This is a genomic window from Agrobacterium sp. a22-2, from assembly GCF_012276985.1.
In the GTDB taxonomy this organism is placed as follows: Bacteria; Pseudomonadota; Alphaproteobacteria; order Rhizobiales; family Rhizobiaceae; genus Allorhizobium.
In genome coordinates this window covers 1-53,626 of sequence record NZ_JAAXMM010000022.1, presented here as the reverse complement: position 1 = coordinate 53,626, position 53,626 = coordinate 1, and the positions used below count along the sequence as shown (strand labels likewise).

General features: G+C 63.6%; 61 protein-coding genes (1 of these 61 cut by a window edge). 43 read left to right on the top strand and 18 right to left on the bottom strand.

From position 1 onward, the window contains the following. A protein-coding gene (locus tag HFC70_RS24825; RefSeq protein WP_168475991.1) for a VOC family protein crosses the window boundary here: on the bottom strand, positions 1–276 show its 5' portion. It extends 168 nt beyond the left edge of the window; the window shows 276 of its 444 coding nt (coding positions 1–276); it begins with the start codon at positions 274–276; its stop codon lies beyond the left edge, outside the window. Between the two features lie 246 nt (positions 277–522). Between HFC70_RS24825 and HFC70_RS24820 the strand changes: the two genes are divergently transcribed. Both HFC70_RS24820 and HFC70_RS24815 read left to right on the top strand, forming a co-directional pair. Continuing rightward, the gene (locus HFC70_RS24820) at positions 523–1,251 is read left to right on the top strand and encodes a hypothetical protein (RefSeq protein ID WP_168475990.1); all 729 of its coding nucleotides are present in this window, start codon (positions 523–525) and stop codon (positions 1,249–1,251) included. 96 nt (positions 1,252–1,347) lie between these two features. Then, entirely contained in the window at positions 1,348–1,563 is a 216-nt protein-coding gene (locus HFC70_RS24815) for a KTSC domain-containing protein (protein WP_168475989.1), read from the top strand. A gap of 31 nt (positions 1,564–1,594) precedes the next feature. Here the strand turns inward: HFC70_RS24815 and HFC70_RS24810 are convergent, their stop codons facing one another. Continuing rightward, on the bottom strand, positions 1,595–2,254 hold the full coding sequence (locus HFC70_RS24810) for a glutathione S-transferase family protein (protein ID WP_168475988.1): 660 nt from the start codon (positions 2,252–2,254) through the stop codon (positions 1,595–1,597). A 323-nt stretch (positions 2,255–2,577) separates the two neighbouring features. Between HFC70_RS24810 and HFC70_RS24805 the strand changes: the two genes are divergently transcribed. Beyond that, entirely contained in the window at positions 2,578–3,135 is a 558-nt protein-coding gene (locus tag HFC70_RS24805) for a DUF2087 domain-containing protein (protein ID WP_168475987.1), read from the top strand. 15 nt (positions 3,136–3,150) lie between these two features. On the opposite strand, the gene HFC70_RS24800 is transcribed toward HFC70_RS24805, so the two are convergent. From HFC70_RS24800 to HFC70_RS24790, 3 genes are all read right to left on the bottom strand, one after another. Continuing rightward, positions 3,151–3,450 carry a type II toxin-antitoxin system RelE/ParE family toxin gene (locus HFC70_RS24800; RefSeq protein WP_246735947.1) on the bottom strand — a complete coding sequence of 100 codons (300 nt, stop codon included), beginning with the start codon at positions 3,448–3,450 and terminating at the stop codon, positions 3,151–3,153. A gap of 35 nt (positions 3,451–3,485) precedes the next feature. After that, on the bottom strand, positions 3,486–3,713 hold the full coding sequence (locus HFC70_RS24795) for a CopG family ribbon-helix-helix protein (protein ID WP_168476002.1): 228 nt from the start codon (positions 3,711–3,713) through the stop codon (positions 3,486–3,488). 131 nt (positions 3,714–3,844) lie between these two features. Next, complete coding sequence (locus HFC70_RS24790) at positions 3,845–5,218, bottom strand: TIGR03808 family TAT-translocated repetitive protein (RefSeq protein ID WP_168475986.1); 1,374 nt, start codon at positions 5,216–5,218, stop codon at positions 3,845–3,847. A 177-nt stretch (positions 5,219–5,395) separates the two neighbouring features. Here HFC70_RS24790 and HFC70_RS24785 point away from each other — a divergent pair, with 177 nt between their 5' ends. Beyond that, on the top strand, positions 5,396–5,605 hold the full coding sequence (locus tag HFC70_RS24785; RefSeq protein WP_168475985.1) for a hypothetical protein: 210 nt from the start codon (positions 5,396–5,398) through the stop codon (positions 5,603–5,605). Between the two features lie 265 nt (positions 5,606–5,870). On the opposite strand, the gene HFC70_RS24780 is transcribed toward HFC70_RS24785, so the two are convergent. Beyond that, positions 5,871–6,407, bottom strand: coding sequence for a MarR family winged helix-turn-helix transcriptional regulator (locus HFC70_RS24780; RefSeq protein WP_168475984.1), 537 nt, complete (start codon positions 6,405–6,407; stop codon positions 5,871–5,873). A gap of 162 nt (positions 6,408–6,569) precedes the next feature. Between HFC70_RS24780 and HFC70_RS24775 the strand changes: the two genes are divergently transcribed. The 3 genes from HFC70_RS24775 (at position 6,570) to HFC70_RS24765 (ending at position 9,903) form a co-directional block, all read left to right on the top strand. Continuing rightward, on the top strand, positions 6,570–8,129 hold the full coding sequence (locus tag HFC70_RS24775; RefSeq protein WP_246735944.1) for an MDR family MFS transporter: 1,560 nt from the start codon (positions 6,570–6,572) through the stop codon (positions 8,127–8,129). 78 nt (positions 8,130–8,207) lie between these two features. Next, on the top strand, positions 8,208–9,008 hold the full coding sequence (locus HFC70_RS24770; protein WP_168475982.1) for a L,D-transpeptidase: 801 nt from the start codon (positions 8,208–8,210) through the stop codon (positions 9,006–9,008). A gap of 184 nt (positions 9,009–9,192) precedes the next feature. After that, on the top strand, positions 9,193–9,903 hold the full coding sequence (locus HFC70_RS24765; protein WP_168475981.1) for a L,D-transpeptidase: 711 nt from the start codon (positions 9,193–9,195) through the stop codon (positions 9,901–9,903). A 7-nt stretch (positions 9,904–9,910) separates the two neighbouring features. Here the strand turns inward: HFC70_RS24765 and HFC70_RS24760 are convergent, their stop codons facing one another. Further along, the gene (locus HFC70_RS24760; protein ID WP_168475980.1) at positions 9,911–10,369 is read right to left on the bottom strand and encodes a MarR family winged helix-turn-helix transcriptional regulator; all 459 of its coding nucleotides are present in this window, start codon (positions 10,367–10,369) and stop codon (positions 9,911–9,913) included. A gap of 190 nt (positions 10,370–10,559) precedes the next feature. Between HFC70_RS24760 and HFC70_RS24755 the strand changes: the two genes are divergently transcribed. The 4 genes from HFC70_RS24755 (at position 10,560) to HFC70_RS24740 (ending at position 12,750) form a co-directional block, all read left to right on the top strand. Then, positions 10,560–10,982, top strand: coding sequence for an organic hydroperoxide resistance protein (locus tag HFC70_RS24755; RefSeq protein WP_168475979.1), 423 nt, complete (start codon positions 10,560–10,562; stop codon positions 10,980–10,982). A gap of 240 nt (positions 10,983–11,222) precedes the next feature. Continuing rightward, on the top strand, positions 11,223–11,609 hold the full coding sequence (locus HFC70_RS24750) for an MbcA/ParS/Xre antitoxin family protein (RefSeq protein ID WP_168475978.1): 387 nt from the start codon (positions 11,223–11,225) through the stop codon (positions 11,607–11,609). Then, the gene (locus HFC70_RS24745; RefSeq protein WP_168475977.1) at positions 11,569–12,342 is read left to right on the top strand and encodes an RES family NAD+ phosphorylase; all 774 of its coding nucleotides are present in this window, start codon (positions 11,569–11,571) and stop codon (positions 12,340–12,342) included. Before HFC70_RS24750 ends, HFC70_RS24745 begins: the two co-directional genes overlap by 41 nt. Positions 12,343–12,429: 87 nt before the next feature. Continuing rightward, complete coding sequence (locus HFC70_RS24740) at positions 12,430–12,750, top strand: hypothetical protein (RefSeq protein ID WP_168475976.1); 321 nt, start codon at positions 12,430–12,432, stop codon at positions 12,748–12,750. Positions 12,751–12,771: 21 nt separating this feature from the next. On the opposite strand, the gene HFC70_RS24735 is transcribed toward HFC70_RS24740, so the two are convergent. Next, positions 12,772–13,221: a MarR family winged helix-turn-helix transcriptional regulator gene (locus HFC70_RS24735; protein WP_168475975.1), complete on the bottom strand. Its 450-nt coding sequence runs from the start codon at positions 13,219–13,221 to the stop codon at positions 12,772–12,774. 123 nt (positions 13,222–13,344) lie between these two features. Here HFC70_RS24735 and HFC70_RS24730 point away from each other — a divergent pair, with 123 nt between their 5' ends. The 3 genes from HFC70_RS24730 to HFC70_RS24720 all read left to right on the top strand — a co-directional run bounded on the left by HFC70_RS24730 (position 13,345) and on the right by HFC70_RS24720 (position 15,509). Beyond that, on the top strand, positions 13,345–14,073 hold the full coding sequence (locus HFC70_RS24730) for a thioredoxin family protein (protein ID WP_168475974.1): 729 nt from the start codon (positions 13,345–13,347) through the stop codon (positions 14,071–14,073). A gap of 131 nt (positions 14,074–14,204) precedes the next feature. Next, positions 14,205–14,690 (top strand): DUF1579 domain-containing protein, encoded by a 486-nt coding sequence (locus HFC70_RS24725; protein WP_168475973.1) that lies wholly within the window; start codon positions 14,205–14,207, stop codon positions 14,688–14,690. 42 nt (positions 14,691–14,732) lie between these two features. Continuing rightward, positions 14,733–15,509 carry a VOC family protein gene (locus tag HFC70_RS24720; protein ID WP_168475972.1) on the top strand — a complete coding sequence of 259 codons (777 nt, stop codon included), beginning with the start codon at positions 14,733–14,735 and terminating at the stop codon, positions 15,507–15,509. Here the strand turns inward: HFC70_RS24720 and HFC70_RS24715 are convergent. Both HFC70_RS24715 and msrB read right to left on the bottom strand, forming a co-directional pair. Beyond that, positions 15,479–16,114: a hypothetical protein gene (locus HFC70_RS24715; RefSeq protein WP_168475971.1), complete on the bottom strand. Its 636-nt coding sequence runs from the start codon at positions 16,112–16,114 to the stop codon at positions 15,479–15,481. The genes HFC70_RS24720 and HFC70_RS24715 overlap by 31 nt on opposite strands. 148 nt (positions 16,115–16,262) lie before the next feature. Continuing rightward, positions 16,263–16,670: a peptide-methionine (R)-S-oxide reductase MsrB gene (msrB, locus tag HFC70_RS24710; RefSeq protein ID WP_168475970.1), complete on the bottom strand. Its 408-nt coding sequence runs from the start codon at positions 16,668–16,670 to the stop codon at positions 16,263–16,265. A 457-nt stretch (positions 16,671–17,127) separates the two neighbouring features. On the opposite strand from msrB, the gene HFC70_RS24705 reads away from it, so the two are divergent. The 11 genes from HFC70_RS24705 (at position 17,128) to HFC70_RS24655 (ending at position 27,589) form a co-directional block, all read left to right on the top strand. Next, positions 17,128–19,458, top strand: a complete 2,331-nt coding sequence (locus HFC70_RS24705) for a putative monovalent cation/H+ antiporter subunit A (RefSeq protein ID WP_168475969.1) — start codon at positions 17,128–17,130, stop codon at positions 19,456–19,458. Between the two features lie 286 nt (positions 19,459–19,744). Then, positions 19,745–20,164: a Na+/H+ antiporter subunit B gene (locus HFC70_RS24700; RefSeq protein ID WP_168475968.1), complete on the top strand. Its 420-nt coding sequence runs from the start codon at positions 19,745–19,747 to the stop codon at positions 20,162–20,164. Continuing rightward, a complete protein-coding gene (locus HFC70_RS24695; RefSeq protein WP_168475967.1) occupies positions 20,164–20,541 on the top strand; it encodes a Na+/H+ antiporter subunit C in 378 nt (125 codons plus the stop codon). Before HFC70_RS24700 ends, HFC70_RS24695 begins: the two co-directional genes overlap by 1 nt. A 22-nt stretch (positions 20,542–20,563) precedes the next feature. Then, positions 20,564–22,159 carry a Na+/H+ antiporter subunit D gene (locus HFC70_RS24690; protein ID WP_168475966.1) on the top strand — a complete coding sequence of 532 codons (1,596 nt, stop codon included), beginning with the start codon at positions 20,564–20,566 and terminating at the stop codon, positions 22,157–22,159. Beyond that, positions 22,156–22,629, top strand: coding sequence for a Na+/H+ antiporter subunit E (locus HFC70_RS24685; RefSeq protein WP_168475965.1), 474 nt, complete (start codon positions 22,156–22,158; stop codon positions 22,627–22,629). The genes HFC70_RS24690 and HFC70_RS24685 overlap by 4 nt, the downstream gene beginning before the upstream one ends. Continuing rightward, positions 22,626–23,042 carry a cation:proton antiporter gene (locus tag HFC70_RS24680; RefSeq protein ID WP_168475964.1) on the top strand — a complete coding sequence of 139 codons (417 nt, stop codon included), beginning with the start codon at positions 22,626–22,628 and terminating at the stop codon, positions 23,040–23,042. The genes HFC70_RS24685 and HFC70_RS24680 overlap by 4 nt, the downstream gene beginning before the upstream one ends. Then, positions 23,042–23,398 carry a monovalent cation/H(+) antiporter subunit G gene (mnhG, locus tag HFC70_RS24675; protein WP_168475963.1) on the top strand — a complete coding sequence of 119 codons (357 nt, stop codon included), beginning with the start codon at positions 23,042–23,044 and terminating at the stop codon, positions 23,396–23,398. The genes HFC70_RS24680 and mnhG overlap by 1 nt, the downstream gene beginning before the upstream one ends. A gap of 435 nt (positions 23,399–23,833) precedes the next feature. Then, complete coding sequence (locus HFC70_RS24670; protein WP_168475962.1) at positions 23,834–24,262, top strand: MucR family transcriptional regulator; 429 nt, start codon at positions 23,834–23,836, stop codon at positions 24,260–24,262. A 205-nt stretch (positions 24,263–24,467) separates the two neighbouring features. Next, positions 24,468–24,866: a helix-turn-helix domain-containing protein gene (locus tag HFC70_RS24665; protein WP_246735943.1), complete on the top strand. Its 399-nt coding sequence runs from the start codon at positions 24,468–24,470 to the stop codon at positions 24,864–24,866. Then, positions 24,863–25,690, top strand: coding sequence for a DUF6456 domain-containing protein (locus HFC70_RS24660; RefSeq protein WP_168475961.1), 828 nt, complete (start codon positions 24,863–24,865; stop codon positions 25,688–25,690). Before HFC70_RS24665 ends, HFC70_RS24660 begins: the two co-directional genes overlap by 4 nt. Positions 25,691–25,864: 174 nt before the next feature. Further along, entirely contained in the window at positions 25,865–27,589 is a 1,725-nt protein-coding gene (locus HFC70_RS24655) for a sulfotransferase (RefSeq protein ID WP_168475960.1), read from the top strand. Positions 27,590–27,605: 16 nt separating this feature from the next. Here HFC70_RS24655 and HFC70_RS24650 read toward each other — a convergent pair whose 3' ends face one another. Then, on the bottom strand, positions 27,606–28,079 hold the full coding sequence (locus HFC70_RS24650) for a YcgN family cysteine cluster protein (RefSeq protein ID WP_168475959.1): 474 nt from the start codon (positions 28,077–28,079) through the stop codon (positions 27,606–27,608). Between the two features lie 174 nt (positions 28,080–28,253). Here HFC70_RS24650 and HFC70_RS24645 point away from each other — a divergent pair, with 174 nt between their 5' ends. The 3 genes from HFC70_RS24645 to HFC70_RS24635 all read left to right on the top strand — a co-directional run bounded on the left by HFC70_RS24645 (position 28,254) and on the right by HFC70_RS24635 (position 31,647). After that, positions 28,254–30,446: a transglycosylase domain-containing protein gene (locus HFC70_RS24645; protein ID WP_368669812.1), complete on the top strand. Its 2,193-nt coding sequence runs from the start codon at positions 28,254–28,256 to the stop codon at positions 30,444–30,446. 72 nt (positions 30,447–30,518) lie between these two features. Next, positions 30,519–31,106: a DUF1214 domain-containing protein gene (locus HFC70_RS24640; protein ID WP_168475958.1), complete on the top strand. Its 588-nt coding sequence runs from the start codon at positions 30,519–30,521 to the stop codon at positions 31,104–31,106. After that, on the top strand, positions 31,099–31,647 hold the full coding sequence (locus HFC70_RS24635) for a DUF1254 domain-containing protein (RefSeq protein WP_168475957.1): 549 nt from the start codon (positions 31,099–31,101) through the stop codon (positions 31,645–31,647). Before HFC70_RS24640 ends, HFC70_RS24635 begins: the two co-directional genes overlap by 8 nt. A gap of 51 nt (positions 31,648–31,698) precedes the next feature. Here HFC70_RS24635 and HFC70_RS24630 read toward each other — a convergent pair whose 3' ends face one another. After that, positions 31,699–32,943: a calcium-binding protein gene (locus tag HFC70_RS24630; RefSeq protein WP_168475956.1), complete on the bottom strand. Its 1,245-nt coding sequence runs from the start codon at positions 32,941–32,943 to the stop codon at positions 31,699–31,701. Between the two features lie 471 nt (positions 32,944–33,414). Further along, entirely contained in the window at positions 33,415–33,612 is a 198-nt protein-coding gene (locus HFC70_RS24625) for a hypothetical protein (RefSeq protein WP_168475955.1), read from the bottom strand. A gap of 455 nt (positions 33,613–34,067) precedes the next feature. Here HFC70_RS24625 and HFC70_RS24620 point away from each other — a divergent pair, with 455 nt between their 5' ends. Next, the gene (locus tag HFC70_RS24620) at positions 34,068–35,153 is read left to right on the top strand and encodes a DUF2336 domain-containing protein (RefSeq protein ID WP_168475954.1); all 1,086 of its coding nucleotides are present in this window, start codon (positions 34,068–34,070) and stop codon (positions 35,151–35,153) included. A gap of 98 nt (positions 35,154–35,251) precedes the next feature. After that, complete coding sequence (locus HFC70_RS24615; protein ID WP_168475953.1) at positions 35,252–35,596, top strand: DUF1491 family protein; 345 nt, start codon at positions 35,252–35,254, stop codon at positions 35,594–35,596. Between the two features lie 385 nt (positions 35,597–35,981). On the opposite strand, the gene HFC70_RS24610 is transcribed toward HFC70_RS24615, so the two are convergent. The 3 genes from HFC70_RS24610 to HFC70_RS24600 form a co-directional block, all read right to left on the bottom strand. After that, on the bottom strand, positions 35,982–37,418 hold the full coding sequence (locus tag HFC70_RS24610; RefSeq protein WP_168475999.1) for a methyl-accepting chemotaxis protein: 1,437 nt from the start codon (positions 37,416–37,418) through the stop codon (positions 35,982–35,984). Between the two features lie 132 nt (positions 37,419–37,550). Then, positions 37,551–38,552: a peptidoglycan-binding domain-containing protein gene (locus HFC70_RS24605; RefSeq protein WP_168475952.1), complete on the bottom strand. Its 1,002-nt coding sequence runs from the start codon at positions 38,550–38,552 to the stop codon at positions 37,551–37,553. After that, a complete protein-coding gene (locus HFC70_RS24600; RefSeq protein WP_168475951.1) occupies positions 38,524–40,074 on the bottom strand; it encodes a HAMP domain-containing sensor histidine kinase in 1,551 nt (516 codons plus the stop codon). The genes HFC70_RS24605 and HFC70_RS24600 overlap by 29 nt, the downstream gene beginning before the upstream one ends. A gap of 457 nt (positions 40,075–40,531) precedes the next feature. On the opposite strand from HFC70_RS24600, the gene HFC70_RS24595 reads away from it, so the two are divergent. Continuing rightward, positions 40,532–40,936 carry a DUF5330 domain-containing protein gene (locus HFC70_RS24595; RefSeq protein WP_168475950.1) on the top strand — a complete coding sequence of 135 codons (405 nt, stop codon included), beginning with the start codon at positions 40,532–40,534 and terminating at the stop codon, positions 40,934–40,936. A gap of 203 nt (positions 40,937–41,139) precedes the next feature. On the opposite strand, the gene HFC70_RS24590 is transcribed toward HFC70_RS24595, so the two are convergent. After that, the gene (locus HFC70_RS24590; protein WP_168475949.1) at positions 41,140–41,478 is read right to left on the bottom strand and encodes a YnfA family protein; all 339 of its coding nucleotides are present in this window, start codon (positions 41,476–41,478) and stop codon (positions 41,140–41,142) included. 171 nt (positions 41,479–41,649) lie between these two features. Here HFC70_RS24590 and HFC70_RS24585 point away from each other — a divergent pair, with 171 nt between their 5' ends. The 10 genes from HFC70_RS24585 to HFC70_RS24540 all read left to right on the top strand — a co-directional run bounded on the left by HFC70_RS24585 (position 41,650) and on the right by HFC70_RS24540 (position 52,079). Beyond that, positions 41,650–42,066 carry a SufE family protein gene (locus HFC70_RS24585; protein ID WP_168475948.1) on the top strand — a complete coding sequence of 139 codons (417 nt, stop codon included), beginning with the start codon at positions 41,650–41,652 and terminating at the stop codon, positions 42,064–42,066. A 151-nt stretch (positions 42,067–42,217) separates the two neighbouring features. Beyond that, positions 42,218–43,306: a hypothetical protein gene (locus HFC70_RS24580; protein ID WP_168475947.1), complete on the top strand. Its 1,089-nt coding sequence runs from the start codon at positions 42,218–42,220 to the stop codon at positions 43,304–43,306. Between the two features lie 81 nt (positions 43,307–43,387). Further along, positions 43,388–44,422, top strand: coding sequence for a hypothetical protein (locus HFC70_RS24575; RefSeq protein WP_168475946.1), 1,035 nt, complete (start codon positions 43,388–43,390; stop codon positions 44,420–44,422). 73 nt (positions 44,423–44,495) lie between these two features. Further along, positions 44,496–46,973 (top strand): heavy metal translocating P-type ATPase, encoded by a 2,478-nt coding sequence (locus HFC70_RS24570; RefSeq protein ID WP_168475945.1) that lies wholly within the window; start codon positions 44,496–44,498, stop codon positions 46,971–46,973. 30 nt (positions 46,974–47,003) lie between these two features. Further along, entirely contained in the window at positions 47,004–47,459 is a 456-nt protein-coding gene (gene cueR, locus HFC70_RS24565) for a Cu(I)-responsive transcriptional regulator (protein WP_168475944.1), read from the top strand. Between the two features lie 61 nt (positions 47,460–47,520). Beyond that, positions 47,521–47,724 carry a heavy-metal-associated domain-containing protein gene (locus HFC70_RS24560; RefSeq protein ID WP_246735942.1) on the top strand — a complete coding sequence of 68 codons (204 nt, stop codon included), beginning with the start codon at positions 47,521–47,523 and terminating at the stop codon, positions 47,722–47,724. A gap of 157 nt (positions 47,725–47,881) precedes the next feature. Continuing rightward, positions 47,882–48,229, top strand: a complete 348-nt coding sequence (locus HFC70_RS24555) for a carboxymuconolactone decarboxylase family protein (RefSeq protein ID WP_168475997.1) — start codon at positions 47,882–47,884, stop codon at positions 48,227–48,229. A 549-nt stretch (positions 48,230–48,778) separates the two neighbouring features. Further along, a complete protein-coding gene (locus HFC70_RS24550; protein ID WP_168475943.1) occupies positions 48,779–49,375 on the top strand; it encodes a hypothetical protein in 597 nt (198 codons plus the stop codon). Between the two features lie 354 nt (positions 49,376–49,729). Continuing rightward, on the top strand, positions 49,730–50,332 hold the full coding sequence (locus HFC70_RS24545; protein WP_210259430.1) for a hypothetical protein: 603 nt from the start codon (positions 49,730–49,732) through the stop codon (positions 50,330–50,332). Between the two features lie 523 nt (positions 50,333–50,855). After that, a complete protein-coding gene (locus HFC70_RS24540) occupies positions 50,856–52,079 on the top strand; it encodes a DNA-packaging protein (RefSeq protein WP_246735945.1) in 1,224 nt (407 codons plus the stop codon). 11 nt (positions 52,080–52,090) lie between these two features. On the opposite strand, the gene HFC70_RS27185 is transcribed toward HFC70_RS24540, so the two are convergent. Beyond that, positions 52,091–52,222, bottom strand: a complete 132-nt coding sequence (locus HFC70_RS27185) for a hypothetical protein (RefSeq protein ID WP_256368943.1) — start codon at positions 52,220–52,222, stop codon at positions 52,091–52,093. Between the two features lie 255 nt (positions 52,223–52,477). On the opposite strand from HFC70_RS27185, the gene HFC70_RS24535 reads away from it, so the two are divergent. Both HFC70_RS24535 and HFC70_RS24530 read left to right on the top strand, forming a co-directional pair. Continuing rightward, a complete protein-coding gene (locus HFC70_RS24535; RefSeq protein WP_168475941.1) occupies positions 52,478–53,092 on the top strand; it encodes a glycoside hydrolase family 19 protein in 615 nt (204 codons plus the stop codon). A gap of 124 nt (positions 53,093–53,216) precedes the next feature. After that, complete coding sequence (locus HFC70_RS24530) at positions 53,217–53,534, top strand: Dabb family protein (protein ID WP_168475940.1); 318 nt, start codon at positions 53,217–53,219, stop codon at positions 53,532–53,534. The last annotated feature ends 92 nt before the right edge of the window (positions 53,535–53,626 follow it).

The following is a 53,626-nucleotide window of genomic DNA, read 5'->3' as shown; positions in this document are numbered from 1 at the left end:
CGCCAGGAAATCGTCCATCTGCAGGATCACGCCGAAATGCGGGATCGGCACGGTGTCGCCGTCGACGGTGCCGCTTGAAGGGGCGCCGGCCGATCCGCTCGACGGGTCGCGCGGCAGATCGGGGCGCAGATGGGCCGACATCTGGTGGCCGTAAAGGTCGAAGTCGATCCATTGGCCGGGGCTCTCCCGGCCGATCGGGCAGCCGAGTACCGTCCCGTAGAAATGCCGGGTGGCCTCGAGATCGGTGACGGCAAAGGCAAGGTGAAAGGGGCGCATCAAGGTCTCCTCCGCGGTGCCGCAGCATCGCCCGATTGGCCGCTCCAAGGCAAGGCCTGCCATGGCGTCGGGTGGCAGGCGGCGGCGCCAAGCCGTTAAACATCGGTAAATGTGCCGAAGCGGCACAGGCGGCTCAAGATTCCGCAAATTCTAATATGCCGTCAACCAGTCCGGCGCTCTCTCCGTGCATTTGCCATGAGTCGCGCTAGGATCGGCCAATCGGTTTCGACGGCCATGAGGGCGCGGATGTTTGCAGGTCGATATCTCTGGTGGATGCTGATGAGCACCGCGACCTTCCTGTTTTTCGCCGTCTATTTCGATTACGTCACCTGGGGGCTGATGCAGATCTCCGGCTGCAGCGGCACCGTCGGCCGCTGCGGGTCCATGGCGGCGCATATGGGCGGCGGTCTGAAGCCGACCGGCTTTCTGGCGGTCGCCGCCGTCGTGCTGGCCGCCACGGTGGCCCGCATCGCCTATCTTAAGGTCAATCTGCTCTGGGCGCTGGCCTTTGCCGTCTGGCTTCTGGCCTCGGCGCCGTTTTTCCTGCTGTTTCGCGATATCTGGGCCGGCCGCCTGACGCTCGAGGTCATTGCGGCTGCAGCACCCCCTTCGGTGCTGCTCCTGGCCGGGGCGATCGCCTATCTGTGTTTTCCACTGGAGGAATGCCGCCCGCCGGACGGCCGCGTCGCGCAAGGCCTGAAACTCCTCGCCGCCCTTGCGGCCGGCCAGGCGACGCTTGTGTCGCTGGCCGCCATCGAGTCTCTGGCCGGCAGTACCGCTTGGCTCAGCGGTTCTCAGCTCTCCGGCATGGTGGTGCGGCAGGTCCAGCTGAAACTCGGTCTTGTCGGGTCACTCTGGGGCACCCTGCCGGCCTTTTCCGGTGCGGCCTGCCTGGTGGCCATCCTCGCCGCGGCACTTGCCCTGCAGCTCGGCCACCCCGGCCTGAAACGTCCCGGCCGCGCACGCTTCGGTTGACAAATCCATATTGCGGTGCACAATTTCCCCATTGCCGGAAAATGGTGTTCCAGATGACGGATGTGCCGCCCAATGAGGTTTCCCAATGAGGTTTCCATGAGCAGGGTTCTCCTGACGTCGCGGGAAATCGCCGCCGTCGATTACGACGCGGAGTCCGGACGGCTGGAGATCGAGACGCGCAAGGGTGGTCTTTACGAGATCATCGATGTGCCGGCCCATGTCTACGAGACGCTGGTCGCGTCAGAGTCGCCCGGCACCTATTACCATCTGCACATCCGCAAGGGCGACTACAAGATCACCCGGCTGCGCTGACCGCCGCCGGGATCGTCACCCTGGAAAGCCGTCATTCCTTCTCGTCGAGGCGGGCCTGCCACATGGCCTTGAAGGCCGGCCGGGCCTGGCAGCGGACCAGCCAGTCGCGGACATGCGGATGGGCGTCCATCAGCGAGGTCAGTGGCTGCGCGTAGCGCACCACTTCGGCCAGATTGATGTCGCCGACGGTAAAACGCTCAGCCACCGCATAGGCATGGTCGGAAAAGTGCTTTTCCAGCACGCCGAACGGCCGCTTCAACAGCCGCGCATGGGCTTGCGCCTCCTGCGCGCCGGCCTCCGTCGAGAGTCGCCCCTCGGCATTGAGCTGCGAGATCTTCAGCGCATTGCTTTCGATTTCCGTGGCGGCAAACAGCGACCACTGCACCATCTGCGCATCTTCGGCCAGGTTCTGCGGCGCAAGCGGCCCGCCATGCTTCTTGGCAAGGTAAAGGGTAATCGCCAGCGATTCGTGCAGCTTGAGCCCGTCATCGTCGATCGACGGGATGGCGCCCATCGGGTTGATGGCCAGAAACGCCGGTGTACGGGTGTTGAGCGGCGCATCGGCGGCCATCGGATCAGCCAGCTTATAGGCCTGCAGCACCGGGATCTTCTCGTATGTGAGCCCCAGTTCGCCGGCCAGCCAGTAGACGCGCGTCGCGCGGGATCTGTGGACGCCGTAGATCTTCAGCATGTCTGTCTTCCTCCAGTGTGGGTCGGGGCGGAAACTATCCGCCGGCATCGCCGTTGGGAAGCGGCGAAGGGGTGATGCGGCCATGAATTGTTGTGATCGGCTGCGCCGCGGCAATGTTGACGGGAGGCGATGTTGACAGGATCGGCGGGTGGACGTATGAGCGGGATAGGGTCTGCAGAAACACCCAGGCGTCACCGCCCCTTGAAGGGGAGCTAAACCTGCATAACGATGATACCAGACAGACACTTTTCCCGTGCCGTGTCGAAAAGACGGTGACCACCGGCAATCTCAGGTTCTGACGGCACGATATCGAGGAAAAGACGATGTCGAGACATCCCCAACCCTATCAGGCGCCCGATATTTCGGTGCTGGCCCGCCAGTTGAAACGCGAACTGGACGGCCGCACGGACAAGCCCGGCCATGTCGAACTCCTGAATATCCTGGCCAGGGCCGCCGGCTTCCGCAATTACCAGCATATGCGGGCCTCTCAGGCGGCCCACGAACGGCTGGCGGCAGAACCGTCCGTAAGCGAGCCGGTCGATTACCGCCGCGTCGAAGCGGCGGCCCGCTGTTTCGATAGCGATGGCGTGCTGCTGCGCTGGCCGGCAAGGACCGTGCAGCAGCAACTCTGCTTGTGGAAGCTGTGGAGCCGGATGCCGGCCGAGGTCGATCTGGCCGAGCGGCAGGTCAATGCGCTGCTGAAGAGCCTGAACCGCTTCGGCGATCATGTGCTGCTGCGCCGTGAAATGGTCAACCAGCGCCTGCTGTCGCGCACCCAGGATTGCTCAACCTACCGCCGCATCGAACGCCGCCCGCCCGCCGACGCCCTCGCCCTGATCCGTGGCCGGGCGGAGGCGGGGGCCGCGGAGGCTGGCGGCTAGTGACGACATTCCCGGCTATTCGTCAGGGTCGGCACCACTATCAATCTCGTAATCCCGATCGTCATCGAGCGGTGTTCCGGGTGGACGCTGTTGGCCGTGGCGGATAGCCAGAATGATGATTTCGGTGCTGTTGATCTGGTAGTCGACCAGATAGGCGCCCATCACGAAGCGAAGCACATTCGGGACGGGCATCTCTTCTGTCGTTTGCCCCATCTGCGGAAAGCGGGCCAGGTTGTGCTTGAGCCTTTTCAGCCCGTCGCTGAAATGCTGCGCGGCGGGCGGGCTGCGCTCCTTGAGATAGGCTGCCTCCGACAGGACATAGTCGCGGGCCTATGGCGACAGCCGGACCCTCAAGCGGCCGTGCCTTTTACGATCGTCTCGACCTCTTCGATGACGTCGTCCAGATCGAAGGCGCGGCCGGCCTCAACGTCGTCGCGGGCCCTGGCGAGGTCAAGGATCTCGCGGCCTTCGCCGGCCAGATAGGATTTGAGCGCGCGCACCATCACCCAGCTTCGCGAGCGCTCGCAGACCTCAGCGATCTGTTCGATCTCGGCCAGCACATCGGACGGTAGGCGCAGGGCAATCGGATTGGATAACTCATGTTGTTTCGACACGGTATTTCCCTCCATTTGTAATACAGGATACGCCGCTGTCTCACCGACGTCAAACGGCTGCGCCGAGGTTGTTCTCCATCCCGGCGTGACCGCTCTCACACCACCCTGTTGCCGCTGATCGTCAGATGGGCGTAGTCGCCGGCATCGTCCAGCAGCTCGCCGGTCGCCTTGTCGTTCCAGCGGTAGCCGATGATCGCGCCGTTCGGCGTGTCGTCGAACAGGTTGCCGGTGATCAGCGCCGAGCCGGACTCTTCGACCACCGTCACATAGAGGCCGATCGGGGCGGTGCGGATCACGTTGCCGCTGGCGATCACATTGCGCAGATAGGGACCCCAGCCCAGCATCATGCCCCATTTCGGGGCATTCTCGATGACATTGTCCGAGACCACCGTGTCGGCTTCCACGGCAATGCCGAAGCCGAAGCCGGCGCCGTCATGCACATAAGGCCCGGTCAGCGACAGGTTGCGCACGATATTGCCGGTCACGGCAGCCATGCGTCCGCCCTCGTTGAAATTGCAAACGATGATGCCGTTGGCGGCGCCGTCGATCACATTGCCGGAGACGATGGCGCCCTCGAAGGAGAATTCCGCATAGATCGCCGTTTCGCCGGACGCCAGGCACTGGTTGCCGGAGATCTGCGCGTTCGATGAGGAATTGGCGCGGATTGCCGAGAAGGCGCAGTCGGAGACATGGTTGTTGATCACCATGGCATTGTCGGCGCGAAACAGGTTGATGCCGTTGCCGTGTTCGCCGGTGCCGCCGTCGCTGGCGCCGATGCGGGCGATGCGATTGCCGGTGATCATCGAATTGTCCGGCCCCTTGGTCCAGCGATGCACCAGGATGCCGCCATTGCCGCAATCCTCGATGCGGTTGCCGGAAATGGAAAGTCCCGTACTTTCAATGGCATAGATCGCCGTATCGGCAGCGCCCGCAATGCGGCAGCGCTCGATCCGCCCGCCGCAGCGTTCCAGTTTCACGGCATTCTTGCGGCTGCCGAGGATTTCGCAATTGTCGAGAAAGAGATCACCGATGCTGCGCAGCGACAGCAGTGCCTCGGTATAATCGGCCAGCCAGCGATTGGCGCCGTCGATGGCGATGTCGGAGATTTCGATTCGCGTGGCGTTTTCGGCCCGCAGCAGATGGCCGTCGCCGCCATAGATCAGCCGCGATGCGCCGGCCGCGCCCACCAGCCGCGTGCCGTCCGGCAGCTCTATATTCGAGACGGTATAGGTGCCGGGCGGCAGATAGACCGGCATGGCGCGCCGCGCCGCCTTGTCGAGGATCTGCTGGAAGCGCTTGCTCTGGTTATCGCTGGCGCCGGGGATCAGCCCTTCCTCGGCAGCGTCGATCGCGCCGCGCAGGTCGACCGGGGTGATGGCCGGCGGTGCGGCCAAGACCTGATGTCCGGCGGCCGTGAGCCCGAAGGCGGAGCCGGCCAGGAGTTTGAGGGCGGTGCGTCGTGTCAGCATGAACAAATCCTTAATCCACCCTTCCGCAGCAAGAAGCGTGCCACCAAAAACTGTGCCGTTTTGACGCAAGTACAAGGGCCGCGCGACGAGCAGGATCTGCAGATCGTTTGCGCCAGATCAATGCCGCGAAACCCGGCCGGGCTCATGTTTATTAGGCAATCCTGATTGGAGGTTTCGATGTTTCGTCTTGCTGCGGTTTTATACATTCTCGTCGCCACCGTTCTGGCCGGTGCGGCGGTCACGGCGCTTCTGTCCCTGAAGATGATGGAAGGCTGGCAACTGGCGGCGGGCTTCGCGGCAGGCTGTCTTCTGGCCGTGCCGATTGCCGCCGTGCTCGGCTCGAAGATCTACAAGGCCATCAATCCGACCCATGCCCGATCTGTCTGATTTGCCTTAAGGGGCAGGCAGGCCACATCCACTGGCGTCGCAGATGCGGCGGACCCATGACGCCAGGGCAGGATGGATGTGCCCGCGCTCCTTGCGCGGCCGGCCGTCGGCAAGCCCGATGGCCGGCCGGACGAACCTCTTGAGTTCAGAACCGGAGCAATCCGAAGCCTCCGGAGGGGGAATACGGAAATACCAAGTTTAGCGCGGGGGACGAACGACCGGTATCGCCCAGAAGGGCGATACCGGTCGTTTCTTGGCGTCTTGGTCAGGCGTTCTTGCCCGCACAATCCTTCTCCGGCAACCGCGCCAGCGACTGGAAGCGGCAGACGAACCGGTCGAAAAGCCTCCCGAATTCCGCGATGTCGCTGGCCGGCCAATCGGACACGATGGTCTCGACGACGGTGCGCTTGACCGCCTGGATCTCTTCGAGCACCGAAATGCCGAGCGGCGTCAGCACCACGACGGCGCGCCGTGCGTCGGCCTGCGATACGGCGCGGGCCAGAACGCCGCGCTCCACCATCTCGGCCACCACCCGGCTGCCGCGCGACGGATCGATCCGCATCACCTCGGCAATGGCGCCCACCGTCGCCTCGCCGTTGAGGCTGACCTGACGCACAGCGTCGATCACGTCGAGATGTGACAGGTCGAGATCGGGCGCGACATTGCGGATCGCCAGGCGGCCGATGATGCGACGGCCGATCATCACGCGCATCCGCGTCAGGGTCTCGCCGATCAGTTCGATATCGTCCCGGCTGTCCGGGGAAGGGGAGGCGCCGGGCGCCTCGGTCTTTGAATCAGTCATCGGTTCTGTCTTATTGCAAGTGGCCCGTCTTAACAAAGGCGGCCGGCGCTGCAAAGCCTATGTGTGATTTCACACATATATGACATTGACAGATATATGCCAATAGCACATAGATGCGACAATTCGGTCGAACCATGATTGAGATTCCGCATGGACAATCGCATGTCTTCTGCTGCAGTGCCTGCCGCCAGGTCGGCCGCTGTTGCCCAGGCTCTGGCCGAGGCGCCGCTGGTCACCGACAACCGCCTGCGGCTGATCATCTTCATCCTCTTGATGACGGCCATGTTCATGGCGACCCTTGATAACCAGATCGTCTCCACCGCGCTGCCGACCATCGTCGCCGAATTCGGCCAGTTGGAACGCTTCGGCTGGGTTGGCTCGGCCTATCTGCTGGCCTCCAGCGCCGTCATGCCGGTCTACGGCAAGCTTGGCGATCTGTTCGGCCGCAAATACGTCATCATGGCCGCGGTCTTCATCTTCACCGCCGGTTCGCTGATCTGCGGCCTGACCACGTCGATGAACGGGCTGATCGCGGCGCGCGTGCTGCAGGCGCTCGGCGGCGGCGGCATCATGGTGTCGATCTTCTCGATCAATGCCGACCTGTTCGAGCCGCGCGAGCGGGCCCGCTACCAGAGCTTTTCGAGCCTGGTGCTGATGGCCTCCGGCGCGCTCGGCCCGGTTCTCGGCGGGTTCTTGAGCGACTGGTTCGGCTGGCGTTCGATCTTCCTGGTAAACCTGCCGATCGGCATTCTGGTTCTGGCCGGCCTTGCCTGGCTTCTGCCCTATCGCCGGCCACGCCGCCGCCCGAAGATCGACTATGCCGGCGCCCTGCTTCTGGCCGGGGCGGTCGCAAGCGTCGTGCTGTGGGCCGATAGCGCCGAACTGTTCGGCTCGCTGGTGGCGGCCGAAAGTCTCGGCGTCGTCGCCTTCGGTCTCGTCTGCCTGTTGGGTTTCGTCCTGGTCGAGCGTCGCGTGCCCGAGCCGGTCGTGCCGCTCGGCCTGTTCCACAATCCGACGGTCGGCCTGCTGCTGATCATATCGATGACCAGCGGCGCGGTTGCCATCGGCTCGGTCAATTACATCGCCCTGTTCCTGCAGACCACGACAGGCCTGTCGCCCACCATGGCCGGCCTGCTGTTCGTCGCCACGACAGGCGGCATTGCGGCCGGCTCGCTTTCGGCCGGACGGCTGATTGCCCGCACCGGCCGCTACAAGTGGCTGGCCGCCGTCAGTTCCGCTGGCACCATGGTCGCATTGCTGTTGTTCAGCTTCGCCCATGCCGGCACGCCGATCGTGCTGATCGCCCTCGTCATGCTGATGCAGGGCATCAGTATCGGCATCGGCCAGCAGGTGCCGGTCATCGGCGTGCAGAACGCCGCCTCCCATGCCGATGTCGGTGCGGCCACCAGCACCGTGACGCTGACGCGCATGGCCGGCGCCTCGATCGCCATTTCCATCTACGGCGCGGTGATCGCCCATGGCATGACGGCAAGGCAGATCACGATCCCGGGCGTCGCCAACATCAAGGAACTGTCGCCCAAGATGCTGGCCGCCCTGCCGCCGGAGACCCAAGGCCTGGTGGCCGCAGCCTATGCCACGGCCTTCCACCCGCTGTTCCTGACGGCGGCCGGCATCATCGGCCTCGGCTTCCTCGCCTCGCTGGCCCTGAAGAATGTGCAATTGCCCCAGGCGGCCCTGGCTGCCGAGAAGAAAGCCGCCTGATCGACGATGGCGACAGCTTCGCGCCAGCCGCGCCTGAAAGAGTGCCTGGCATAGTCCATCGGCACGAAGCGGTATTCCATGTTTGTGAAAAGTGAGAACGTTCGGCGGATCAGCGCCGTCCTGGCGGCAGCCACGGCCCTGTCGGGCCTGTCCGGCTGTATCCTGGTGACCGACACCAGCCGCATGAACATCGACGTATTCCAGGACGAGATCGCGCCGGTCTATTATGATCCGGCCCGCGTCCAGCCGGCGACGCCCCAGTCGGTGCCGCAGAAACGCAATCTCTACCAGACGCAGTTCCACCAGACCTATGGCCTGCCGGTCAGCAATCCGGTGCATCGCATCATGTATGACGTGATCCGCGACGACGGCCACACCATCCCGGCCATTCCCTACAGTCGCGTCGACCAGCGCTTCCTGCGCCAGGAAGTCAGCTACCAGACGCCGGAAGCGCCCGGCACCATCGTCGTCGATACCAAGGCGAACTTCCTCTATCTGGTCCAGGCCGAGGGCAAGGCGATCCGTTACGGCGTCGGCCTTGGCAAGCAGGGTTTTGCCTGGTCCGGCCGCGGCACCATCCAGTGGAAGCAGAAATGGCCGCGCTGGACGCCGAGCGACGACATGGTCGCCCGTCAGCCGGAGATAAAATCCTTCTCCGCCGCCAATGGTGGTCTGGAATCCGGCCTCAACAACCCGCTCGGCGCCCGCGCCCTCTATATCTTCAAGGATGGCAAGGACACGCTGTTCCGCGTGCACGGCACGCCGGACTGGCAGTCGGTTGGCAGGGCGACCTCGTCCGGCTGCGTGCGCATGTTCAATCAGGATGTCATCGATCTCTACGACCGGGTCGGCAAGAACGCATCGATCGTGGTGATCTGAGGCCGCAATTGTTGCAGAACGGCAGCACGTGCCCGGCACAATGCCGGAAATTTGACTGACTTTGCCTCATGCGCAATTGGTTTTTTAACCCGTGGCCTCTATGGTTCTTCCGGAGGAACAATCAGGCTGTGGCGGCGTTGCATAGCGCTGCCAGCCGCATTTTCCACAGGAAGCCGAATCTTTCATGATCACCAAGACGTCTCTGTCCCGCCGCGCCCTTCTGTCCCTGTCCGGACTTGGCGCTGCGGCCCTGCTATCCGGCTGTGCCTCGTCCGGGGCGTCCATGCCCACCATCACCTACCGCAATCCGCCACAGCCGCTCGGCCCCGCCACGGGCGGATCGGCCGAACTCGACGCCATGTATGGCGAGATGATGGACAACGGCTATGTGATCCCGGCCATTCCGTATCAGAAAATCCCGTCCCGCTTCTATCGCCAGCGCGTCCTTGATCCGACCGGCCAGCCGCCGGGCACGATCGTCGTCGATACGCCGTCGCGTTTCCTCTATCTGGTCGAATCGGGTGGCACGGCCATGCGTTACGGCGTCGGCATCGGCCGCCAGGGCTTTTCCTGGCAGGGCGAGGGCGTCATCCAGTGGCGCCAGAAATGGCCGAAATGGACGCCGCCGGACGAGATGATCGCCCGTCAGCCGGAATTGGCGCAATATTCGTCGGCCAATGGCGGCAAGCCGCCGGGTCTCGACAATCCGCTCGGTGCCCGCGCGCTCTATATCTTCCAGGGCGGCGAAGACACGCTCTATCGCCTGCACGGTTCGCCGGAATGGAATTCGATCGGCAAGGCCGTGTCGTCGGGCTGCGTGCGCTTGATGAATCAGGATATCATCGATCTCTACGAGCGTGTGCCGACCAAGGCCCGCATCGTCGTCTGGCAGTAGGAATCGTTCAGACCTGTTCTTTCGCGGCCGCCAGATGGCCGCGAAGGGATTTCAGCCGGTCGCGCAGCGTTTCCAGCTCGCTCATCGTGCAGCCGGTCTGCCGGCCGATCGATAGCATCACGTCCATCGCCCGGTCCTTCAGCGCAGCACCCGTCGGCGTCAGCGACACCGTCACCTGCCGCTCGTCGATGCTGTCGCGTTTGCGCGAGACATAGCCGGCCTGTTCCAACCGCTTCAGGAGAGGCGAGAGCGTGCCGGAATCAAGGCCCAGCGTCTCGCCGAGTTCCTTGACCTGCTGGCCATCCTTTTCCCAGAGCGCCATCATGGCCAGATATTGCGGGTATGTCAGTCCCAGCGGCTCCAGCAACGGCTTGTAGGCGCGGTTGAGCGCCAGCGAGGCGCCGTAGACGGCAAAACAGAGCTGCCGGTCGAGTGTCAGTTCCTTGTCAAGCGTCGAATCCTTCATGGCCTTTCCTATCCCCTTGCATCCCTTGACGTCCGATCGCCCCGGCGACATCATCGGGTCTGACCTTCAAAGACCCTGATCTCAAGTGTGGCAATTCCTGCCGTCATATGCAATGCGCAAAAATTAATTGCGCGCAATTAAATTGTACGATACATAAGAAATCGGACAGCCAACCACAAGGAGCAATGACATGGCTATTCTCTATACCGCACAAGCCTCTGCCACCGGCGGCCGCGCCGGCCGCGCCGTATCCGACAACGGCGTTCTCGATGTTACGCTGACGGTGCCGAAGGAAATGGGCGGCGATGGCGCCACCGGCACCAATCCCGAGCAACTGTTTGCCGCCGGCTATTCCGCCTGCTTCCTCGGCGCGCTGAAATTCGTCGCCGGCAAGGAAAAGGTGAAGCTGTCGGAAGACACCACCATCACCACCCGCGTCGGCATCGGCCCGCGCGAAGACGGCACCGGCTTCGGCATCGAGGTCGCCATCAGCGCCAACCTGCCGGGCATCGACAAGGCCCTTGCCGAAAAGCTGGTCGCCGCCGCCCACATCGTCTGCCCCTACAGCCACGCCATGCGCACCTCGACCGAAGTGCCGGTCACGGTCGCCTGATCAGGCAAGGGGATGTCGGGCAGAAGTTCCGGCCGGACGATCCACCGCAAGCAAGCCGGCAGCGATCCGGGCTCCACCTCCCCCTTGAGGGGGGAGGTCGCGCGGAACGCGCGGGTGGGGGTGATCACCACAATCACTGACGTCGGTCACCCCGCCCCGGAGCTTTCTCTCAGCGACAGCACAAAATCCTTGTCTACAGAAAAATATCACCTATATTCTCTCCGTAGAGAGGATCGCGCCATGTTGCACCAACTCGAACCCAGAGCCGCCCCGATCAACGCCGAAGCGCTGACCGTGACCAAGGCGACCGTCAGTGCGGCCGAGCGGCTGGGGCTTTCGGCCCGTCAATTGGCCGCCGTGCTCGGTCTGTCGGAGGCCAGCGTGTCGCGCATGAAGAAGCTCGAGTTCCGGCTGGAGCGCGGCACCAAGCCGTTCGAGCTGGCGCTGCTGTTCATCCGGCTGTTCCGCTCGCTGGATGCCATCACCGGCGGCGACGAGACGGTGGCCCGTCACTGGCTGCGCAATGCCAATAGCGTGCTGGCCGGCGTGCCGGCCGAAAAGATCGTCACCATTTCCGGATTGACCGATGTCCTTGCCTATCTGGACGCCCGCCGCGCTCTCGTCTGAGGCGCGGTCTCTGTCGGGCGCCTGGTGGCGGCTGGTCGAGGCCCAGCACCAGGTTTCCACCATGAAGCTGGTCGATACCGTCGACGAGCAGGTCCTGCTCGAAAGCCTGCTGGAGGAGACCAAGCCGGCCTTTCCGCCGGACTGTGCCGGGCTCGATTATCTCTTGGCGACGCCGTTCCGCTACGGCGGCGTCTATCCGAACGGCTCGCGCTTCCGCCGCGCCGGGCGCACGCTTGGCGTCTATTACGCGGCCCAGCGGGTGGAAACGGCGCTGGCCGAAATGGCCTTCTACCGGCTGCTGTTCTACAGCGAATCGCCCGCCACACCGCTGCCGGCCAATGCCGCCGAATACACCGCCTTTTCCGCCTTGATCCAAACGTCAGCCGCCCTCGACCTGACTGAGCCGCCACTGCTCCGTGACGAGGCCGCCTGGACCGATCCGGTGAATTACGAGGCCTGCCAGGCACTGGCCGACAGCGCCCGGACCGCCGGTTTGGCGGCAATCGTCTACCGTTCGGTGCGCGACCCGGCCGGCGGGCGCAACGTGGCGCTCTTGAGCGCCGGCGCCTTTGCCGAGCGCCAACCCGTCGAGCGCCAGACCTGGCGCATCCGCCTGGCGCCGTCCGGCGTGCAGGCGCTGTGCGAGTTCCCCCGCCAGCGACTGGGCTTCGCCATCACCGATTTCGCCAGCGATCCGCGCCTTGCGGCCTGGGGCAGGGCGGTCAAGCCTTGAGGGCCCGTTCGGGGGCCGCCATGGCTACCATCCATCGGCATGCAGCAGTATGATCTGGGAACGACAGGCGATCGCGAAGAGGTTTTCATGCTGACGAAAAAGCAGACGCTCTGGGCCTTTCCGGTCCTCATCGTGACTTTCGCAACGTTGTGCCTGGTGGGATACATATCGGAAGAACATTTCGGTAGAAATGCCGGACTGACCGCTCTGCTTGTACCAGTGCTGATCGCGAACATATTCGCCTTTGTCTTTATTTGCTTTTCGATCTTTCTGTCGTTGGGAACGGCCCTGATCTTCAATACATCCAGTCCCGAGTTCTGGGAAAAAATGGGCAACCCGTTCTACTATCTCGTCTGGAAAGAGCTGCAGGAAGTAACGACGCAAAAGCCGGATCGCAGCGACGGCTGACGCAACTCTGCCGGTCGTCAGTTAACGCGAAATCTCCACCAAATCCTGCCGCAGCCCTTCCGCGTCGCCCGACGAGAGTTCGGCCTCGACGGCGTCGTGGGTGGATTTCCAGATCGGCAGGGCGGCCGACAGGATGGCGGTGCCCTCGGCGGTCAGCCGCAGCCGCTTGCCGCGCTTGTCCTTCGGATCCGGCTCGATCGCCACCCAGCCGCGCCGCGTCAGCGGCTTCAGCGCTGCCGTCAGCGTGGTGCGGTCCATGGCGAGCAGGTTTGCGACCGGCCCCATCGGCGGCGGCTCGGGCCGGTTCAGCGACATCATCAAAGAGAACTGGCCATTGGTCAGCCCCAGTGATTTCAGCGCCGTGTCGAAGCGGCGCGCTAAGGCCCGCGCCGCCCGCTGCGCATGCAGGCACAGGCAGGTGTCGCGGACATGAATGGTGGTCGAAAAAGGAATCAGGGGTTGATTTGACATGGACTATTTATGTTGATATCAACGTAAATAGTCAAGGACAACCATGGCGGCGCCGCCGTTCACTTGAACGCGCGAAAGGTCTCTGTCAGACTTTCAACATCCATCAGGCTTGAGGAGGCGAAAATGGATCATCCTGTTGTCACGCGTGAGGAATGGCTTGAGGCGCGCAAGGCGCTGCTTTTGCGGGAGAAGGAGGAGACGCATCTGCGCGACAAGGTCCGCGCCGAGCGAATGGCGCTTCCGTGGGTCAGGATCGAGACGGACTATGTCTTCGATACCCCGTCGGGCCGCAAGACACTGGCCGAACTGTTCGACGGCCGCAGCCAGCTGATGATCTATCATTTTATGCTGGGACCGGATTGGGAGGCGGGCTGCCCCGGCTGTTCCTTCCTGGCCGACCATCTCGACGGCACCCTGCCGCATCTCAACCATCACGACGTGACGCTCATCTGCGTGTCGCGGGCGCCACTGGCCAAGATAGACGCCTACAAGCGCCGCATGGGCTGGAAATTTCCCTGGGTCTCGTCGAACGGCAGCAATTTCAACAGCGATTTCCATGTCTCCTTTTCGAAAGATGAGCTGGCATCAGGCTCGGTCTTCTACAATTTCCGCGATACGCCGACGGAGAATGCCCATGACGAGCTGCCGGGCCTGTCGGCCTTTTACAAGGATGAGAAGGGCCAGATCTTCCACACCTATTCGAGCTATGCCCGCGGCGGCGAGGAACTGATCGGCACGCTGATGATCCTCGACCGGGCGCCCAAGGGCCGCAACGAGGACAGCACGATGAATTTCGTGCGGCGTCACGACGAATACGAGGACCAGCCCAAGGCCGCGGCCTGCTGCCACTGACGGGTGAAGGCGCCAAGCATGTCGCCCGAAAGTGGGCACCGGTTTCGGGACACGACATGCGACGAAACAAAGGGATCAAGCGTAAGGAGCGAATCTGAAAGATCGCGACACGCTTTATCGGGAGGAAGACCATGGAATTTTCCAAACCGCAGGACGAACACCGCTTCCTGGAAAAGCTTATGGGGACTTGGGTGGTGACCGAAGCCACCGGCCACGAGGGTTACGACCCGAACGACCCCGCCATGCGCTGGACGGAAGAGGTCCGCTCGATCGGCGGCCTCTGGTATCTCTGCGAGGGCAGGGGTGCCATGTCGGATGGCACGCCAAGCTCCATGGTGATGACGCTTGGTTACGATCCGGTCGCCGGCCACTATGTCGGCAGCTGGATCGGCTCGATGATGACCAAGCTCTGGGTCTACAAGGGCTGGGTCGAGCCAGACGGCATGACCCTGACGCTGGAGGCCGAAGGCCCGGCTTTCGACGATCCGAAGAGGACCGACCTTTATCGCGATGTCATCACCTTCATCGATGATGACCACCGCCGCCTGACCGGCAGCGTGCGGCAGCCGGACGGCACGTTCAAGACGTTCATGAGAAGCGAATTCACGCGTGCCTGAGACCGGCGCCGCCCCCCATCAAAGAGAGAAGGTTTTTTCATCATGCAGGGAAGTTTCGTCTGGTACGAACTGATGACCACCGACACGGCGGCGGCAGCCAAATTTTATGGCGACGTCGCCGGCTGGCAGTGCAAGGACAGCGGCATGCAGGGCATGTCCTACAGCCTTTTCAACATTCCGGGCTATGACATGGGCACCGCCGGCCTGATGGAGCTGACGCCGGATATGCTTGCCCGGCAGATCCCGCCCAACTGGACCGGCTATGTCGCCGTCGACGATGTCGATGCCAAGGCCGGCGAGTTTGCAGCCGAAGGCGGCGCCGTGCACATGGCGCCGCACGACATTCCCGGCATCGGCCGGTTTGCCGTCGTTGCCGATCCGCAAGGGGCCGTCATCTGCCTGTTCAAGCCCAACATGCCCGACGGCCCCCTGCCGCCGGAGCCGGAAGCAAACACCCCCGGCACCTTCGGCTGGCGCGAACTGATGGCCGAAAACGGCGAGGAGGCCTTTGCCTTCTACGCAAAGATGTTCGGTTGGCAAAAAGACACCGCCGTCGATATGGGGCCGATGGGCGTCTACCAGCTGTTCGGCCAGGGCGGTGCTGCCATCGGCGGCATGATGACCAAGCCGGCGGATGTGCCCATGCCCTTCTGGGGTTACTACATCAATGTCGAGGCGATCGATGCCGCCGCCGAGCGGGTCAAGGCGGGCGGCGGCCAGGTGATCAACGGGCCGATGGAAGTGCCGGGCCCCGCCTGGATCATCCAGTGCCTCGATCCGCAGGGTGCCTATTTCGCTTTGGTGGCCATGACCCGCTGAGGGGGCGCCGGCTTGCCGGCCGGCGCGTATCGGGTCGCCGTCAGCCGGTCCGATACGGCGCTGGTCTTGCTGTCGACATAGCCGCTGGCCCGCAGAAAGCTGCGGATCGTGCCGTCGCTCACCGTCTTGAACGGACCCTTGCCATAGACACACCAGATCGGCAGGCCTGCATGGGCCTGCGACACCAGCAGGGCGGCGGCAAGATCGGCCTCCTCCCGCAGAATGGCAATCAGCATGGAGGCCTCGCCGGCCGATGGCACGACCGCGCCGGCAAGCGCCTCGCAAAGCGCGGCATCGTCGAGAGGCCCCAGCACATGGGCCGGGGTTTCAGGGCCGACGCCGAGTTTGTGGGCCAGGGTCGGCAACGGCTTCTGCAGGACGCTCACCCATTTGACCGCTTCGGCATGGCCGAGCTCCAGTTCTACGGGTTCACCTTCGGCCATCATCGACAGGGTATCGCCCTGGGCGCGGATATCGGACAGGGTCGATCGGGCAAACCTGGCGCGCACCGCGCCGCGCAGAATGATCGCATCGCTTTCGAGCAGGGCCTTCACTGCGCCCGATTGCCCCTTCCAACGGCCGGTCCCAAGCGCTTCCCGTCCCATCGCCCTTGCTCTCCCGCCTGTCGCCACCCCGGCAGCCTCGGCGATCTCCGCGCAGATTGCAAGGGTCGGTAGGGGGAGAGGCCGGGCCGGCCAGACTGGGGTAAACGTCAGCGCATCCGCAAACGTTGTAAACCGCGCCCGACCGCGCTCACGCCCGCTCGAACACCATCGAATGGCCGTTGATGCAGTAGCGCAGGCCGGTCGGCTTCGGGCCGTCGGGAAAGACGTGGCCCAGATGCCCGCCGCAGCTGGCGCAGCGGATTTCGGTGCGCACCATGCCGAAGGCGGTATCCTTGTGCTCGGTGACCGCGCCAGGCGTTACCGGCTCGAAATAGCTCGGCCAGCCGCAGCCGGCATCGAACTTGGTATCGGAGTAAAACAGCGGCGTATCGCAGGCCGCGCAGCGATAGAGCCCCTTGTCGAACTGGTCCCAATAGGGACCGCTGAACGCCCGCTCGGTGCCGTGCTCGCGCAGGATGCGATACTGGTCCGGCGTCAACTGCTCGCGCCATTCGGCATCGGTTTTTTCGATTTTCGGTGTGGTGGTGTCGTTCATGTCCATGCCTCCGTCTGTTGGCAGATAGATAGGTCGTGCGATGGGTGACGGCAATGTTCTTCATGCCGAAACCCCGTCATCTGTGTCCGCTTAGTTGGCGTCCACCTTCGGGTCTCGCCCCTGGAGCAACAAGTTGCTCCGACCTCTCCCCGCATGCGGGGAGAGGGGACGTGACCCGAATTAGGCACCGCATCTATCGGCGTCTGGTGTCAACGCCGTCTGCGAAGGCTCGGCCTTCTCCCCGCCTGCGGGGAGAAGGTGGCGGCAGCTCAGGCGCAACGCGTTGCGCCGGGGATGAGGGGCAGGCCCCACCTGACGTCATCGTGATCACTGCCGTAAAAACCGGCAAAATTCCGCAAAGGCCTTGAGGCAGCAGCGCCTTTGGCCTAACAGGGACTTCCGCGGGTGCCGCCGGCTTTGCCGGGTCTGCGGGGATGGGCGCCAACAGGGAGACACCATGTTCGCTGACACCGCTGGTCTGACATTGCTGGCCTTGCTGCTGCCGTTTGCGGCAGCACTCGCCGCACCGCTGCTCACCAGACGTCTCGGCCACAATGCCGCCTGGGTGCTGGCCCTGGTGCCGGCCTTCGCCTTCGTGCATTTCCTGAAATTCCTGCCGGAAATCGCGGCCGGCGAGGTGGTGACCGGCGGGTATGCCTGGGTGCCGAGCTATAACTTAAGCTTCTCCTGGTTCCTCGACGGCCTGTCGCTGACCTTCGCCCTGCTGATCACCGGCATCGGCACGCTGATCGTGCTCTATTCCGGCGGCTACATGAAGGGCCATGCCCATCAGGGGCGGTTCTTCTCCTTCCTGCTGCTGTTCATGGGCGCCATGCTCGGCGTCGTCGTCTCCGACAGTGTGCTGATGCTGTTTATCTATTGGGAGCTGACGTCGATCACCTCCTTCCTGCTGATCGGCTTCGATCACGAGCGCGAGCGGTCGCGCCGCGCCGCCCTGCAGGCGCTGGTCGTCACCGGCGGCGGCGGTTTGGCACTGCTCGCCGGGCTGATCCTTCTGTGGAACATTTCCGGCGTCACGCAGCTGTCGCTGCTGCTGCATACCGGCGATATCGTCCGCGCCAGCCCGTTTTATCTCGCCGCGCTGTTCCTGATCCTCGGCGGCGCCTTCACCAAGTCGGCGCAGTTTCCGTTCCATTTCTGGCTGCCCAATGCCATGGAAGCGCCGACCCCGGTCTCCGCCTATCTGCATTCCGCCACCATGGTCAAAGCCGGCGTCTATCTCCTGATGCGGCTCAACCCCGTGATGGGTGAGACACCGGCCTGGGAAATCCTGTTGCCCTTCTTCGGCGGTATCACGCTGGTCGTCGGCGCCGTGCTGGCTGTCCGCCAGACCGACCTGAAACTGATGCTGGCCTATACCACCGTCGCCTCGCTTGGCCTCTTGGTCATGCTGACGGGATTCGGATCGGAGCACGCGATCACTGCTGCCGTACTCTATCTGGTCGCCCATTCGCTGTTCAAGGGCGCGCTGTTCATGGTCGCCGGCCTGATCGACCACGAGACCGGCGTCCGCGACGTCACAAAACTCGGCGGCCTGCGCCGCGCCATGCCGATCACCTTCGTCGCCGCCCTGTTTGCCGCCATCTCCATGGGCGGCCTGCCGCCCTTCTTCGGCTTCCTGGCAAAGGAAGAGGTCTACGCGGCCCTTGCCCATGGCGATCCGCGCTCGGTGGTCTTTTCCATCGTCGCCATCGTTGGCAATGCCCTGATGCTGGCGATCGGCTTTGCCGTGGCACTGAAGCCTTTCCTGGGCGTAAAGGTCGAGACGCCGAAACACGCCCATGAAGGCCCCGTTCTGCTCTGGCTCGGCCCGCTGGTGCTGGCGCTGGTGGGCCTTGCCGCCGCCCTGTTCTCAGGTCTTGCTCATACCTATGTCTCCTCGCCGATGGCCACTGCCGTCTCGGGCGTGGCAACCGTCATCGATATCAGCCTGGCACCGCATATCGGCCTGCCGCTGGCTTTGTCGGCGCTGACGGTGGCGCTCGGCGCCGTCCTGTTCCTGATGATCGACCGGGTGCGGGCCGCCGTCGCCAGCCTGCTGGAGACGATCGGCGCCGGGCCGGACAAGGGCTTCGACATTTGCATGGAGGCGCTGGTGCGCTTCTCGTTCCGGCTGACGCGCCTCGTCCAGAACGGCCGGCTGGAATTCTACGTCACCTTCACCTTTGCCCTGGTGGCACTGGTGCTGATCGTGCCGCCGATCCTGTACGGTGAACTGCCCGACCTGCCGGTCTGGCCGGCCGATGTGCGCTTCCACGAACTCACCTTCTTTGCCATCGCCATTGTCGGCCTGTTTGCCGTGCTGGCCGCCAAGGACCGCCTGACCGCCATCGTCTCCCTCGGCATCCAGGGCTTTGCCGTGGCGATGATCTTCCTGCTGTTCGGCGCGCCGGATCTGTCCTTCACCCAGTTCATGGTGGAAACCCTGTCGGTGGTCATCCTCGCGCTGGTCATGACCCGCCTGCGCCTGTCGCCGTCCGATCACCGGCCGCCGCATCAGGTCATGCTCGACAGCACCATATCCATCGCCTGCGGCCTCGGCTTTGCCATGCTGCTGCTCAAATCGACGCAACTGCCCTTCGATCCCACCCTGACGACCTTCTTCAACACCTATTCCAAGGTGATCGCCCACGGCGCCAATGTCGTCAACGTCATCATCGTCGACTTCCGCGGCGTCGACACGCTCGGCGAAATCTCCGTGGTGATGATCACCGGCCTCTCCATCCTCGCCCTGATCCGCATTCGGGTGACGGGGGGCAAGGCATGATGGCTGTACTCCTGCGTCACCCCCCTCCGGCCTGCCGGCCATCTCCCCCAGACGGGGGGAGATCGACTCGGAGCGACGCCCTGACGTTTTTCGCTGACGTAGGGTACCTGGGCATACAGAATCGGGCGATGCGAAATACCTCAGAGGTACATTCGAGGCAGAACATGTCCGCGAACCGATCTCCCCCCGTGTGGGGGAGATGCCCGGCAGGGCAGAGGGGGGTACTCCGCCCGCTGTCATGGTCAGTGCGGATTTCCGACCTGCCATCGCCACAGGGAGACCGCCCATGAACACCCTGATCTTCCGCACCGTCGCGCCCTTTCTCACCGCCCTCATGGTGCTGTTCTCGATCTTCGTACTGCTGCGCGGCCATAACGAGCCGGGCGGCGGGTTCATCGGCGGGTTGATCGCCGCCTCGGCGCTGGCCATCTACGGCATTGCCTATGGCGTGCAGGCCGTGCGCCGCGCCATCATCGTCCACCCCATGTCGATTGCCGGCGCCGGGCTGCTTCTGGCCTGTCTTTCCGGCCTGTTGTCGGCCATCTTCGGCGTGCCCTTCATGACCGGTCTCTGGGTCTATCCGGAAATCTTCGGTGTCGAGGTGCCGCTCGCCACCGTCATGTCCTTCGATGTCGGCGTCTATCTCGTGGGGGTCGGTGCCATCACCTCGATTGCGCTGGCTCTGGAAGAAAGGGATCACGACTGATGGAAGCGTTGTTTGCCGGCATGGTCGGCATCTTCTTCGCCGCGGCGATCTATCTCATGCTCTCTCGACATATCGTGCGGGTCTTGCTCGGCATCGCCATTCTCGGCAATGCGGTCAACCTGCTGCTGTTCACCTCGGGCCGGCTGACCCGCGAAGTGCCGCCGATCATCGGCGCCGGCAGCGATGTCTTAAGCGCGGAGGCCGCCAATCCGCTGCCTCAGGCGCTGATCCTGACGGCCATCGTCATTTCCTTCTCCTTCTTTGCCTTCCTTCTGGTGCTGTCCTACCGCGCCTTTCAGGAACTGAAGACCGACGATACCGACGAGATGCGCCTGGCCGAGCCTGAAGACCAGCCACTTCCGCCGCTTGGCTACTGACATGGGGATACCGGAATAAGTCATGGCTGCAACGCAAGCTCATATCGCCGACCTGTCGGTCGCCCTGGTCATGGAGCCGGCCCGCTTCGAGCAATGGCTGACCATTGCCCCCGTCGCCCTCTGCCTGACGGTCGGCGCCGTGCTGATGATGATCCGCCACCGGATCAGGCTGCATGCGATGATCGCCGTGCCGGCGCTGGCGCTGCTGGTGGTGATCGACGCGCTGCTGCTGGCCCATGTCGCCTCAGAAGGCCCCATCACCTTCATGATGGGCCGCTGGCTGCCGCCCTTCGGCATCGCCTTCACCGTCGACCTGACTGGCGCCCTGCTGGCGCTCACCGCCGCCATCGTTGCATTGGCCGGAGGCGTCTATGCGCTTGCCGATATCAACGACAGCGGCCGGCGCTATGGCTTCTATCCCTTTTTGATGGTGCTGATGGCCGGCGTCTCCGGCGCATTTCTCACCGGCGATATCTTCAACCTCTATGTCTGGTTCGAAGTCCTGCTGATCTCGTCCTTCGGCCTGCTGATCCTCGGCTCCGAGCGCCGGCAGATCGACGGCGCGCTGAAATATGCGGTGCTGAACCTGATTGCCACCACCCTGTTCCTGATCACGGTCGGCTATCTCTATGCGGTGTTCGGCACGCTCAACATGGCCGATATCGCCGCCAAGGCCGACGGGTTGCGCGACACGGCACCGCTGATGACCATTGCCGCCCTGTTCACGCTGGCCTTCGGCATGAAGGCGGCGGCGTTCCCGGTCAATTTCTGGCTGCCGGCCTCCTATCACACGCCGCGCGTCGTGGTCTCGGCGCTGTTTGCCGGCCTTTTGACCAAGGTCGGCGTCTATGCGCTGCTGCGCACCATGGTCATGCTGTTTCCGGTCGAGCGCGAGGCGCTGAGCCTGGCGATCGCCATTGCCGCCGCCGCCACCATGATCCTCGGGGCGCTTGGCGCGCTGGCCCAGAGCGACCTGCGGCGGTTCTTGGGCTTCATCGTCGTCTCCGGCATCGGCTACATGCTGGCCGGCGTGGCGATCGGCGCGGAAGCGGGCCTCAGCGCCACCATCTTCTATGCCCTGCACTCGATCGTGCTGATGACGGCGCTCTATCTCGTCGCCGGCATCGCTGCCCGCCTTGGCGGCAGCTTCGACCTGCATGGCCTGTCCGGCCTCTATCGCCAGGCGCCGGCCTTTGCCTATCTGTCGCTGGCACTGTTTTTTGCCGGCAGCGGCCTGCCGCCGTTTTCCGGCTTCTGGCCGAAGGCCATGCTGGTCAAGGCCTCGCTGGATATCGGCGCCTGGTGGCTGACGGCGGCGATCCTGATCTCCGGCTTCGTCACCACCATCGCCTTCGGCCGCCTGTTCCTGCTGGCCTACTGGCGCCCGGTGCCGGCGCTGGCGGCGGTTGACGGTAGTGCCGCGGGCAGGGAGGCGACCGAGGCCAGCTTTGCCATCGGCTGGACATCGGGCCTGCCGATCCTCGTCCTGACGGCGCTGGTCGTCTGGTTCGGCCTCTTTCCCGAACAGCTCCTGCAACTCACCCAAGGGGCGGCGGCAAGCCTTGCCGATCCGCAATCCTATCTGCGGTCCGTCTTTCCGACAGGAGGCGCGCTATGATCCTTTATGCCGTCAATCTTCTCATGGCGATCATCTGGGCCGCCATCACCGGCAGCGCCGCCCTGCACAACCTGATCTTCGGCTTCTGCCTGTCGGCGCTGATCCTCGGGCTGATCCGCGAGCAGGTGAACGGCATCGGCTACATCACGCGCACGCTGCGTTTCCTGTCGCTTGTGGCGCTGTTCTTCGTCGAGCTTGCCAAATCGGCCTGGAAAGTGACGGTGATGGTCCTGTCGCCGAAGATGGACCTGAAACCCGGCATCTTCGCCTATCCGCTGACGGTGACGCGCGATTTCGAGATTACGCTTCTGGCCAACCTCATCACGCTGACGCCCGGCACCCTGTCGGTCGATGTCTCGGAGGATGGCAAGACCCTTTATGTCCACGCCATCGACTGTGCCGATCCCGACGGCGCCAGGCGCGACATCGCCGACGGCTTCGAGCGCAAGATCAGGGAGACCTTCGAATGATCGAGCCGGACGCCATCATCGCCGTCGCCTGCAGCATCGCGCTGGTCGTGCTCGGCTTGTCCTTCTTTCTCACCGTGTTTCGCGTCGTGCGCGGCCCGACCCTGCCTGATCGCGTGCTGGCGCTCGACATGCTGGTCGGCATCGCCATCGGCTTCATCGCCGTCATTGCCATCAAGACGGGCTATACGCTCTATATCGACATCGCCATCTCGCTCGGCCTGGTCGGATTCCTCGCAACCGTCGCCTTTGCCCGCTTTATTCTGGCGCGCGGCACAGTCGGCGAGCAGCAACCTGTGGATAACTCCACTGTTGTCTCAAGTGGAAAACCGGCCGGCAAAGGCAAATCCGCGAACAAATCCAAGGCAAAGTCGAAACGGCCGGCCACCACCACGTCCCGGAAGGAAGCAAAGTAATGGCCCTGGTGCTTGCCCTTTTCACCGCTCTGCTGATCCTTGGCGGGGCCTTCTTCGCCCTGGTGGCGGCCATCGGCATCAATCGCCTGCCGGATCTCTATACCCGCATGCATGCGGCCTCCAAGGCCGGAACGGTCGGTTCCGGCCTGCTGCTTCTGGCCGTCGGCGTGCATGCCGGCGATATGGCGACCCTGGTCAGGGCCTTGGCGGGGTTCTTCTTTTTCATTCTGACGGCGCCCGTCTCGGCCCATCTGCTGGCCAAGGCCGCCCATCAGGTCGGTTATCTCCTGTCCTCGTCGTCGGTGTGCGACGAGATGAAACATCGGCCGGGCAAGCCGCTGCGCGGCGGTGGTTAATAAAAAATAAACCTGTTCTGAAGCTTAGTTTGCGCCAGGCCACGGAAATGCTGTCCCCAGTTTAATTACGGGATCTAATACCCAAAAATTTGGGAGGTCAGCAACTGGACATTTTTCGAAATACTGTTATCGATTTTAAGGCGTTATGACCGGACGATCTTCATTTTCCAGCTGTAGTTGTCACTTTTCTAGAGCAGTTGTTGTGGATGTCGTAGCAGGGTCTTGAAAAGAGAACTGTAAAATACCGAAAAAGTAAGATACCGAAGACGTTCAGGGCATAACTTGACATGAATCCCATGGGATCTAGGGGTAGGTTTCTTGGGAAATTGAGCGGGGCGATACGTGAGGCGGCATGAGGCCGACCTCTGAAATTGAGTGCCCATCCGCGACACTGTCGCGGCTGCGCCGGCAGGCAGAATTGAACAGGAGAATAAAATGAACGAGACAGCATATGGCGCGGAGCACGATTTGCTCGTCGAACTGACGGCGGATATCGTTGCGGCCTATGTCAGCAATCATGTCGTTCCGGTCGGAGAGATTGCTCATCTGATTTCGGATGTCCATTCGGCTTTGAGCAACACGTCGTCGCCCGTGCCCGTCGTGTCGGTGGTCGAAAAGCAGAAGCCGGCCGTGGCGGTGCGCAAGTCCGTGCAGGGCGATCAGATCATCTGCCTGGAATGCGGCGGATCCTTCAAGTCGCTGAAGCGGCATCTGATGACCCATCACAGCCTTTCCCCCGAGGAATATCGGGAGAAATGGGAACTGACCGCCGATTACCCGATGGTCGCCCCTGCCTATGCCGAAGCGCGTTCGCGCCTGGCCAAGGAAATGGGCCTCGGCCAGCGTCGCAAGCGGGCCAAGTAAGCCGGAATTTGAATGTCGATAAGGATGGCCGGGTCCTGGACCCGGCTTTTCTGCGTTTGTCATAGAGGAAAATAATCCCAAAGAATATTGTTGCGCACGCAGAAAAGGCAACAAAAGCAATCTGCTTTGCAAATGTTCGCTCTTTGTTCTTCCTCCGATGGATGTCAGGATGTATGAATAAAATCCTATAATCGGGAGTTGTCATATGTCTTTGGAAAAGTCCGAATTTCAATCCGCACCGGGCGTGCTGCCCGTTCCCACCCTGCCCGCTATCCTGTCGCCCGAAACGCGGGCTTTGTGCCTTGCCGTGCAGCAGTTGACCGAGGACATGCTGGGGCTGATCAGCGACCGGGTGCTGATGCGCCGCGATCGCCGCCGCACCGCCTGCCATGTGCGCCAGATCGCCATGTATCTCTGCCATGTCGTGCTGCAGCTGCCGCTCCATGATATCGGCCTGGCCTTTGGTCGCGACCGCAGCACCGTCGGCCACGCCTGCAACGTCGTCGAGGACCGCCGCGACGATCCGGCCATGGACGAGCTGCTGTCGGCGCTGGAGCGGGTTACGGTCGCCTTTCTGAAGGCCAGGGCAGGAGAGGCGGCATGACCCAGGCGACACTGACGCCGGCGAAACTGCCGCCTGCCGACCGTAAGGCGCTGATTCGCCTGCTGCGGCTGGCCCGCAAGCCCCTGGTCATCGACGAGGTCGATGGTGCGCAGGTCGATCTGCGTGCTGCCGCTGGCGATCCGCCGCACCGTTTTCCGGCCCGCCTGCTGCGCCTGGCGCTCGGCGCCGGTCTGCTGCGGCAATCGGGCGACCGCATCTCGGCCGGCGAAGAGGCGCTGGCCTATCTGCGTCGCGCCCTGGTCGAGCCCGGCGGCGAAGCCTTTCAGGAGCAGCACCGCACGATGATCGCCGATACCGTGCTGGAGGAGGGGGAGCGCCACCCCGTGCGCCGCAATCTCGACGAATCGCCGCTCGCCGCACTCGCCCGCCTGCGCGAAAAATCCGGCGGACCGTATTTCCCCACGGAAGCGATCGAGGCCGGCGAGCGGCTGGCCGCCGATTTCAACCGTGGCGGCTTGCAGCCGCGCATCACCGCCTCCTGGGAGCCGCGCCTGTCCCAGACCGGCAGTGGCCAGCGCGGCGGCCAGGCGGATCTGGCCGACAGCACACTCGCCGCCCGCGACCGGGTGGCGGCCGCCATGCGGGCGCTCGGACCCGATCTGTCGGGCGTGGCGCTCGACATCTGCTGTTTCATGAAAGGGCTGGAAACGGTCGAGCGCGAACGCCAATGGCCGGCCCGCTCCGCCAAGCTGATGCTGCGCACCGCGCTGATGGCGCTCGCCCGCCACTACGCCCCGCCCGCAGCTCCCCGCCACAACAAGCCGCGCCATTGGGGTGCCGAGGGCTATCGGCCGCTGCTTTGAGATGAGGTCGCCACGCGGTCAGCAAGCGAGACGGGCAGGGGCGCCATTGTCGTGTCATTCGAACGCTTGCGGCGGCCCCGGAAAGCTCCGGGCAGGCTTTATCGCTATGATGACCGCATCGCAAATTCCGCCCGCCCTTTGTCGATCATCGCGGGCTGCCGACAGGATCTCGAAATGACGTCACCCGCGCAGGTCGCCACACCCCCACGCCAGGCCCTGGAACAGGTGGTGGAAAAGGGCCGCGCCGCGTTGCTGCGGCTGCCGCTTGCCCTGCGCCAATCCCCGGAAGATCCCGTCCGCCGGCTTCGCGACCATACCATCCAGGCGATGATCGATCTGGCCCGCCTGTTGCAGCAATCGGGCGACATGGACGGCGGCCGGGCTCTGCTGGCCGATGCACTGGCGCTCGATGCGCGCAAACCGGCCACCCATGGGGCGATCGGTCGGCTCGAGGCGCTGTGCCAACGGTCCGATCTCGCCTGCACGGCCTTTTCCGCGGCCCTGCGGCTCAAATCGGACGATTGCGAAGTCTGGTCGATGTTCGGTGACAATCTGGCGCGGCTTGGCAAGCTGCCGGATGCGGCCGCCGCCTATGACGCCGCCCTGCGCCTTGATCCCAACCATCTGGCGACGCTCAACAACTATTCGAGCCTTGCCTGCAATCTCGGCGATTACCAGAAGGCGCTGGTCCTGCTTTTGCGCGGCCATGCGTCGGCGCCGGCCTCGCGTGAAATCCTTCTCAACCTGCACAATGTCTCGGAATATTTGGGCAGGGCGGACGATTCGCGGCATTACCTCGAAAAGCTGATCGCCATCAGCCCGGGCGACAGCGACGCCCATCTGCGGCTCAGTGCGCTCACCCGCTACGAGGAAGGCCATCCGCATATCGCCGCCATGGAAGCGCTCTACAGGGGCAGTCCTGATGGGTCCAATGACCGGATCAATCTCGGCCATGCGCTGTTCAAGGCCTATCATGCCACGGGACGGTCGAGCGAGGCCTTCGCGGCGCTGCGGCAGGCCAACGAGCTGCGCCGGGCCTCGCTTGCCTATTCGCACCGGGCGACCAGCGACTATTACGCAGCGCTGCGCCAGTTCTTCGACGCCGGCTTCCGCGATCGCCATCGATCCGTCGGTTATAGTGAGAAAAGCCCTGTCTTCATCGTCGGCATGCCGCGCTCCGGCTCGACGCTGACCGAGCGCATCCTTTCAAGCCATCCGCAGGTCACCGGCGTCGGCGAGATCGGCACCCTGGTCGGCCTTGCCCAGCGGCGCATCATGGCCGACCGGTCGGGCGTGCGTTTTCCCGATCCGAGCCTCATCTCGCCCGACACGCTTCACACGCTGGGGCTGGACTATTGCCGGAGCCTGGAGGCGGTGGCCGCCGGCGCGCCGCGCACCGTCGACAAGCAGCTGTTCAACTTCGCCTGGATCGGCCTGATCAAGGCTGTCCTGCCGAACGCAAAAATCATCGACTGCCGACGCTCGGCGCTCGCCAATGGCCTGGCCTGCTATTCCTCGTTCCTGTCCGAACCGGGGCTCGAATTCACCTGCGACCTCGAAGACCTCGGCCATTTCTTCGTCGATTACCGCGCCATGATGGATCATTGGCACCAGTTATTTCCCGGCGAGATCTATGAACTCAGCTACGAGCAGCTGACCACCGACCAGGAGGCCGAGACCCGCCGGCTGCTGGCCTATTGCGATCTGCCCTGGGACGAGAACTGCCTGGATTTCCACACCTTGGGCGGCGCCGTGCGCACCATCAGCGCCATGCAGGTTCGCCAGCCGATGTATAGCGGCGTCGACAAGAAGACCGCGCGTTATCTGGACGAACTCCAGCCGCTGATCGCCATTCTGACCGAGGCCGGACTGATGGCAGGAGCGGCGCCGGCGGCGTGAAAGCGCCGTCGCCCGACTACCGCCGTTCGTCGCTGTCCTGACCGACGGTCAGCGGCCATTCGACCAGATAGTCCTCGAAATCCTCGACCGCCACGTCCTCTTCGCTGACCGTGCGGCCGCGCACCGAAATGCCGGCCTGGTGCACGGTTTCCGGATCGCCGGAGACCAGCGGGTGCCACCAGTAGAGATCGTCGCCATCGGCCACCAGCTGATAGGCGCAGGTCGGCGGCAGCCAGGAAATCTCCTCCATGCTCTCCAGGGTCAGCCGGATACAGTCCGGCACGATCGACTGGCGGTTGTCGTAGTCCTTGCACCGACAGCTCGTGCCGTCGAGCAGCTTGCAGGCAACGGAGGTAAACGCGATGGCGCCGGTCTCCCAGTCCTCCAGCTTGTTCAGACAGCACAGGCCGCAGCCGTCGCACAGGCCTTCCCATTCGGCGTCCGTCATTTCAGCAAGGGTCTTGGTCTTCCAATAGGGCAGGCCGGTCATTGTCGATTGTCCATCGCGGCTGCGCCGCGCCTCATGTCATGTCGCTAAAATTTGTTTCGCAAACCATATCTTTATCAGTTACATCTGATAGTCGCGAACCGAAGAGACATGGTCGGCGCAAGCCGCTCCTGTCAAGCATTGGCCAGATCTTAAATTTCAGGACGTCGTCGAGCGGTGCCGGATTCCACTTCGCCAGACAAGAGACCGCGCAGGAAACGCCATATCCTTCTGCAGATCGATTCGTGGATCGATTCGACCCTCTGGAATGCGGGCTTCCGGCTTGGCGAGATCTGGGAGGAGATCACCATCTTCTTCCGCCGCTTTCGCGTCCGCGGCTGGAAACGGTGGTTATTCGAACTTCTCGGCGAAGGTATGACGCTTGGCACGGCCGGCTCCGTGCTGCTGCTGGCGCTGGCCATTCCCGCCTTCGAGGAAACCGGCAAGGACTGGCGCAACCATGGCGATTTCGCCATCACCTTCCTCGACCGCTACGGCAACCTGATCGGCCATCGCGGCATCATCCATGAGAATTCCGCGCCGATCGACGATCTGCCCGATCACCTGATCAAGGCGGTTCTGGCAACCGAGGACCGGCGCTTCTTCGACCATTTCGGCATCGATTTCCTCGGCCTTGCCCGCGCCATGAGCGAGAATGCCAGGGCCGGCGGCGTGGTGCAGGGCGGCTCGACCATCACCCAGCAGCTGGCCAAGAACCTGTTTCTGACCAACGAGCGGTCGCTGGAGCGCAAGATCAAGGAAGCCTTCCTCTCGGTCTGGCTGGAGGCCAATCTGTCGAAGAAGGAGATCCTGTCGCTCTATCTCGACCGCGCCTATATGGGCGGCGGCACATTCGGTGCGGCGGCGGCTTCGCAATTCTATTTCGGCAAGGCGATCACCGACATCAACCTGGCGGAATCGGCCATGCTCGCCGGCCTGTTCAAGGCGCCGGCCAAATATGCCCCGCATGTCAACCTGCCGGCGGCCCGCGCCCGCGCCAACGAGGTGCTGACCAACATGGTGCAGGGCGGCATCATGACCGAGGGCCAGGTCATCGCCGCCCGGCGCAATCCCGCCGTGGTGGTCGACCGGGAAGAGACCGAGGCGCCGGATTTCTTCCTCGACTGGGCCTTCGAGGAGGTGCAGCGCATCGCGGCGCGCTTCCCGCAGCATTCGCTGATCGTGCGCACCACGATCGATCCCGGCCTGCAGAAAGTGGCCGACGCCGCCGTCGCGTCCAGCCTGCGCGAATATGGCGAAAGCTACCATGTCAAACAGGGCGCGCTGGTGACGATCGAGAATGGCGGCGCCGTGCGCGCCATGGTCGGCGGCCGGGACTATGGCGAAAGCCAGTTCAACCGCGCCACGCGGGCGCTGCGCCAGCCGGGCTCCTCCTTCAAGGTCTACACCTATGCGGTGGCCATGGAGAGCGGCATGACACCCGACACGACGATCGTCGACGGCCCCGTCGCCTGGGGCAACTGGAGCCCACACAATTACGGCAACAGCTATGCCGGCCGCGTCACGCTGGCAACCGCCATCGCCAAGTCGATCAACACCATTCCGGTCAAGCTGGTGAAGGACAAGCTGGGGCTGAATTCGGTGATCGCCATGACCAAGGCCATGGGCGTCGAGACGCCGATCCGCAAGGACGTCACCATTCCGCTCGGCACGTCGGAGCTGACGGTGCTCGACCAGGCAACGGCCTATGCTGTGTTTCCGGCCGGCGGCATGCAGTCGCGCCGCCACGGCATCAGCCAGATCCTCACCTACAAGGGCGAGGTGCTCTACGATTTTCAGCGCGACGAGCCGCCGGCCGCCCCGGTGCTGAGCAAGACCGCCGCCGATTACATGAACCAGATGCTGAGTAAGATCCCCTACAATGGCACGGCGCGGCGCGCTGCCCTCGACAACGGCATCGTCACCGCCGGCAAGACCGGCACGACCCAGGCTTATCGCGATGCCTGGTTCGTTGGCTATACCGGCAATTTCACCACCGCCGTATGGTTCGGCAATGACGATTATACCTCGACCAACAACATGACGGGCGGATCGCTGCCGGCGATGACCTTCAAGACGCTGATGGACTATGCCCACCAGGGTATCGAGCTGAAGCCCATCCCCGGCATCGAAAACCCGCTGCCGAACGGCGCCTTCCCGAAGCCGGCCGAAATGGCATCAAAGCCGGGTGCGTCCGATGTGCCCCTCGTGCCGGCCTTTGTCCGGCCGCGCACCCTGTCCCATGATACGACGCGGCTGTTGCGGCAGATCGGCCAGGACCTGAACGATGCCGTGCCACTGATCGCGCCTGCCCAAAAGGTCGCGGCCACCGATGCCATCGGCCTGCGGGCCGCCCGCCCATTTCCCTGACCGGCAAACGGTGCTACCGCTTGCAGCCGGCTTGCCGCCATCCGCCACAACCAGAAGGCTTTGAACGAAAACGTGTTCCGGGTTCCTCTCCTTGTCGCTGTCACGCTGATCATCGCCTTTGGCGGAGGCATCCTGTCGACGCTGTCGGCGCTCAATGCTTCCGCCGGTTTCGGGGCGATCGAGCTTGGCGGTTGGCGCGCCTTTCCGCTGGTGCAGACCATCGATGCCGATCCTTATGCCAAATCGCACCGTGCCAAGGCCGGGCGGCTGCTCTATGGCAGTGCCGAGGGCCTGGTGTTCACGGCGGCCTCGGACGGGCAGAACAGGCGTTTGAACGGCACTTGCCGCTACCGGCTGTCCGGCCTGCCGCCGCTGTCGCGGTTCTGGACGCTTTATGCGGCCGGGCTCGACGGCCTGCCGCTGAAACCGACGCCCGACCGTCCGGGCGCGCTCAATTCGCTGACGGTGCTGCGTGCGGAAGACGGCAGTTTCGATATCGAAATTTCGGCGACGGCGCGGCCGGGCAATTGGCTGGCGCTTCCCGATACCGGCGCCTTCGTGCTGACGCTGACGCTGCTCGACACGCCGGCCGCCGGCAGCTCGGGCCTGGTGGATCTCGCCATGCCGAAGATCGAGAACATCGGGTGCGGCAATGTCTAGACTGGCCTATGCCATCCTGACCGGGCTGATCGGCGCGGCTTTCCTGCACATCGTCATCATTCTCGCCCTGCCGCAGTTCACCGGCAAGGATGCCTATACACGGGTGGTGGCGGAAGGCCGCGCCAACCGCTTCTGGAGTCTCGGCAGCGACCCGCACGGCCCGAGACTCGCCAATATCGACCCCTTTTTGAAGGTGGCGGTCTGCCATTTCGACATTTCCGAAAGCCCGATCCGGCTTTCGGGGCAGGGGCAGGCGCGGTTCTGGTCGCTGGCGCTGTTCGACAAGGATTCCAACGAGATCTTCAGCATGAACGATCATACCTCGGTCGATGGCACGCTGGATGTGCTGGCGGCGTCGGCCGGCCAGCTTGCCCTGATCCGCAAGGCCCTGCCGGAAGGCCTGATGCAGACCATCTTCGTGGAGCTGGCAAGGCCGGCCGGATACGCGGTGCTCAGGGTCATGGCGCCGCAGGCAAGCTATGAGGAACCGGCCGCACAGTTCCTGAAAGAAGCCGGCTGCCAGCCGTTTCGCCTGGGATGACGGCTGCCGCGCCCTGCTGGCGCGACAGCCCTGACCTCGTGCCAATGGGCCCTAAAGAATGAACATGCTGGCGTTGAGGTTGATCGCATCATCGAACTGAACGGTGAAGTCGGCCACTGAATCGCCATTAATGTCGCCGAACACGAAGGTGTCGGAGGCATCGACCCTGATGCGGACTTGTCCGTTGACGCCGGAGAAGGCGGCCGCGCCGATGAACGTGAAAGTCTGGTTACCGGAGGCCGCCGAATTGGCATCGATGGCCGACAGATCGATCCGATCGCTCTCGCTTGCCAGGAAGTCGTAGATGATGTCGCGCCCGGCGACGGCATTGGTGCTGTCCGCCGTCGTCTTGAAGACGAACTTGTCCGCGCCGAGCCCGCCGTAGAGTTCGTCGGCACCGATATTGCCGAACAGCAGATCGTTGCCGTTGCCGCCGAAGAGATCGTCGTCGCCGATGCCGCCGTTGAGGTTGTCGTTACCGTCGAGACCCGACAGTTCGTCGTTGCCGTCACCACCGTTCATCGCATCGTTGCCACCGAAGCCGCGCAGGCGGTTGGCATTGGCGTCACCCGTAAGGCTATCGTTCAACTCGCTGCCGTCGACATTCTCGAAATTGTAGAACTGATCGCCTTGCGCATCGCCTCCGGACGCGTCGCCAGTCAGCAGGTTGACAACGACGCGCATGTCGGACTTGCGATAGGCAAGAGTATCGATGCCCGCTGCCCCGTCGAGATCATCGCCACCGGCACCACCGGTGACGAAATCGTCACCTCCATTGCCGTCGATCGTATTGAAAGCGCCGCTGCCGATCAGGTTGTCGGCGTAGCTGCTGCCTATCAGGTCCTCGATAGAGCGGAATGTATCGCTCTCGGCAAATCCGCCAACCCCGATCCCGCGCTGCAGGCTGACCGTCACGGCAGCGCTTGAATAGACATAGCTGACGCAATCGATGCCCTGACCGCCGTTAATGATGTCGATCTGGCCGCCGGCATAGAGCAGGTCGTCTCCCAGATCCAGACTAACCGTATTCGTGGCGGCCAGCCCTAGGCCGGCATAGCCCAGGTCGACTGTGTCGTCCCCGGCGCCGGAGTTGATCGTATTGGATCCACTGGAGTCATTGATAAAATCATCTCCCTCACGGGAGGAGATGTAGTCATTTCCACTGCCGCCCGAAATGTAATCGCGCAGATATCCTCCGTATAAGTTGTCATTTCCTCCTAAGCCATAGATTGTATTGATCTCGCCCAAGGTTCCGATCAGGTTGTTGTTTGTGTCGTCGCCATTTAAGGTTGCCATTTTCCGTCCCTCTTGTGTTTGCATTCTCCAATGTTCGATAGGTGTTTCGGCCAGGCTCGCGTCTTACCGACAGCACAGCCAGCGGTACTATAGGCCTTTTAGCGCCGGACGGGAATGCAGGGCGTCACAGCCGCGTCGCGGTGCGCCGGACGTCGCAGCCGCTTCGCAACGTTCTCAGGACATATATGGGAGGTAAGACCAACAGAGGGCCGGCACAACAGGAGCATGCAGCCCCGCGCCGATGACCGGGCGGCTTGCGGCAGCAGCACGCAAGCGCGGTGTGTTTGGCGCCAGATTCCGGCCTGGGCCGGCGGCGAGGTTCTGGTGCCCGCAGCCGCCGGATCGGCAGCAGTGTTTCATTCTGCCTATCGGCCGACCCGGGGCACGGACAGGAACTGCACCGTTCGAGCACACGGCACACCGCTACGCTCTCCGGTCGCCCTCAGCCGGCCTTGAAGCGCGACGGTATCGTCAGCCTTCGAAGGGATGCGGATCGTGGCGCATCAGATGGCCGCTGGTCGCCGGCATGGCGGGATGGCCGAGTGACGGCATCTCGTCGCGCAGATAGCGCACGCCGGTAAACAACAGGATCTTGGCCTGCCGGCCTGGTGTAGGTTTCGGGGCAAGGCGTCGTTCCAGACGGTCCTTGATCTTCACAATTTCAGCCATTCTCGTCTCCATGTTGTAATCGAGACGGATGAGACACGTGATTTCACCCTGCCCTTCCTCGATAAAAGGGCCAACGCATCTCCTTGGTTCTCTCCCCGGCCTCTTGCCGAATGGGAAACAGAGACCAGGAGCATCTGCGCCTTTCTCTTCAAGCGATCCGGAACTGGCCGGGCGTCAAGCACCCTTGCGGTCCGGGATACGCACGACACTGCATTTTCAGGCCGGTACAGCCGCATCAAAAGGCATATTAGCCGGCTTGAACATATATAGAGACACACGATGGTTAACAGATCGCTAATGCATCGCGGCCAAGGCGGCGGGGTGCCGGTATCCGGCTCGTTCAACCCGGTGGCGTGACATGAAGGCCACAGCGGAGAGGGGATGGTTAACAGCTTTCTAACGAATTTCTTCTAATGTGATGCAAGTCAGTACAGCGTCATATCGGGTAAAGCGTCGTGAACGATCAGTTTCGGGAACTTGAAAAGCCATTGGCCAGCCGAAAGCGGGATGTGGTGCTGATGGCGATGGTGACCAGTTTTGAAAGCCTGCGGCATCCCATGAAATCTGAACTCCGGCAATTCGCCGAACTGTTTACCCCCCTGTTCCAGGCCTCCAGCGACGAGGCGCGCCGTCAGGCGGTGGCAGCCCTTTCGCAATGCGACTACGTGCCGCCGGCTGTTGCCCTGTTCGTGGCCAGCCAGCCGATCGCGATTGCCGCGCCCTTTCTCGCCTCGTCTCCTTGCCTGACCGATGACCTGCTGATCATGATCGCCCGCAGCCAGGGCGAGGCCCATGCGCGCGCCATCGTCCGGCGCGAGGCGCTGTCGCCGGGGGTCATCGACGCTTTGGTCGGCCTTCGCCATGTCAAGCAGCGGCCCGACGCCGTCACCGGCCCCGCCGACCGCCCCAAGGCACAATCCGCCAGCCTGTCGCCGTCGGCAGACGCCCAGGCCCAGGCCCCGGCGTCTCGGCCCGATGCTGCTGCACCCAGCCGGTCGGAGCGCGAGGAACTGCTGCGCCAGCAGATCAAGCAGCTCTCCGGCCATCTCAACCGTCCCGGCCACGATCGCCTCGGCCTGCGCAGCCTGACGCCGATGCAGGAGGCGCTGCTGGTGCGCTTTGCCCGCACCCGGGAATCCAGCCATTTCGCCTCGACGCTGTGCGACGTGCTGACCTCCAGCCGCTGGCTTGCCGAGCGCATCATGCTCGACATCTCCGGCCGGCAACTCGGCGCGACGCTGACGGGCCTTGGCATGAACGGCCTGGATGCCGCCTATGTGCTGACCCGTCTTTATCCCCATCTGGCCCAGAATGAGACCGGCACCACGACGCGGGCCGACATGCTGCTGGCCTCGCTCGACGCGGCCGAATGCGAAGATCGCATCGAGGCCTGGCTGCGGGCCGACAGCTATACCTATCGCGACGGCGAGGAGACTGAAGCCGACCACCGCCCGGTCGCCGCCAATGCCATCCCGACCATATCATCGGCCGGCCGGCCCCGCCCGCGCGAGCGCGCCGGGCTGCGGTCCCGGGGACGGTAACGTCGGCTCCGGCTTTCCGTGGCGCCGCCATAGCGTCCGGCGCGGCCACAATCACCATGTCGTTTGCGCTCAGGCACCGGCTGCGCTAAAGCCATGCCATGCGCCTTCGCTCCGACATCGTCGTTTCTGCCCTCATCCGCCGAGTGTTCAGCCAGGGCGGCTTTGCCGCGGTTGCCCGCAAGGGCGCGGATGCCGCCGGCGCCATCTTCGTGCGGCAGCGCTTTCGCGACGGGCTGGAAACGCTCTATGGCCCGGCGCCGCAGAGTTTCCTTACCGACGACGACAGCGACGGCGACCGCATCTTCGAAATCCGCCTGGCCCGCACTGAGCCGGCCGCGCTCGACGCGCTGATCGAACGGGAGGCCCGCTTCGATGCGGATCTCTGGGTGGTGGAGATCGAGACAGACGAGATCGGGTCGCTGCTGGTGGTGGCGGGTGGGTAGGGGGTGTCGTCAATGCCCCGGATGCAGCACATTGCCGGGTTGCACGTCGCAAACCATTGCCGCCTTGACATGCCGCTACCCCCCTCTGCCCTGCCAGGCGGGATCTATAAATGAGAAATGGCCCTCTCTGGCCTGCCGGCCTTCTCCCCCACAAGGGGGGAGAAGACTCGTGGACGCCGCTCGGCTCCATCCACCCGCAGTTGCGGCTGGGTCAAGCCCTCCCCCTTGTGGGGAAGGTTTGGGAGGGGAATCTTTTCATAGGGGATAAACCGCGAGTCGATCTCCCCCCGTGTGGGGGAGATGGCTGGCAAGCCAGAGGGGGGTACCAAGCGTACTAACCAACCCGGTATCCATACCTGTCCACGCAGACGTTACGTGATGGAACTCAAACCCGCACGGCGAGCCGCAGGCCGCCCCAGTGGCGGCCGTGGACGAGGATGGGGGCGGAGATGTCCTTCATGACGACGTGGACGCCGCCGCCCATGTCGCGGCGGTAGGTCTGGACCAGGAAGGGGGCCGTGCTGCGGCCGGCGGCAAGGCCGACGCGGTCGTTGAAGATGCGGCGGTTGCGGCAATTGGCGGTGTTCCACACCGGATCGCCCGGACGCTGCGGGGCGGCGAATTTCTTGTTGTGGGTCGGCAGGTAGCCATTGGTGTCGATGGCCGCGCAAAAGCCGATGCGATCGCTTAGAGCCAGAACCGGTTCCTGGATGGGCGGCAGCAGGCGGTCGGTCAGTTCGGTGAATTTCGCCATGACCTGTACCGGGTCGGTGCCGGGGATCGGTCGATAATTGCGATCGAACAGATCCTGCATGCTGATCCGCCCGCCGTCGACGGCCTGCTCGAAGGCCTCGGCAATGCGGGCGGCGACCTGTTGGGCATGGTCGATCCATTCGCTGTCGGCGGTCTCGATGCCGGCGCTGGCGGTCAGCTGGATCAGGGTTTCCGACAGGTTGACCACCCGCTCGACGCGCACCGCGGCCTGTTGCAGGGCGGTATCCGACCTCAGCACATCGGCCGACATTTCGCCGAGCGTGGCGACGAAGGTGGCGCACTGGCGATCCACCGTCTCGGTGGTCTCGGCCATGACGGAGGAACCGTCGAGAATGCGGGTGATCACGCCTTCCATCGCGCCGAACGAGCGGTTCATCGCCTCCGAGGTCTGCTTGACGTCGGCAGCACTGGTGCTGGCGCCGCGTCCGGCATCCGACAGGCGGCTGATCTTGCTGCGGATCTCGTTGAGGATGGTCTGGATGGAGCCGGTCGCCTGGGAGGTCTGCAGGGAGAGCGCCCGGATTTCGGCGGCGACCACGGCAAAGCCCTTACCGGCCTCGCCGGCGCGTGCCGCCTCGATGGCGGCATTCAGCGCCAGAAGATTTGTCTGGCGGGCGATCATGCCGATTTCCTCGGCCACCTTGTCGACATCCGTCAGGGAATTGGAGAAGCTGCCGATCTCGGTGGTGATTTCCTGCGAGGCGGTGACCATCAGGTCGATCTTGCCGACGGCGCCCGACAGCCTTGTTGCCGAGTCGCTCAGCATCTGCCGCGCCTGACCGGCGGTCTCGTCGGTTTCGCGGAGCGCCGCGGCCACCCGGTTGTTGGTTTCGGCAATCGCCAGCGCCGTCTGGGTGACATTGTCGAACGTGCCGGCATGGCGTTTCGACATGGCGGCCATGTCCTGAATGGCGCCGGCGATGTCGACCAGGTCGATGCCAAGCGTCGAGGCCTCGTGGGCCATCTTGCCGATGATCTGGCGCAAGGCTTCGGCGTCGGCGGAGGGTTGTCCACCGTCCTGCGTCATGTCCTCAACCATCGCCAGCATGTTATGCGTGTTCATTCCGCCATCCTCCATCGGAAGACGAGTATGGCGCGTCATGGTTAAAAAACCACGAATTGCCGCCTTGCACTAAAGTACAAGTTCTGCATGAAAGACAGGCATGAAAGATGGGTCGCGTCAGAGCGCGCCGATGGATTTCAGCTTCTTCAGCACGGCTTCGTTCGGCTGGCCGGTTTCCGGCAACCGGTAATGGCGCTCGAAATGGCGAATCGCGGCGCGCGTCTGCTCGCCGGCCACGCCGTCGACGGTGATGTCGGTATAGGCGATGTTGCTGAGGCCGCGCTGGATCTCCATGATCAGGCCGGCGGCTTCGGCACCACCGACACCCTGGCCGGGCTCTGCCGAGGCCAGTTCGGCCGGTGGGCTCGGCTGCGGCTTGCCGCGGGCCGCCTGGGGCTGGGTCGAGGGAGCGGTGACGATGCTCTTTTCGGCGCTGCGGATGGCCGCGGCCACCGGGTCGATGGCCGATTGCGCCGAGGCCAGGTCCACCGCCGGGCGGTCACGCGGCACGGCCGCCGTGGCGCCGCGGTCGATCGACAGGGCGGCCAGCAGCTCGGCGCTCGGCTCGCCGCTCACCGGCATGTCGATGGAGGCCTGGAAGGCGGAGATGGCGGCAGCCGTCTTCGGTCCCCGGCGACCGTCGACCGGGCCATCATAGAGCTTGCGATCGGCCAGTTCCTGCTGGATCTGCTGGATCAGCACCGCCGGGTCGGCCTCGGGTGCGGCGGCAGCGGCGGCCGGCATTGGCGCAGCCGGCGTGGCCGGGGTTTGGGCCGCGGTTGCGGTCTCCGCCGGGGCGTCGGGATCGGCCCGTTCGATCTTGAATGTCGTGACGTCGGCCGGGTCCGGATCGGTCGAGGCGCGCCTGACGCCGGCCATGGCGTTGAGGTCGCTCGAATCGCGGGTGCGCAGGAAGGGCGCGGGGTGGCCGCCGGGCTGATACCAGAGCGCATTGGCGGCAATGAAGCCGAAGACCACGACGAAGCTCGCAACGCCGCCGACAAGCGTCGGATGGCGCAGGACAAGCCGACCGACCGCGGCGGCGCCTACAAGAAAGACGCCCGGCTCGCGGCGAGCAGGCTTCTTCTTCTCAGGCGATTTTCGCTTTCGCGTCGTCATCCAGTCTTTCCTCTTTCTGCCCTTCGGCCCGTTCGACGGTGGCTTTCAACCGTGGCGGAAATTCGATCATCTTGCCGTCGCCGGCGATATCCTCGCGGCCCGTTCCGGATCCGTCGGCCGGAACCGTGAGACTGACCACGGTGCCTTCGCCGACCCGGCTGGTCATCGCGAAGCGGCCGCCATGCAGGGCGACCAGGCCCTTGACCAGCGACAGCCCGAGGCCGGAGCCTTCGTAGCGGCGGTTATAGTCGTTTTGGATTTGCACGAAAGGCTGGCCGAGCAATTTGATCTTGTCGGGTGCGATGCCGATGCCGGTATCGCTGATCGACAGCTTCAGGTCGCCGCCCTCGATCGTCGCATCGACGGTGACGGCGCCGCCGGCTTCCGTGAACTTGATGGCATTGCCGACCAGGTTGATGAGGATCTGGCGGATGGCGCGCTGGTCGGCGGTCACCTCGCCGAGGCCCCGGCCGAGGCGGCTGGTCAGCGTCAGGCCCTTTTCGCGGGCCTGCAGGCCGAGCATGCTTTCGCATTCGCTGACCGCTTCGGCGATCGGGAAGGGTTCCAGCATCAGTTCGTAGCGGCCGGCCTCGATCTTGCTCATGTCCAGCATAGCATTGACCACGGACAAGAGATGGCCGCCCGACTGGCGGATCAGATGGACATATTCACGCTGGCGGTCGTTTTCCAGGCGGCCGAAATACTCGCCGATCAGGATATCGGAAAAGCCGAGAATGGCGTTGAGCGGCGTGCGCATCTCGTGGCTGACGGCGGCCAGGAAGCGCGACTTGGCATCGTTGGCCTGATCGACCTCGCCGGCCATCCGGGCAATTTCGGCGCGGGCGGCAACATCCGCCGTGATATCGCGCATCACGCCGACGACGCCTGCAAACTGTCCATAAGCATCGCGGCGGGCCGAAAGATCGAGGCGCACATTCATGAAACGGCCGGCATCGCTGCCGCTGGCCGGACGGCCGAGGCGAACCTCGACCGCTGCCGCGTCGTCGCCCTGGCGCAGCCGGTCGAAGGCGCTGGCAAAGGCAATGCGATCGGTGACATGCACCTGTTCGGCAAAGGCACGCTCCAGCGGCTCGCGCAGATAGGGAATGTAGAGGGCCGCATCGCGCCCGCCGGCCGATTGCGGGATGCCGTTTTGATCAAGAAACAGGACCATGCCGGGGCAGACCTCGAGCGGCAGGCCGACGCCTGCGGGATCGATCGCATCGTTCGCGCCCACCGGACCGCGCAGCCGCAGAACGGCCAGCGCCGACACGGACGAAATCAGCAGCACGGCAACCACCACCGAGACGCCGAGCGGCAGGGCAACGGCGGGGCTGATGATCATCGAGAGCGCCAGGGGGGCAGCAATCAGCGGCGCCAGGAAGGCTAAAAACAGGCTGCGCAGGATGGCGATTTCTGCCGTGCGGGCCTCCGGCGTATCGCCCATGCGCACCAGGCAGCCATGGGCTGCACGGTCCACGACAGCGATTGCTCGATCAGCGATTTTACTCAATACCTGCACGCCAAAATTCCGCAGAGCGGTCCCTTTTCAGGCCCAAACCATAGGCCTTGCGGGTTTAAGGAAACGATAAAAGGAAAGGCGTGAAACCCTGTCAAAAGCCGCGGAATGCCCATAATGGGACAAATGGCCAAGGCTTTCGATTTCGTGGTTAACAGCCCGTAAGCGTTGGATTTATCTTCTGTTTTTGTTGTGCGTTAAGACCTGTGGCAGGCGGACCTTGCGAAAGCCTGTGGAACGTCGGGCGGGTGCCTCAATTATGCTTAACACCGGTCGTTAGAATTTGAGACAAATGCAGGTCAAATGCCGAAAAACAGCATTTGAAGCAAATTCGGCGAAAAACCGAACGAGTTTTGAAAAGCGATCTTTGCGACCCGTCGCTAGGGTCGCTTTCCAAGAGCCGGAGACAATACCGGCGCGACACGGATCAAGCTGTCGCAACAGGAAACAGGTGAAGACGATGTGGTTTCTGATCAAAGGAACGTTCTGGTTCTCGATGGTTCTGGTGGCGCTTTCCTATTTCAACGGGCAGCAGCCCGGCGAAGAGGCGAAAGGGCCGCAGCTGGAAATCGGTTCGGCAATTGCCGCTGCCACCGGCGCCTATGATTATGTCAGCGGTCTGTGCATGGAGAAGCCCGATGTCTGCGTGAAGGGCGTCGAGACCTTCAATGCACTGGGGCTGCGGGCCCGCGAAGGCGCCTTCGTCGCCTACCAGATGCTGGGCAAACAATTTGCCGATGCGCCGGGCGAGAACCAGGCGCTGGCTGAGACTGACGAGAGCCGCCCGGGCGCCGCATCCGACGTGATCGTCACCGGCACTGTCATGCCGACCATCCCGACGCCGCGGCCGAAACCCGTCCTCTGAGACTAGACACCCGTTTATTCTGCCATCCCTTTCCGGGCAGCCTCGCTTGCCCGCTCCACCCCTTGCAGCGGCCCGTTACCGTGGGTTCACGGAGACCATGACCCGCTGCCTGTCGTGCCTGTCCCAACTGTCGCCTTCAGCGTTTTGCTGATGCCGCGGGGTGTGAAAACACCTCGCGGTTTTTTCTTGTCGGCCGGGGCGAATCACGCCGGCCGCGGTCCGAACAGGATTACCAGCGATCCGGCCACTGCCAGGGCCGAGCCGGACAGGTCCCAGCGGTCGGGCGGGTGGCCTTCGATCAGCCAGAGCCAGGTCAGCGAAGCGACGATGTAGAGGCCGCCGTAAGCGGCATAGGCGCGGCCGGCGAGATCGCTTGGCGCAAAGGTCAATAGCAGGGCGAACAGCACAAGCGAGGCGCTGCCGGGCAGCAGCCAGAAGGCGGATTTTGACAGCCGCAGCCAGGCCCAGAAAGCAAAGCAGCCGGCAATCTCGCAAAACGCCGCGGCAGAGAAAACCAGAAGCGTGGAAAATGTGGTCGGCATGGCCTATCCCTGAACGGCGGGTCGAAAGGGTGATTCCTTCCACAGTTGCCCGTCGATTGCCAGACCTCACCTGCGATTGGCAGCCCGACATTTTTGCGCCGCAACAGGTTCAAATCGCCAACGAGTTAGTTTAGAAGCATTCCAGAGATGAACCGTGAGCTTGAACCCATCATGACAGCGATCCAAGAGATCATCGACGATTTTGCCTTTCTCGACGATTGGGAGGATCGCATGCGCTTTGTCATCGAGCTGGGCAAGGCGCTGCCGGATCTGCCCGACGCCGACAAGACGGCGGAGAACAAGGTGCAGGGCTGCGCCAGCCAGGTCTGGCTGGCAACGACGGCCGGCGAGGGAGCCGATCCGGTGATGACCTATCACGGCGACAGCGACGCCTTCATCGTGCGCGGCCTGGTCGCCATCGTGCTGTCGGCCTATTCGGGCAAGAAGGCCTCGGACGTCGTCACCTTCGATGCGCTCGACCTGTTCAAGCAATTGCGCCTTCTCGAACATCTCTCCGCCCAGCGTGCCAACGGGCTGCGCTCGATGATCCAGCGCATCCGCGAAGAGGCCGCCCGCCGGCTGGTGTGATGGTCTGTCCCGGTCCGGACAGGCGGGCGGCAAGGGCTTGAAACGCGGGGCGGAGCGCGCTGACGGCAACGTTCGCGCAAGCTTGTTCCATCAGGCTTTGCCGAAAGTCCACTCTGCCGGCCGATGGTCGGCGTCAAAAGGGGCGTGCCGCATGAGTTCAGCCGTTCAGAAAGAGAACCCCGCCGAGGCCGAAACCGTCGGGCTGGATCAGCGCATCCACGAATTCATGATGGCCATCGCCCTTGATGCCGATGTGGCCGGGGTGCGCCGCAAGGCCGACGAATTCGTCAAGACGGTTCCGCCGCAGCGGGCGCTGTCGGTGGCAGCGGCGCTGTCCTACGCCTATCCCTTCTATGTGCCGACCATGGACGATGGCAGCGCCGGCCGGCTGGCGCTGTCGCTCAGCCAGTTGACCGAACTGGTGCTGCGGACCCGGCTGACGGCATCGCGCGCCCGCCAACCCAATGTTCTGCTCGCCTGCGCCCCGAAATCGGCCTCCACCTTCATCGCTGCGGCGCTCTGCCGCGCCATGGAGGTCAATCAGGTGTCGCTGGCCCTGCCGACCTATACGCCGCCCTCAAGCTCGGTGCTCGGCGCCAATCTGCGCAACCAGGAAACCGACGAGTTGGCGCTGATGCGCCACGGCCTGAATGGTGTCGGCTATGTCGCCCAGCATCACGTGCGCTGCACGCCTTATCTGTGCCGGCAGATCGAGCTCTACAATATCCGTCCGATCGTCACGATCCGCAATTATTTCGACACGCTGGTGAGCCTGGACGACATGTTCATGGAGCCGCGCAAGGTGGCGCGGAGCGACAATCCGCACTATTTTTATGATGGCCTGCCAACCAACTACGCCTCGATGGATCCGGTCGACCGCTTCCATGTGCTCGTCGATGCCAATTGCATCTGGTATGTGCAGTTCCTGCTGAACTGGCGCAAATGCGAGGCGGCCGGTCTGGTGAGGCCGCTCTGGGCCTCTTATGAAAAGGATTTCCTCGGCGACAAGGCTGCGCTTGGCCAGCGTATCGCCGAATTCGTCGGCCGCGAATTCGTCAATGCCGACCGTATTGCCGAGACCTTCGGCGATACCAGCGACGGCAAGAAGCTCAGGCTCAACAAAGGCGTGTCCGGACGGGGTGCCACCTTGCCATCGGTCATTCGCGACAAGGTGCACGGCATCATGGGCCGCTACCGCAGCGAAGGCGACCTGTCGTTGCTGCTGGGCGAGGACGATTGAGGCGGCTGTCGGCCTTCGCCCCCTCGGCAATACAACGATCCCTTTGTAGACAATGGAAAGATCAATCCTTTGAAGCCTGAAATGGTACGACTCCTGCACACCTTCATCAAGACGATCTCGACATCGGGCGATCTTGCCTGGGTGAGGGCGAAATTCGATGAATTCCTGCTCAAGACCGATCCGCAGGATGCTCTAGTGGTGGCCGGGGCGCTGGGCATGGCTAATCCCTTCTATCTACCCAAGATGGATGCCGACTCGGCCGAGCGGCTGAAGATCGGTTTCGGCGAATTCTCGGCGGCGATCCTGCGCGCCAAGCTGACGGCGGCGCGCGCCGCGCAGACCAATATCCTGGTGGCCTGTTCGCCGAAATCGGCTTCGACCTTCATCAGCGGCAGCCTGCGCCGGTCTCTGAAGCTGCCCGATGCCAAGCTGATGGCGCCGAGCCTGCATGCCCAGACCATCTATTCCATGGGGATCACGCTGCGCGAGCAGGAGACCGACGAGCTTGCACTGATCCAGCATGGCACCAATGGGGTGGGTTACGTGGCGCAGCACCATGTGCGCTGCACGCCTTATCTCTGCCGGCAGATCGACCTCTATAACATCAGGCCGATCATCACCTATCGCAATGTTTTCGATTCGATCCGCAGCCTGGACGATATGATCCTTGGCCAGCGCAAGGAGTATCCGGCCAGTTGGCCGGTCGAACAGGTCTATTTCGCCGATTCGCTGCCGCTCAAATATCCCGACCTCGACGAGGAGACCCGGCTCGGCATGCTGGTCGAGCGCTATGCCGCCTGGTATCTGCACTTCTACCTGAGCTGGAAGCGCTGCGAGGCGATGGGACTGGTGAAGCCGTTCTGGATCTCCTACGAGCGCGATTTCCTGGGCGACAAGGAGGCCCTGGCCCGCAGGCTTGCCGCCTTCCTCGGCGAGGACATCGTCAGCGGCGACACGCTGGCCACCTGCTTTTCCGACATGGGGTCCGCCAAGAGGGAACGGCTCAACAAGGGTATCGCCGGTCGCGGTTCTGAGATGCCCGAGAGCATCCGCGCCCGCGTGGTGGCGGCGTTCGAGCCCTATCGCGACGAGGCGGATTTCTCCGAAATTCTCTGAGACGAATTAAATGCGATTGGGCTCTTGACCTTCCCATGGTGGGAAGCCCCACATAGGCATCAGAGGTGATGCCATGAACCAGATACCCAAGACTTTTCCGCCGATTTCCACCATTGCCGTGCCGGTGGCCGGCATGACCTGCGCGTCCTGCGTGCGGCGGGTAGAAAAGGCGGCGGCCGGCGTGCCGGGCGTCGAGACGAGTGCCGTCAATTTCGCGACTGAGACCCTGACCGTGACGCCGGCAGAGGGCTTTTCCGCCGAGGCGCTGCTGCGTGCCATCCATGCCGCCGGCTACGAGGTCAAACCGGAGGTGCTGGAACTCGACATCGATGACATGACCTGCGCCTCCTGCGTGTCGCGGGTGGAAAAGGCGCTTTTGAAAGTGCCCTCGGTGGAAAAGGCCTCGGTCAATCTGGCGACCAACAAGGCGACCGTGACGGTGCTGGGCGGACGCAGCCAGCTGCCGGCGCTGATCAAGGCCGTGGAAAAGGCCGGCTACAAGGCCCGTGCGGTTGAGGCCGGCGACGACGAGGATAGAGGCCAGTTGGCCCGCGACCGCGAAATTTCGACGCTCACTCGCGACGTGTGGATTGCCGGCCTGCTGACGCTGCCGCTGTTCGTGCTTGAAATGGGCAGCCATATCTATGCGCCGATGCATCACTGGCTGATGGGCGCGCTGCCGGGCAACACGCTGAATTACATCTATTTTGCGCTGGCGACCGCGGTGCTGCTCGGCCCCGGCCTGCGTTTCTTCGAAAAGGGCGTGCCGGCGCTGTTGCGCGGCGGACCGGACATGAATTCGCTGGTCGCGGTCGGCACGGCAGCCGCCTATTTCTATTCGCTGGTGACGACCTTTGCGCCCGGCGTGCTGCCGGCCGAGGCGCGCTATGTCTATTATGAAGCGGCCACCGTGATCATCACGCTGGTGCTGCTCGGGCGCCTGCTGGAAGCGCGCGCCAAGGGCCGCACCGGCCAGGCGATTCGCCGGCTGGCCGGCCTGCAGGTCAAGACCGCCCGCGTCGAGCGTGACGGCGTGGAACAGGACATTGCCAGCGGCGACGTGGTGGCGGGCGATATCGTCGTCATCCGGCCGGGCGAGCGCATTGCCGTCGACGGCGAGGTGATCGACGGCCATTCCTATGTCGACGAGGCGATGATATCGGGCGAGCCGGTTCCGGTCGAAAAACAGGCCGGCGCCATCGTCATCGGCGGCACGATCAACAAATCAGGCAGCTTCCGCTTCCGGGCCACCAAGGTCGGCGCCGACATGATGCTCTCGCAGATCATCCGCATGGTCGGCGAGGCGCAAGGCGCGAAACTGCCGATCCAGATGATGGTCGACCGTATCACCGCCTGGTTCGTGCCGGCGGTGATGGGCGCCGCGGCGCTGACCTTCGGCGTCTGGATGATGTTTGGACCGGAGCCCGCCTATACCTATGCGCTGGTCAATGCGGTGGCCGTGCTGATCATTGCCTGTCCCTGCGCCATGGGGCTGGCCACGCCGACCTCGATCATGGTGGGCACCGGACGGGCCGCCGAACTGGGCGTGCTGTTCCGCAAGGGCGAGGCGCTGCAGACCTTGAGCGAGGTCGATACGGTAGTGCTCGACAAGACGGGCACGATCACCCGCGGCGAGCCCGAACTGACCGACCTCAAGGTGGCGGAAGGCTTTGACGAGGCGGAGGTTCTGGCGCTGGTGGCAAGCCTGGAAAGCCGCTCCGAACACCCGCTGGCCGCGGCGATCGTCGAGGCGGCCAAGGCGCGGGACTTGAGCCTGCAGCCTGTCGACGGGTTCGAGGCCTCGGTCGGCTTCGGCGTATCGGGCACGGTGTCCGGCCGGCGCATCGAGGCGGGGGCGGATCGTTACATGGTGAAAATCGGCCTTGCCATCGACCGGTTTGCGGCGGACGCCGAACGGCTGGGCGACGAGGGCAAGACGCCGCTCTATGCGGCGATCGACGGCAAGCTTGCGGCGATCATCGCCATATCGGATCCGATCAAGCCGACCAGCGTGTCGGCGGTGGCCGGCCTCAAGGCGCTCGGGCTTAAGGTGATCATGGTGACCGGCGACAACCGGCGCACGGCTGAAGCCGTGGCAAAGGCCGCCGGGATCGACGAGGTGGTGGCCGAAGCCCTGCCGCAGACCAAGGTCGAGACCGTCAAGGCGCTGAAGGCCAAGGGGCAGAAGGTGGCCTTTGTCGGCGACGGCATCAACGATGCGCCGGCGCTGGCCGAGGCCGATACCGGCATTGCGGTCGGCACCGGCACCGACGTGGCGATCGAGAGCGCCGACATCGTTCTGGTGGCCGGCGATCTGACGGCCGCGGTGCGCGCCGTGACGATCGCCCGCGCGGTGATCCGCAATATCGGCCAGAACCTTTTCTGGGCATTCGGCTACAATGTCTTGCTGATCCCGGTGGCCGCCGGTATTCTTTATCCATCCTTCGGCATCCTGCTTTCGCCGATGATCGGCGCGGCTGCGATGGGGCTTTCGAGCGTTTTCGTGGTGACCAATGCCCTGCGCCTGAAGCGGGCGGGGCAGGGGCAATGACTGTCGCTGCGAGTGGAAAGGGATGAGGACATGAACATCGGGCAGGCCGCACAAGCATCTGGCGTTTCGGCCAAGATGATCCGTTATTACGAGGAGATCGGCCTGGTATTGCCGGAAAGCCGCACCTCCAGCAATTACCGGCTCTATGGCGAGGAAGAGGTGCACCGGCTGCGCTTCGTGCGCCGCGCCCGCAGCCTTGGCTTTTCGCTCGAGGAGACGCAGCGGCTGCTGACGCTCTGGGCCGACAAGGACCGCGAAAGCGGCGAGGTGAAGAAGGTGGCGCTCGGCCATATCGCCGAGCTGGAGGACAAGATCGCCGCCATGCGCTCGATGGTCGAGACCCTGAAGGACCTGGCCGATTGCTGCCAGGGCGACCATCGGCCGAACTGTCCGATCCTCGCCGATCTGGCGGGTGCTGCACCGACCCTGCGCCGCGATGTCGCAGGCGGCCGCAAAACCGCCGGGATCGGCCGTTCTGCCTCTTGACCTTGCCCCGGTGGGAAGGTGCACAAGAGCACGGAACACCGATTTCAGGAAGGACAAGACCATGAGCGATATGACGGTATTTTATGTGGAAGACATGACCTGCGGCCATTGCGAAAGCACGGTGAAACAGGCACTGCACGAGGCCCTGCCGGGTGCGCCGGTGGTCATCGACCTTGCCGCCCATACGGTGACGGTGCAGGGCGACGCGGCCCTTGCCGAAGCCGCCATTCGCGACGCCGGCTACACGCCCGACAAGCGCGCCTGAGACAAGCATACGCCGAACCCTGGGGGCAGGGGGTAGGTGGTGACGGCCGGTTCCTTAAAAAAACGGGGACCGGCCGTTTTTTATCGCGCCACGGCTTGTGTTAAGCCGCCGGCTAATACATATAGAAAAACATATGTATTTTGCGAAAGGCGCCCCGATGAGCAGCAAGCACTATCCCGACATCACCCGCGATATTTCCAATGGCATCAAACACCTGCGCCGCGATATCCCCGACGTCATGCAGGGCTTTTCGGCGCTCGCCGCCGCGGCGGGCAAGGACGGCGCGCTGGACAAGAAGGCGAAGGAATTCGTGGCACTCGGCATTGCCATCGCCACCCGCTGCGACGGCTGCATCGGCTTCCACACCGAAGCCCTGATCAAGCTCGGCGCCAGCAAGGCGGAATTTGAAGAAGTGCTCGGCATGGCCATCTACATGGGCGGCGGCCCCTCGCTGATGTACGCCGGCAACGCCATGGCGGCGTGGGAGCAGTATGGCGGCGTTTGAGGGGGACTCGGATAGAAATTTGAACTCGCCGAACCTCAAGTAAAACGAGTATAGATCACATTCTACTTCTGCAACGGCTGGACTCCAAGAATGAGCCGAGTGATAATTCGAATCACTACAGCCGGCCAGCGGCACCTGGAAAGCATTTCCGGCACCCCGCCATCCGAACATCTGTAGCCAACGCCGGGGCAGCGCCCGCCGCTGGAGAAGCCGCACATCATTCGTGCCGCTTACCAAGCCGCGCAGTAATCCGGAATGCACGTTGGATGCACCTGAATCGGCACGTGACGTGAATGGTGCCCCGATAAACCGAAGAGCGACGGGTTATTCGCAACTTTGGCATGCTTCACGAAACCTTTTGGTTCCGTGGCCACGGACCGAGGCTTTGCCCATGTGGAAAAGAACCACGGTCACTATCAGCATCAAGATTAACTTGGCAGCATGCCTATTTGGCGCCGCGGCCATAGTTAAAGTCCTGATTTAATTTTGGGAGGGCGGCGACGGTATTCGTCGCCCTCTCGTCTGTGAAACCTCTTGCTTGAGGCCGTCATGAGCGTATTCCAATGGCCACCAGAGAATTGTAATCCGCTATTACTTCAAATCGGTCGGATTATTTTAAATTTCAACACGATGGAAAACTCAGTCAAAAGCCTTCTATGGGCGGTATCCTCTCAGAGTGATTACGTTGAGCATCGTGCGCTAGTAATACACATGCAGAATGTCACCCTATGTGATGCCATCCTGACTATAGCTAATGAAAAGGTTGAGATGGGCGCAATGAAATCTGAGACGCGAGACCTTATTTCTCATTGCATAAAAACGTTCAATCTGACGAGAGAATATAGAAATTGGTACGTCCATGGATTCAATGGAGTGATGACGAACGGAGACGGGCAAATTTATACGCACTCCGCCAGAAGTCGGTTAGCGGAACACTATGTCCCTATTACTGCCAAAGACGCAAAATGGCTGGCCGATTGGTGTTTTGAAGGTAGTCACTATTTGGCTACGAGCTATGGTTATGTTGCTCGCGATATGGGGCACAACATAGGCGGCGTGCAGACACCATTGCCCGATAAATGGCCACTGCCAAATAAACTGAAGAAACCTCTCCGGCATCACCTATATGCAAAAGGCTCACCGTAATCATCTCAAGCTTGATCTGAGGGTGCAAATATTGTGCCGACTAGCTAAAAATTGTGAAAGGAATGTTGTCCGTAACGTTCATCTAAGAATAGGAAAATAATCCTTGACGGCGTGACGGTGGTCTGGTAGGGTTCAGGCATAGTCGGAGAGTTGCGGGTTGAGCGGCCCACTTTGGCGATTGCCCCTCATCCGCCTGCCGGCACCTTCTCCCCGCGAGCGAGGCGAAGGGATATGCGGCACCGCTGTGGCCCATTTTACGAACGGGTGGCCCGCGATTATCGAACAGATTTTGCACTTTTCACGCCCGGGTTTTCCCGGGCTTTTTTGTGCCCGGAAAACGGGCGGGAGCGGGGCATGCTGAACCTTGACGAGGTCGATCTGGGGCTGTTCGGGGTCTGGCCGGAACCGGTCGGGCGCCGGGCTTTTGCGGCGGCCGGGCGGGTGGTGCTGGAGATCAAGTCGGCCGACGAGCCAACGGCTGCCGAGCAATATTGCCGGCTGCTGAACGACCTGACGCTGGAAATGCGGGCGCAGTTCGAGCTGTTTCGTGACCTTAGGCAAAGTGCCGACGGGCTGATCGGCGGGCAGGACGAGGCGGCGGCCAAGCTGGCGCGCGCCGATGCCAAGGCTGCCAGCGACGCCATGTCGCTGATCGTGCGCACGCTCGAAAAGGTCGACAGCCTGCAGCGGCAACTGGCCCGCGACCGGCAGGACGAGTTGGAGCGCGGCGGCGACGGGGAGAGCTATGAACAGACCAGGACCCGGCTGCTCGTCCTCATCGAACGGCGCGCCGAAGAGCGGGCCGAAGCGCTTTTTCGCGCCCGCTGGGCCGAACTTGAGCGCGATGGCCTTGGCAGCCTGGGTCCCGGTGGGGCCGGTCCTGGTCCGCCCGGTGCTCCTGGACGAGCTGAAGCCGCGACCGAGCCGCGCGCTGCGCCAGCAGGCGAAACGGGCTGAACGGTTCGCGGTTAAGGACGCCGGCCGGAAGCTGAAGCGGGAGGCAGCGAGGCACGAAGCGGATATGCGGACCATTTCGCAACAGCGGGCGGCCGCGCAACGGCAGGCGGCGCTGGACACGGTGACCGCGAGCGTGCGGCAGGCCACCAACCCTGGAACCGACCTGGCTAACGGCATTGCGGGACGGGGCAGCGAGACACCTGGCCGGCCGCAGACCGATGACGCCGGCGATGCACACGCCATTCCGCCGCCGGCGGCCTGCAGTGCCGCACGCGGCACGGTCGAAGAGCACGACGGCGCCGATGCAGCACCGATCGGTTTTGCCCCTGTCAGTGGCGACGGTTCCGCGCAGCACGATCCGCCAGACGGGGCATCCGCTCCGGCGGTGGTGCAGCCCGCAGGAGACAAGCGGGTGACGGTGAGCGGCAACGGGCAGGACGCGGACTGGTCGGCAGGAGGTTCGGTGCAAAAGGACTGGCTGGGCGCGGCGCTGGATGCGCTGACCGACGAGCGCGGGCCCCGGATGGTCAGGGCCGGCGCGGCAGACTGGGCGGTGATCGGACGGCAGGATCAGAAACCGCCGGACGGATCCTGGCGCAACTGGCTGCTGATGGGCGGGCGCGGCTCCGGCAAGACGCGGGCCGGCGCCGAATGGGTGCAGGCGCTGGCCACCACCGGGTCGCGCTCCGAGCTGCGCATCGCGCTGGTGGCCGAGACGCTGGGCGACGCCCGCGAGGTGATGATCGACGGACTGTCGGGCATTGCCAGCATTGCCAGGACGCCGCGGCCCGAAGTGGAGATTTCGCGGCGCCGGCTGGTCTGGCCGAATGGCGCGGTGGCGCAGATCTTTTCCTCCGAAGACCCGGAAAGCCTGCGCGGCCCGCAGTTTCACTATGCCTGGTGCGACGAGCTGGCCAAATGGAAATATGCCGAAGAGACCTATGACATGCTGCAATTCGGGCTGCGGCTGGGCCAGGATCCGCGCCAGCTGATCACCACCACGCCGCGGCCGGTGCCGCTGTTGAAGCGGCTGATCGCCGATCCCGGCACGCGGCTGACGCGGCTCTCGACGCTGACCAATGCCGCCAACCTGGCGCCGGGCTTCATCGCGGCACTGGAAACGCGCTATGGCGGCACGCGGCTGGGGCGGCAGGAACTGGGCGGCGAGCTGATCGAGGACCGCGACGACGCGCTGTGGAAACGCGAGCAGATCGAGGCTTTGACCGTGCGACAGATCGCGCCGCTCGGGCGCATCGTCGTGGCGGTCGATCCGCCGTCGGGCTCGGGGACAAAATCCTGCTGCGGCATTGTCGTGGCGGGCCTGCTGGGCGAGGGGCGTGCCATGGTGCTGGCCGATTGCTCGGTGGAGGGAGAAAGTCCCGCCGGCTGGGCGGCGGCCGTGCTGAAGGCCTATCGACGCTTCGAGGCCGACCGGGTGGTGGCCGAGATCAACCAGGGCGGCGACATGGTGGCGGCGGTGCTGAAAAGCGTCGACGCGCAGATCCCAGTGAAAACGGTGCGGGCGATGCGCGGCAAGTTTTTGCGCGCCGAACCGGTGGCCGCCCTCTACGAACAAGGCCGCGTGTTGCACGCGGCCCGGTTCAGTGATCTGGAGGATCAAATGTGCGATTTCGGCCCCGACGGCCTGTCGTCCGGCCGCTCGCCCGACCGGCTGGATGCGCTGGTCTGGGCGTTGACGGCGCTGCTGCTGGAAGGAACCGGCGAGCCGCGCGTCAGAGGCGTGTGATCGATAATCTCTTACTTCGATTGGCCGGAGGGCTGGGCGGAACCCTGGCGCATCTGGCGCCATTCGCTTTCGAGGCGCTCGACGATATGCGGCGGAATGATCGCCGGGGCTGCCTTGGTCTGCTTGCTGTTGTTCGCTTCCATCCTGGCTTCTCCAAAAGTTCGGGCACGCGTTTGACCGTGCCTCACCTAACATTTGCGCTCACCGGAACGCCTGACGGGGCGGAAAGTTCCACAGAGTTAAATCATTGTAAATACGACCATATGGCGCTCTAACCGATTGAATTTATTTCAAACGATTGAAACCTGTGGGCGATTTGACCGTGGTTAATTGCCCGGTCGACGTGCCATGGCGTCTGCGCCGTTTTCGCCCGTACCCCACGCTTCAGGAGGACCGACATGACGCTTGACGATCAGCGATTCTATGCCTGCTGCCGCACGGACCTCTATGGCGGGCGGCTGAAGACGAGCCAGGTGGCGGGCATTGCGGCCATTCTCGACAGCTTTCGCAAACGCCAGCCCGACGGCGACCTACGGCTGCTCGCCTATATCCTGGCGACCGCCCATCATGAGACGGCGCGCACCCTGCAGCCGGTGCGCGAGACGCTGGCCTCCTCCGACACGCTGGCGATCCGCCGGCTGGACGCGGCTTTTGCAGCCGGGCGGCTGCCGCAGGTGAAAGTGCCCTACTGGCGGCGCGACGCGGAGGGAAAGAGCTGGCTCGGCCGCGGCTTCGTGCAGCTGACCCACAGGCGCAATTACCAGCGGCTGGGCGCACTGCTCGGCGTCGATCTGGTCAGCGATCCCGATCGGGCCATGCAGCTCGACGTGGCCGCCGACGTGCTGGTGGCCGGCATGCTGGCCGGCGCCTTTACCGGCCGGCGGCTGGGGGAATTCTTCGACGCGGCACACACCGACTGGACCGGCGCACGCCGGGTGGTCAACGGCACCGACCGGGCAGCCCTGATCGGCGGCTATGGCCGGGCGTTTTGGGCGGCCCTGCAGCCGGCATGACGGCGGGGACCGTGGGGCGCCGCAGCATTGTGACCGGCCTCAGGGAACCGGTCGCATTGAGCCGGGCGGCCGGCCATGCTATCGCGCCGGCTGCTGTTTTTAAGTTTCTGCCGGAGTGTCATCCATGATCCGCCATATCGTGTTCTTCACCGCCACCCCTGACAATGTCGAGGCCGTGCGGGCCGGCCTGTCGATCCTGACCTCTATTCCCCATGCGCGGCGCCTGGAGATCGGCACAAATGTGAAGACCGACCAGTTCGACCGGGGCATCGACCTTATCGTCTACGGCGAATTCGACGACGAGCAGGCGCTTGCCGCCTACAAGGCCCATCCGCTCTACCAGCAGTCGATCGACCGGGTGAAGCCGCTGCGCGAGGAGCGCTTTGCGGCGGATTATCGGGTGGACGAGGCGGTGACGACGGCGATTGAGGCTGCCTCTTGAGGGGGGAGGCCGCGCGGAACGCGCGGGTGGGGTGACCCTTTTGATGTTCTCGGGTGGCGTGGGTCACCCCACCCCGGAGCTTCGCTCCGACC

What these genes read in the sequence shown, in the direction of transcription:
- mnhG (WP_168475963.1), top strand. Translation starts at nt 23,042, where the DNA reads ATGGCCCTGGTGCTTGCCCTTTTCACCGCTCTGCTGATCCTTGGCGGG.
- HFC70_RS24605 (WP_168475952.1), bottom strand. Translation starts at nt 38,552, where the DNA reads ATGACGACGCGAAAGCGAAAATCGCCTGAGAAGAAGAAGCCTGCTCGC.
- HFC70_RS24750 (WP_168475978.1), top strand. Translation starts at nt 11,223, where the DNA reads ATGTTGCACCAACTCGAACCCAGAGCCGCCCCGATCAACGCCGAAGCG.
- HFC70_RS24660 (WP_168475961.1), top strand. Translation starts at nt 24,863, where the DNA reads ATGACCCAGGCGACACTGACGCCGGCGAAACTGCCGCCTGCCGACCGT.
- msrB (WP_168475970.1), bottom strand. Translation starts at nt 16,670, where the DNA reads ATGAACGACACCACCACACCGAAAATCGAAAAAACCGATGCCGAATGG.
- HFC70_RS24735 (WP_168475975.1), bottom strand. Translation starts at nt 13,221, where the DNA reads ATGTCAAATCAACCCCTGATTCCTTTTTCGACCACCATTCATGTCCGC.
- HFC70_RS24570 (WP_168475945.1), top strand. Translation starts at nt 44,496, where the DNA reads ATGAACCAGATACCCAAGACTTTTCCGCCGATTTCCACCATTGCCGTG.
- HFC70_RS24680 (WP_168475964.1), top strand. Translation starts at nt 22,626, where the DNA reads ATGATCGAGCCGGACGCCATCATCGCCGTCGCCTGCAGCATCGCGCTG.
- HFC70_RS24700 (WP_168475968.1), top strand. Translation starts at nt 19,745, where the DNA reads ATGAACACCCTGATCTTCCGCACCGTCGCGCCCTTTCTCACCGCCCTC.
- HFC70_RS24575 (WP_168475946.1), top strand. Translation starts at nt 43,388, where the DNA reads ATGGTACGACTCCTGCACACCTTCATCAAGACGATCTCGACATCGGGC.
- HFC70_RS24725 (WP_168475973.1), top strand. Translation starts at nt 14,205, where the DNA reads ATGGAATTTTCCAAACCGCAGGACGAACACCGCTTCCTGGAAAAGCTT.
- cueR (WP_168475944.1), top strand. Translation starts at nt 47,004, where the DNA reads ATGAACATCGGGCAGGCCGCACAAGCATCTGGCGTTTCGGCCAAGATG.
- HFC70_RS24650 (WP_168475959.1), bottom strand. Translation starts at nt 28,079, where the DNA reads ATGACCGGCCTGCCCTATTGGAAGACCAAGACCCTTGCTGAAATGACG.
- HFC70_RS24545 (WP_210259430.1), top strand. Translation starts at nt 49,730, where the DNA reads ATGCTGAACCTTGACGAGGTCGATCTGGGGCTGTTCGGGGTCTGGCCG.
- HFC70_RS24770 (WP_168475982.1), top strand. Translation starts at nt 8,208, where the DNA reads ATGTTTGTGAAAAGTGAGAACGTTCGGCGGATCAGCGCCGTCCTGGCG.
- HFC70_RS24670 (WP_168475962.1), top strand. Translation starts at nt 23,834, where the DNA reads ATGAACGAGACAGCATATGGCGCGGAGCACGATTTGCTCGTCGAACTG.
- HFC70_RS24585 (WP_168475948.1), top strand. Translation starts at nt 41,650, where the DNA reads ATGACAGCGATCCAAGAGATCATCGACGATTTTGCCTTTCTCGACGAT.
- HFC70_RS24635 (WP_168475957.1), top strand. Translation starts at nt 31,099, where the DNA reads ATGTCTAGACTGGCCTATGCCATCCTGACCGGGCTGATCGGCGCGGCT.
- HFC70_RS24705 (WP_168475969.1), top strand. Translation starts at nt 17,128, where the DNA reads ATGTTCGCTGACACCGCTGGTCTGACATTGCTGGCCTTGCTGCTGCCG.
- HFC70_RS24765 (WP_168475981.1), top strand. Translation starts at nt 9,193, where the DNA reads ATGATCACCAAGACGTCTCTGTCCCGCCGCGCCCTTCTGTCCCTGTCC.
- HFC70_RS24685 (WP_168475965.1), top strand. Translation starts at nt 22,156, where the DNA reads ATGATCCTTTATGCCGTCAATCTTCTCATGGCGATCATCTGGGCCGCC.
- HFC70_RS24630 (WP_168475956.1), bottom strand. Translation starts at nt 32,943, where the DNA reads ATGGCAACCTTAAATGGCGACGACACAAACAACAACCTGATCGGAACC.
- HFC70_RS24785 (WP_168475985.1), top strand. Translation starts at nt 5,396, where the DNA reads ATGTTTCGTCTTGCTGCGGTTTTATACATTCTCGTCGCCACCGTTCTG.
- HFC70_RS24535 (WP_168475941.1), top strand. Translation starts at nt 52,478, where the DNA reads ATGACGCTTGACGATCAGCGATTCTATGCCTGCTGCCGCACGGACCTC.
- HFC70_RS24805 (WP_168475987.1), top strand. Translation starts at nt 2,578, where the DNA reads ATGTCGAGACATCCCCAACCCTATCAGGCGCCCGATATTTCGGTGCTG.
- HFC70_RS24820 (WP_168475990.1), top strand. Translation starts at nt 523, where the DNA reads ATGTTTGCAGGTCGATATCTCTGGTGGATGCTGATGAGCACCGCGACC.
- HFC70_RS24740 (WP_168475976.1), top strand. Translation starts at nt 12,430, where the DNA reads ATGCTGACGAAAAAGCAGACGCTCTGGGCCTTTCCGGTCCTCATCGTG.
- HFC70_RS24655 (WP_168475960.1), top strand. Translation starts at nt 25,865, where the DNA reads ATGACGTCACCCGCGCAGGTCGCCACACCCCCACGCCAGGCCCTGGAA.
- HFC70_RS24815 (WP_168475989.1), top strand. Translation starts at nt 1,348, where the DNA reads ATGAGCAGGGTTCTCCTGACGTCGCGGGAAATCGCCGCCGTCGATTAC.
- HFC70_RS24780 (WP_168475984.1), bottom strand. Translation starts at nt 6,407, where the DNA reads ATGACTGATTCAAAGACCGAGGCGCCCGGCGCCTCCCCTTCCCCGGAC.
- HFC70_RS24550 (WP_168475943.1), top strand. Translation starts at nt 48,779, where the DNA reads ATGAGCGTATTCCAATGGCCACCAGAGAATTGTAATCCGCTATTACTT.
- HFC70_RS24715 (WP_168475971.1), bottom strand. Translation starts at nt 16,114, where the DNA reads ATGGGACGGGAAGCGCTTGGGACCGGCCGTTGGAAGGGGCAATCGGGC.
- HFC70_RS24720 (WP_168475972.1), top strand. Translation starts at nt 14,733, where the DNA reads ATGCAGGGAAGTTTCGTCTGGTACGAACTGATGACCACCGACACGGCG.
- HFC70_RS24690 (WP_168475966.1), top strand. Translation starts at nt 20,564, where the DNA reads ATGGCTGCAACGCAAGCTCATATCGCCGACCTGTCGGTCGCCCTGGTC.
- HFC70_RS24790 (WP_168475986.1), bottom strand. Translation starts at nt 5,218, where the DNA reads ATGCTGACACGACGCACCGCCCTCAAACTCCTGGCCGGCTCCGCCTTC.
- HFC70_RS24665 (WP_246735943.1), top strand. Translation starts at nt 24,468, where the DNA reads ATGTCTTTGGAAAAGTCCGAATTTCAATCCGCACCGGGCGTGCTGCCC.
- HFC70_RS24555 (WP_168475997.1), top strand. Translation starts at nt 47,882, where the DNA reads ATGAGCAGCAAGCACTATCCCGACATCACCCGCGATATTTCCAATGGC.
- HFC70_RS24625 (WP_168475955.1), bottom strand. Translation starts at nt 33,612, where the DNA reads ATGGCTGAAATTGTGAAGATCAAGGACCGTCTGGAACGACGCCTTGCC.
- HFC70_RS24760 (WP_168475980.1), bottom strand. Translation starts at nt 10,369, where the DNA reads ATGAAGGATTCGACGCTTGACAAGGAACTGACACTCGACCGGCAGCTC.
- HFC70_RS24540 (WP_246735945.1), top strand. Translation starts at nt 50,856, where the DNA reads ATGGTCAGGGCCGGCGCGGCAGACTGGGCGGTGATCGGACGGCAGGAT.
- HFC70_RS24810 (WP_168475988.1), bottom strand. Translation starts at nt 2,254, where the DNA reads ATGCTGAAGATCTACGGCGTCCACAGATCCCGCGCGACGCGCGTCTAC.
- HFC70_RS24775 (WP_246735944.1), top strand. Translation starts at nt 6,570, where the DNA reads ATGTCTTCTGCTGCAGTGCCTGCCGCCAGGTCGGCCGCTGTTGCCCAG.
- HFC70_RS24730 (WP_168475974.1), top strand. Translation starts at nt 13,345, where the DNA reads ATGGATCATCCTGTTGTCACGCGTGAGGAATGGCTTGAGGCGCGCAAG.
- HFC70_RS24610 (WP_168475999.1), bottom strand. Translation starts at nt 37,418, where the DNA reads ATGCTGGCGATGGTTGAGGACATGACGCAGGACGGTGGACAACCCTCC.
- HFC70_RS24580 (WP_168475947.1), top strand. Translation starts at nt 42,218, where the DNA reads ATGAGTTCAGCCGTTCAGAAAGAGAACCCCGCCGAGGCCGAAACCGTC.
- HFC70_RS24530 (WP_168475940.1), top strand. Translation starts at nt 53,217, where the DNA reads ATGATCCGCCATATCGTGTTCTTCACCGCCACCCCTGACAATGTCGAG.
- HFC70_RS24590 (WP_168475949.1), bottom strand. Translation starts at nt 41,478, where the DNA reads ATGCCGACCACATTTTCCACGCTTCTGGTTTTCTCTGCCGCGGCGTTT.
- HFC70_RS24755 (WP_168475979.1), top strand. Translation starts at nt 10,560, where the DNA reads ATGGCTATTCTCTATACCGCACAAGCCTCTGCCACCGGCGGCCGCGCC.
- HFC70_RS24745 (WP_168475977.1), top strand. Translation starts at nt 11,569, where the DNA reads ATGTCCTTGCCTATCTGGACGCCCGCCGCGCTCTCGTCTGAGGCGCGG.
- HFC70_RS24560 (WP_246735942.1), top strand. Translation starts at nt 47,521, where the DNA reads ATGAGCGATATGACGGTATTTTATGTGGAAGACATGACCTGCGGCCAT.
- HFC70_RS24615 (WP_168475953.1), top strand. Translation starts at nt 35,252, where the DNA reads ATGCGCCTTCGCTCCGACATCGTCGTTTCTGCCCTCATCCGCCGAGTG.
- HFC70_RS24595 (WP_168475950.1), top strand. Translation starts at nt 40,532, where the DNA reads ATGTGGTTTCTGATCAAAGGAACGTTCTGGTTCTCGATGGTTCTGGTG.
- HFC70_RS24695 (WP_168475967.1), top strand. Translation starts at nt 20,164, where the DNA reads ATGGAAGCGTTGTTTGCCGGCATGGTCGGCATCTTCTTCGCCGCGGCG.
- HFC70_RS27185 (WP_256368943.1), bottom strand. Translation starts at nt 52,222, where the DNA reads ATGGAAGCGAACAACAGCAAGCAGACCAAGGCAGCCCCGGCGATCATT.